This is a genomic window from Sphingobacterium bovistauri, from assembly GCF_020295405.1.
Taxonomy (GTDB): domain Bacteria; phylum Bacteroidota; class Bacteroidia; order Sphingobacteriales; family Sphingobacteriaceae; genus Sphingobacterium; species Sphingobacterium bovistauri.
Genome location: NZ_JADEYP010000010.1, coordinates 1 through 57,671, shown reverse-complemented (window position 1 = coordinate 57,671; position 57,671 = coordinate 1). Strand labels below are relative to the sequence as shown.

The following is a 57,671-nucleotide window of genomic DNA, read 5'->3' as shown; positions in this document are numbered from 1 at the left end:
TATTGCTGTTCTGGTAAAAGAAACCAATTATCCTTGTAAATATGTGGTCTTGGTAGGTGGAATTTTCATCAATGGCGATAGAGATATGGGATCGTTTTGTCAGTACAAACGTTTTGATTGCATAAATCTAGAAACGGGTAAAAGCAAAAACATGTTAGATAAATATTATGAAGATTAACATCAGAAAAATAGTAGTACTCCCTTTGTTATTGGTTACACTTATAGCCTGTGGACAAAAACAAAATTCAGCTAAAAAAGAACAAAATCTAGATTTAAACAAAAGTATTATGCAAAGTGAAACGATATTAAAACCTGTAAAAACATTGATCGAAGCAATGCAAGCAGAAAATGCCGATCTTATAAAAGCGCAATTTTCACAATTAGCAACACAAGCTTATGGTGCAGAAGGAAAGATGAAAACACCAGAAGAAACACGAAAATGGATTCAATCGGATATCTTAGATAGAAATGGTAAAGTTGCAAATCCAGAATACACCATAATTAGTGAGAAGGAAGTGGTAGTGAAAGGGCAATATTCTAGTGAGGGATACACCAATAAAGCTAATTTTTTATTCACAGTAGAAAATGGACTTATTACGAGTTGGAGAATGAGGTATTAAGACATTATCATAATTAAATATAAATTAGAGGAAATAGATTTTAAAGAGACCTAAACACCTTTAAAATCTATTTCCTCTAAGCTTTTATACAACTCCAAATATTTAGAAATAGCCTCTCGCTTTTTTTCATCCAAATTGAAATCCAAATACTCGGTTAAATATTCTTTATAATCAAAATTAGGATAATCCTTCAATCCAGTAATAACATCTGTTGGATGTGAAACTCCATCTTTTAGTGCTGCATTAAAATCAGCTACAAATGCATCAGGCAAATTTTTATTGGAAACCCAAACCGCATAAGCAAACGGTAAACCTGTGAATTTTTTCCAGATTTCACCTAAATCATATACATAAGGAATCCTTTCCTTTTGCCCAAATGTCCTATCACCAATCAACACATAAGCATCTGCTTCTCCATCCATTTTCACATCAACTTCATGCTTCCAGTGATATTTCAACAAAATACGGGCTAACCCATTGGATGTTCTAGATTGATGATCCAAACGAAGACTATCAATCTCTTCAATAGGTTTTGAAGAAAAGATAAAAACAGAATCAACAGGCCCATCTGAGCCAATACAATAATCTGTAATTATATAGTATTCGGGGATTCTTGTCAATGCTGCCACAGGAATTATCCCCATATCAGCTTCTTTTTGGATAACTTTGCGGGCACATTCAGCAGGAACATCCACGCTTAATTCTATTTGATCAAGAAGCTTTTCAGAAGCTTTAATACCTTGTAAAAACGGTAAAGTGTTTGTATAACTTACCGCTGAAACTTTTATTTTACTCATTCCAACCCCTCTAAATGCGTTGTATTATAATGATCTATTATTTCAAATTTATCGTTTTCGTAAGATAAGACATACAAAGAAGTATTCGTATGTGGAAATTCATCCATATTTGAAACTGGCGTACCAGTCAAATGACATAACATAATACGCAAAGCTCTGCCATGCATGCACACCAAAATAGTTTTTTCGTCTTCTTTACTTAAAATATATGAGATTGCATCCTTTTGTCTTTTAACAAGTTGATTAGGAGACTCACCGTTTTCAATGTGTACATCTAAATCATTGTTTCGCCATGCTGACACCAAATCATGAAATCCTTGCATGATGGTTTCATCTTGAACTTTACCTTCGTAGATTCCCCAACTAATCTCATCTAATCCTACTAAATCCTCACGTGATACACCTAATTCCTGCTCAAATTGTTCTACAGTTTGATGTGTACGCACAAGTGTAGAGGTATATATTTTATCAAATGAAATATGTTTATAAGCATTGAAAAAAGCATCTGCTTGCTTTCTCCCATTTTCATTCAATGAAGTATTAACGCCTCTGCCCTGTACAATCCCTTTAAGATTTAGATCCGTTTGCCCGTGTCGGATAAAGTAAAAAGTTTTTCTCACTTTTAAATATAATATTTAGTTTACGACAGGTAAAGCGTAGTATTTCTTTGATTTATCTTCTTCAAAAACAACATCTTTATAATCCGTAACCACGTTGTATAACGTATCACGCTCAATAGGATGTCTACCTACATGTTTGATTAATTGAACTAGCTCCTGTGTACTCATCGCTGGTGTTTGTTCTTCTGCCCCTGCCATAGAGTAAATTTTTGTGGTATCATCCAATGTGCCATCAATATCATCTACACCATATGCTAATGACAATTGTGCTGTATCACGTGATATCATTGCCCAATACGCTTTAATATGCGGGAAGTTATCCATATAAATACGAGCAATTGCATAATTTCGTAAATCTTCGATAACTGAAACTTCAGGTACGTGTGACATTTGGTTTTCCTTATTCCTAAATTTCAAAGGAATAAAAGTTTGAAACCCTCCTGTTTTGTCTTGCAGCTGACGCAAACGTTCCATATGATCTACTCTATGCCAGAATTGTTCAATATGACCGTACAACATCGTAGCATTGGTATTCATCCCTAATTTATGCGCTTGTTCGTGAATATCCAACCACTGTTCTGCTGTACATTTATCATGTGCAATTTGTTCACGAATTTCAGGATGAAATATCTCCGCACCACCGCCAGGCATAGAATCCAATCCACATTCTTTCAAAAATTTCAACCCATCATAATGGGACAATTTGGCTTTTTTGAAAATATAATAATATTCAACTGGTGTCAATCCTTTGATATGTAGTTCCGGTCGATGCGCCTTACAACGTTTAAAGAATTCTGCATAGAAATCTAAATTTTGCTTTGGAACAACACCGCCTGTGATATGCACCTCAGTAACAGGCTCATTATCGTATTTTTTTACGATTTCCAGCATGCCGTCAACATCCATTTCCCAACCTTCTGTACGCTCTTTAATCAAACGAGAATACGAACAAAATTTACAATCGTATACACATACGTTTGTGGGTTCAATATGGAAATTACGGTTAAAATAAGTAATGTCTCCGTGTTTCTTTTCACGGATATAATTAGCGAGAACTCCTAAATAATTTAGATCTCCCTTTTCGTATAGTATTACGCCCTCGTCAAATGTGATACGTTCTTCGGCTAGTACTTTTTCGGCTATACTTTTTAAATCTGTATCCAAATTTGGATTATTTATTAAAAAAGTAAGCCTTTTCTCAGCATTCATATATTACTCCCTTCTTACTCAAATATATTAAAAACAATGAAAATTATAATATAGACCAAATAATTATGCTTCCGCAAATTGTTGCATATCAATTAGTCTTTTATATAGTCCATTGTGATTTACTAGTTCAGTGTGTGATCCTACTTCTACAATTTTACCAGCTTCCAAAACTACTATTTTATCTGCATTCTGAATGGTACTAAGCCTATGGGCAATTACTAGCGTAGTTCTATTCTCCATTAACTTATACAATGCGTCCTGTACTAGTCTTTCGGACTCTGTATCCAATGCCGACGTGGCTTCATCCAACAACATTATCGGTGGATTCTTTAATACAGCTCGAGCAATACAAATACGTTGACGTTGCCCGCCAGAAAGCTTAGCGCCTCTATCTCCAATATTCGTTTGGTAACCTTCTGAAGCCTTTAAAATAAATTCATGTGCATTCGCGATTTTTGCTGCAGCTTCTACTTCATCTTGGGTTGCATTTTCATTTGCAAAAGCAATATTATTGAAAATAGTATCGTTAAATAAAATAGATTCCTGATTTACCGTACCAATCAAAGCACGTAAAGAATCTTGATTTAACATCTTAATATTCTTCCCATCAAAAAGAATTTCGCCTTCGGTTACATCAATAAAACGTGGAATAAGATCTATTAATGTAGATTTACCACCACCAGAAGGACCAACTAAAGCAATATTCTGCCCTTTCTCTATATTTAGGTTAATATTATTTAATATTTGTTTATCACCGTAAGCAAAATTTACGTTTTCAAAAGTGATAGCTGATTTAAAAGTACTTACTTTTTCAGCATTAGGGATGTCTTCAATTTGATTCTTTTCATCAATCAAATCCAATACACGTTCACCTGCAGCAATACCATTATGGACATTAGAGAAGGAATCCGTCAATGCCTTAGCTGGTCGCATAACTTGAGAAAAAATACCAATATATGTTATAAATTCTGCTGCTTGCAATTCTCCCTTGCCGTCTAGTACCATATAACCACCGTACATCAAAATGATAGCGACCATTACGACCCCTAATAATTCAGATACAGGTGATCCCAATTGCTGACGACGGGCCATTCTTCGTAAAACTTTAGAATAATGCGCACTCTCGTTATTGAATCGATTTTTAACAAATTCGGTTGCGTTGAAAGCTTTAATAATTTTTACTCCAGATAAAGCTTCATCCAAATATGAAATCATTCTTCCGTACGTTTCTTGACCTTCTTTAGCTTGCGATTTCAGTTTTTTGACAATCTTAGAAATAATAAAAGCGGATACTGGAATCACTAACATAGAAAACAATGTTAGTTTTGGAGATAACGAAAATAACACTAAAATATAGGCTATCAATTGAAGTGGCTCTTTAAATATAACCTGTAAAGTGGCTGTTACAGAAAACTGTACAACTTGTACATCTGATGCTATTTTTGAAATAATATCACCCTTTCGTTGATTCGAAAAGTAACCCATATGCAAATTCATCACATTATTAAAAACTGCTTTTCTTAGATTTAATAAAGTATGAATTCTAAGATTTTCCATTATTCTTTGTGAAAAATAACGAAATAGATTACTGATGAAAACAGATATGATAATGACTATACAAACGTACTTAAGCGCTTCATATGGTCCTAATTCATAATACATTTTATCTGTGTAATACGTGAACCATCCACCCAAATCACCAAAACTATCTGGTTTTTCTATTACTTTCGCTACCTCAGTCCCCACATCAGCAGTACCTTTGAATAATACATGTAATAATGGTACGAGTAAAGCAAGATTTAAAGTCCCAAAAATAACGGTAATAAGGGTACATATAATATAAGGAATAGCATATTTCTCAATAGGCTTGGCAAAGGATAATAATCTAAAGTATGTTTTCATTCATATAAACTCTCAGTAAACAAAAGTAGTAAAAATGACTGTCAATTAGCTGCTATTAGAAATTTACCTACAAAATGTTGCATACAATTGATAAAATGAAAAGTATATAAAAAATATAGACTTTTGTAGCTAAATTATTCAACAAAGAGCATAAGTTTTTATAAATTTAGCACCAAATATTTATTTTAATGGAAATTCAGGTAGCGAAAAGATTACAACATACAGAAGAATACTACTTTTCGAAGAAATTAAGAGAGATCGATGAGATGAACAAAGCGGGTGCTCAAGTCATAAATCTTGGCATTGGAAGCCCTGACTTGCCACCTCATCCCGATGTAATCAAGGAATTGACTGCGCAAGCTTCTCTATCCAATACACACGGTTATCAAAATTACAAAGGAGCTCCTGCCCTGCGCCAAGCAATGGCAGATTGGTATTCCCGATATTATCGTGTTAATCTCGATGCAAATACAGAAATTTTACCATTAATAGGATCTAAAGAAGGAATCGTACATATCTGCATGACTTACTTACAAGAAGGTGATGAAGTATTAATTCCGAATCCAGGCTATCCGGCATACACTAGTGCTGTTCGTGTAACTGGAGCCACACCTGTGCCCTATACTTTATCGCAATCGAATAATTGGTTGGTTGATTTTGAAGAATTAGAAAAATCAGACCTTTCTAAAGTGAAAATGATGTGGATCAACTATCCGCATATGCCTACTGGAGCATTAGCTAATACTGAATTTTTTGAAAAAGTTATTGCCTTTGGTAAAAAATATAATATTTTGATTTGTCACGATAATCCATACAGTTTTATACTGAATGATTCTCCAGAAAGTATCATGACTGTTAAAGGAGCTAAAGAGGTGGCTATCGAATTGAATTCATTAAGCAAATCATCCAATATGGCTGGATGGCGAATTGGTATGTTGGTGGCTAATGAAACACGAATTGGAGAAATATTACGCTTCAAAAGTAATATGGATTCAGGGATGTTTTTGCCCCTGCAATTAGCTGCTGCGAAGGCTTTAAACCTAGATAAATCTTGGTATACCCAACTAAATGAAGAATATGCAGAACGCCGTAAGAAAGTATTCGAAATCATGGATTTGCTGAATTGTAAATATAATTTGAATCAAGTTGGTTTATTTGTTTGGGCTAAAGTTTCTGATAAATACAGGAACTCTTATGAATTAAGTAACAAAGTTTTATATGACACTAATGTATTCATTACACCAGGTGGAATATTTGGTACAGCAGGAGATCAATTCATACGTATCAGTCTGTGTGCCAATCCTACAAATTTGGATAAAGCTATCACTCGGATTAAAGAAAATTTTTAGTTGAAAAATAGTAATACACAATATATGAATATAGCTATTGTCGGAATTGGTTTAATAGGTGGATCTATTGCCATCCGACTTAAAGAAACTGGATTTGCTGAAAAAGTAATTGGGGTAGACAAAAGTGAATCTAATCAAAAAAAAGCTCTTCAATTGGGCTTGGTAGATGAAATTCAAGACTTAGATGAAGCGATAGCATCCTGTAAAATAATAATATTGACTACACCAGTTGATGCTATCATGCAATTAACTCCATATATATTAGATAAAGTTACCGATCAAGTAGTGATTGATATGGGGTCTACCAAGATTAACATACTACAAAAAATTGCAGAACATACAAATCGTGGCAGATACGTTGCAGCCCACCCTATGGCAGGTACAGAATATTCTGGACCTGAAGCTGCTCTACCTAATTTGTTCAAAGACAAAAATATGGTGTATGTTGAAGCTTTTAAATCGGATGAAGATGCATTTGATTTGGCTGATGCATTGACGGATTTATTGGAGATGAAGTCTTTGTTTATGAATGCAGAAGAGCACGATATGCATACGGCTTATGTGTCACATATTTCTCATTTGACATCGTTTGCTCTAGCGTTGACGGTTTTGGAGAAAGAAAAATCACAGGGAAGAATTTTTGAATTAGCAGGCTCTGGTTTTGAATCTACAGTGCGATTAGCTAAGTCATCTCCAGACATGTGGACACCAATCTTTAAACAAAATCGCGAAAATGTGTTAGAAGTTTTAGAGGAACATATTAAACAACTTCAAAAACTACACAATAAATTAGAGAAAGAGGATTACGAAGGATTGCACAAGCTTATTAAAAAATCTAATAAGATTAAAAGAATTATAAAATAATGGAGTTTAAGCCCCTTGAAAACGATTTACTTTCTTTAGTAAAATTGAAAGAAGATGATTTTGATAAATTATTTGAAGTAGCTGCGGATTCCGAAATCTGGAAAGATCATCCAGACTTTACGCGATATACGTTTTCAGGATTTAAAGTTTTTTTTGAACATCTTTTAAATACAAACCAACCTTTTTTGGTTGTAGAGAATAGAACAAAACACATTATTGGAGCAACATCATATTATAATTTAGATTTAGATAAAAAAAGTGTAGCTATTGGCTACACTTTTTTAGTTATGTCTCATCACGGAGGCATATACAATCAATCTATGAAAAATCTAATGATTAACTATGCTTTTCAATATCTAGATCATGTTGTATTTCATGTGCGTGAATTTAATTACAGATCTCAAAAAGCTTTGCTGCGCATAGGCGCAAGAAAAACAAAAGAGTATCCAGCACCAAATGATCCCAATAGTATACAATACGAATTCATGATCTCTAAAAACAGCTATTAGCCCCGACTGCGTTCTATCAAAACCATCACCACCAAACTTAATATAAGGCGTTCTTCATCTACATCATTCGAAGTTAATTTATCAACTGTAAATTTTCTACCGAAAAACGATGGCTCCTTCTTCAATTCAAACAAAGGCTCACCAGCTGTAGATGACAAAATATAAGAAGGATTGAATACATATCCAGATAACATACCTATTATTGGAATTTCACCAAATACACCGTCCCACATTTTAACAAAAGCATTCTTCTCCTTAATGGTATAATCGTGGCTATCGCTAGCATCCATCACTTTGAATGTAGACTTCCAAAGTGAGCTAATTGTTTTTCGACGAACTTTTCCGACCATATCACCTTGTGAATTTGTAATCGCAAAGGTCTGTTGAAAATCAATTAATTTGTTTGATTTAATTTCATACAACAACTCATCTTTAGTACCATTACTATATACTTTCATTTGATCTCTCCAAGTAAGTATTTTCTCTCTCACATAAAATAAAGTATTTCCCAAGGAATCTGTTGCCTCAAAATCATTAGAGAATGTGGAGATTCTAAATTTGAAATGTAATGGATAATTATATTGGCTCATCTTTAAATTTATTTCTACAAAACAAATTATAAAAAAATCCCGAACATTTTACTATTCGGGATCTCAATTCTTACGATATAATTAATATTTTATTTTTAACTTATTAAATACTTTTGACCAAAGCCATATAGGACCGATAGTTAGTAAATTCCAAAATAATTTGCCAGAATATGCCTTTTCCTTTTTAGCAATTAACCATATACCAACTAATCCAATCAAAGCTAAAGTGCCACAAACCAAAATTACAGTAGGTCCTCCATCTCGTTCAACATATTCTAATTGTACAATAAAAAAACTCATGATAGCTATACTAAATAAAGCGGCATAAGACAAAGTTGGTGCTAACTTAAGGTACAAATAGATAATGATTGCAATATAAAAGGAACCCCAATTCAGAAAAGTCTGTGCGTTCATCCTTTTTAGAAAGTCAAATTGAGGAAATGGAATCATCCAAACTAATCCCATTACTCCAAAAAATGCTAAAGTTAACAATATAGCATAAAGAGGCTTACTTCCAACGAAAGTTGAATCCAAATGATTGAAATAAATATCAACTGGTCTAGGAGGCTGCACCTCTTCCTGCTTTTTTTTTCCGTTCTTCATTTTACAAAGTTATAGATATTTAATAAAAAATAGAATTTAACAAAAATGCAAAGATTAATAATCATAATCCTTATTTATATGTCGTTTCGCGATAAATAAACTATATTTGCTAAACCAAACTATTACCAAAAATGTCTATTGAAATTAAAAACGAAAGATGGAATGAACTATTCCAAAAGCAAAGTTCAGTTACGAATATTGAAGAAGATAACAAAGCTCTAATTGACAGTTACTATTTCATTTTTGACTGTAGTCTAAATGTAATATCTTTTATGAATACAGCATTCAACACGTTAATGGGGTACAATTCGGCAACATTCACAGTAGAAGATTTAATTGAATGCATGCACCCAGACGATAGAAACTATTTTTTTGAATGTGAAGAGAAAGATTTACTATTTAAAAATGATCTACGTTTTAATGAGCATTTCAACTATTTATATACATATACCTATCGTGTAAAAAATTCAGAAGGAAAATTTATCACAATAAAACAAACCTGTCAAGCTTTAGAAGTTAGTAATACTGGCGATTTAACTAAAACTTTAGTAATCCACCAGCGTATTCCTGATTATGCGATAAGACCCGTCAATGATCATCGAATTTATGACAAAACTCGTAATATTTATTTGGACACAGAAAATTGTTATAAACTTACCAAACGAGAATTAGAAATTTTAAAACTAGTACAAGAAGGTCTTAATAGTACAGAAATATCAAATAAATTGTGTACAAGTAAATACACTGTAGATACGCATCGTAAAAATATTCTAAACAAAACGAATTCAACTAATTTCATTGATTTAATTCGAAAACTATCTCAAGCTTAACAAAAAAAAGAGTTCTTGAAATTTCTTTCAAGAACTCTACTAACCCCAAATTACATAAAAATTTACGCCAAGACATCGCGTATATCAATATCCTTATCGAATATTGATTTTGCGAATGGGCATAACGGAACAATCTTAATATTATTATCTCTTGCAAAATCTACTACTTTAAATAAGAGAATCCTTCCTACCCCTTTTCCCTTTTGATTCTCATCTACTTCAGTATGATCTATAATTATCTTATCTGTTCCTGCTTTTGAATAAGTCATTTCACCTATTCTCTTATCATCTTCTATCGCAAAGAATACACCTTTGTTGCTATTTTCCTCGTGTCTGATTATCATAATATAAACATAATTTATATATCTTAACACTTATCTTTATATTATTGTTTTATTACGATAGTTATTACTGAATGAATGTCTTACTTTTGTACTTCATTTTCTTTTAGAAAGCTTTATAACTATAAAACATTGAAAGCTCACATCCAATTTTTATTCTGTATTATCGTATGTATACTATTAGGTCTAAATAATGTAAAGGCTCAATTGGTAGATCAAAATATCCCATTAGATACTGTACAACAACCTAAAACGCTAAAGCAAAACCAGATACAACAAATTGATTCTCTTTATGATGTTGTTGACGCATTTAAAGCGATTAATCCTATAAAAAATAAAAATAAAGAAAATTTTTCAAAAAAGCGTTCTCCAATTTCATATTTACCTAATATAAACTATAATCCAAGTATTGGATTTCAAATAGGCGTGAAAGCTGTAGGAGGAGTTTATTTTGGGGACAAAAAGAATACGAGCATGTCAGTTTTTGCTACTGCCCTAAATTATACAACTAAAGGTATAGCAGTTGGTTATTTATTTCACGACACCTATACAAAAGAAAATAATTGGAATCTAAAAGGAAGTCTTCACATCGCTAAAATGGTAGGACTTGATTATGGAATTGGACTAGGCATGCCATTAGAAAATCTTACTGATGAAGAACAAATCTTAAATAATCCAGAAAGGATTCGATATGTAAATAATTATACGGTTTACGGATTTAGCGAACGTATATATAAACAATTAACTGATAATCTATTTTTAGGAGCAGGAATTTATATTGATTTAAAAAGAAACATCAAGACATTAGGCGACTTTGAGAATACCCCATTAGATGTATATAGCGATCGCAAAGGCTATAATCCACATATGAACAATAATAACGGCTTAATGCTTAATGTTCAATACATGACACGAGATAATCCAAACAATGCATATAAAGGTATTTATTCAGATATAGTTTTGAGAGCAAATCAAACATGGCTTGGTAGTTCACAAGAAGGTTTTCAGTTGCTGACTGACTTCCGTAAATATTGGCAACTGTCTAACTATCGACCTAACCATGTGTTAGCATTTTGGCATTATGGATCTTTCAATGTCGGTGGTGATCAAGGTTATTTAGACTTACCTGGTACTGGTAAAGATCCATACGCGCGATCAGGACGAGGGTATACAAATGGTTATTTCAGAGGTAAATCATTCGCATATACAGAAATAGAATACCGTTTCCCTATTCTACGAAATCAATTTTTGAGTGGTGTTGTTTTCGCAAATATGCAAACTATTGATGATGAAATAGGTAGTAAATTATTCAGACAATGGCAGCCTGCGGGAGGTGCTGGTTTACGCATATTATTTAATAAATTAACTCGAACCAATCTATGTATAGATTATGCGTTTGGTAAATTTGGTCAAAAAGGCTTATTTTTAGGACTTAATGAAGCTTTTTAGGACACCTCAATTTTATGAAATTCAGTTTGCTTTTTTTTCTAATTCTGCCTTATACTTTAGCTTTTGGACAAGAGTCTATTGTAGATTCAACCAAGATTGAATTACAGCCTGTTGAGGTCATTCAATATTTTAACAAGCAATCTATTCTACAGCTTACAAATAGTGGACATACGATTTCTAAAAACATCTTATCAGCCCAAAGTCCAATTTCATTCACGTCCGCCATCAATAATGTAGCTGGAGTTCGTATGGAGGAAAGATCACCTGGTTCATATAGATTAGCAATGCGTGGAAGCTTAATACGGTCTCCTTTTGGTATACGAAACACCAAATTATATATTGATGAGTTCCCTTTTACAGATGCAGGAGGAAATACATATTTGAATCTATTAGATCCCTCTTCAATAAACAATATGCATATAATTAAAGGTCCTGACGGATCTCTTTTTGGAGCTAATTCTGGTGGTGTAATTCGTGTTAATCCTTTGGGGTTGGGAAGTAATAACAACGATGAGGAAATAAGTTTGCAATTAACATCAGGTTCTTATGGTTTATTCCAAGAGAATTTAGGGATAACCAAAAAATTGAATGATAGATATCAGTTTGCCATTAACCAATCCTACCTACATTCAGACGGCTATCGAGACCATTCAGCTTTCACTAGAAGCACCATACAAACCGCACACCAGTTTACATATAGTAAAAAGGGAAATATTAAATTATTTGCCTTATATACTGATTTGAATTACCAAACACCGGGAGGTCTAACATTAAGTCAATACGAAGATAATCCTAAGGCTGCACGTCCAGCTGCAGGACCAAATCCAAGTGCGCAAGAACAAAATGCAACGATTTACAATAAAACATTTTATGGCGGGATATCTCATGAGTATAAGATAAGCTCAAAACTAAGCCATTATATAGGATTTTTTGGATCTTATACCGATTTTGAAAATCCGTTTATCACTAATTATGAGCTCAGAATAGAAAAAAATATTGGTACTAGAACTTTTTTATCGTACATCAACAATGACACTAAATTGCCTATACAATTCCAATTTGGTTTAGAAACAGTAAAAGGCTATAATAAAATCTACAATTTTGATAATAATAAAGGTATTGTTGGAAATCCACAAGCCCAAGATTTATTAGACAATACACAAACAAATTACTTTACTAGGGCCCAAGTTGATTTAACAAATAATTGGCTAATGGAAGGTTCTTTAGGATTGAATAAAAATAAAATCCTATTTGAAAACCTTTTTCCAGCAGACAATTTGTCTACCGGTAAAATAAATTTTAAGGATGTTTGGATGCCCCGAATCGCATCATCGTATCATCTTAGTTCGCTAATGAGTGTCCGAGGCTCGATATCAAAAGGATATTCTACCCCTACACTAGCTGAAGTACGGTCCTCAGACAATACAATAAATAGAAATTTGCTAGCCGAAAGTGGAATAAACTATGAAATAGGTTATAAAATCAAAGATAAAAGTCAACGTTGGCTATTTGATTTGAGTCTATATCAATATGATATGAAAGACGGTATAGTACGAAGACTTAATGATTCTGGGGTAGAATTTTATTCAAATGCTGGTGAAATAAATCAAAAAGGAATAGAATTATCATTCTGGACATACTGGGCTTTCAATAATAGCTTTATTAAAAGCCTTCAATTCAATTCTGCCACCTCATACAATCATTATCGTTTTGGAGATTACACTAATTTGGATAAGAATTATTCGGGAAATAAAGTTACATCGGTACCAGATTGGACATGGAATAATTCAATTCTTATATCTTTTGATAAACATTTTCAATTAAATATCAACCATAATCAAACATCTACAATTCCATTAGATGATGCGAATACTGTCTTTGCTGAAAAATATGACTTGTTACAAGCCAAACTAACCTGGTCATCTTATTTAAAAATTTTCAAATCTAGCACGACGTTCTTTTTGGGAAGTGATAATATATTAAATCAACGTTATAGCTTAGGTAATGACATTAACGCATTCGGAGGTCGATATTTTAATGCTGCAGCCCCAAGAAACTTTTATTTGGGAATAAAAATTATTTATGGAAAAGCTCAATTTTAAATAATTAAAATAGTCCCAAACTATTCTTCATGATTGCTTGTTAATTATTTAGTTAAAAAGCTTTCATAATGTCTCTACAAATTGAATACAAAATAAAGAATGCAGATAGTCCATTTTGGTCTTTTGCTATTCATGATGGACACCTTATTAGTGAGGATTTAAAGCCATACATAGCATTAACTGATAAACAGCGCTTGCGTGAAGAAGATCCGTACACTGCCCTTATTGGTGATCTACCAGTAAATCAATTCATAGTTGAGACATCCCGTTTCCAAGTTGATTTAAATAGAGAGGTAGAAAACTCAGTTTATTTAAACCCAGAGCAAGCTTGGGGATTAAAAGTTTTTCTTCCAAACTTTCCATCAAATTATTTGTTAGAATTATATAGACATCATCAATCACTCTATTATACTATTGAAAGACATATTGCTACGACAATAAAGAAATTTGGTTTTTTCGTGATATTGGATATTCATAGCTATAACGCAAAACGTGAAAGTGCTGATGAAATAATAAATACGGACCTAAATCCACAAATTAATTTAGGGACACTGTATAACAATGAAAAATGGAGAGATTTTATTGATGATTTTTCTACTACTTTGAAATCACTAAAACTAAATAACAAAGATATTGATGTAAGAGAAAACATAAAATTTAAAGGCGGAAATCTCGCGAAGCACATTTTAAAACAACTGGGAGAATTAGGATGTGTGATTTCTATTGAATTTCGAAAAGATTTTATGAACGAGTGGACAGGTGAAGTCTATCACGATAAATTGTCTGAATATAATCAAATATTAAAAGAGACTGTAGAATCATTACGTCCTTATTTACTAAAAATACAAGTATAGAATTTTGTGCAAGAAAAGTTATTAAAACATATCAAATCATCCATTCGCAACAAAAGTTCAATTCATGAACAAATTCCGAATGTCGGTAAGATTGTATTTAATAAGATTGTCCCCTATTTCTTCTTATATCGTATTAAAACTGAAACAAATCGCCAAAATACGATTGCAGATTTGGCGAAATCTCAACTTTCGAGCATTATTCTCAAATATGATGATATCGAATTAGATCACTTTATCCATCAGATTGCGCTAATCATTAAAGAAGAATTTGGAAGTTGTCTGATTATTGAAATTTGGGATGATAATCAATCTGATTCTGATGTATCTATACATATAGCGCAAAAAGTAGCGCTTCCCCTAGCAGAATACATTAATAAGAATTTAGCTATCGAGGCTAAAGAACTCAATGTGAGTATCACCAAAGGAAGAAAAACTCCTCATAATCCAAATTTCAATGCATTATTTACATTAAATGAATTACAAGATCATAACATATACTTGATAGGTTTAGAGGTCAAAAATATCTATCTAATAAATGATAGCGAGATACTCCCTCTTATTGAAAGACATTTTAGAGAGTCTCTGAGCAAGACATTATCACGTACATTCTTTGAATATATTCGTTTATATACAAATATAAACCCCGCTAAGTTCAAACTAAACATACATAAAGAAATAACACAGAATATTTTTGAAATTGACAAGGCTCTAGTAACAGAGAGCAATCGATTTGATTTTCTGATGTTAGTTACCCCCACCAACGTCCAAGAGGCTTGGGAAAGTTTCAAAAATAGCCGATTTACAAAAAATCCATCCTTTCAATATCGCCCCATGCCTATTGACCCTGATCTAGTCAAACGGAATTTATACAACCTGCCCATAGAAGATATCCTCGATCCTAATATTGCTTATCTTTTTAGAGATAAAAGACGTGAATTAGATGAAATGATGTCAATGCTTGACGATCGTAATACGCCTGATTTTGTACACGGAAGCCTTCACATATTTGGCAATGTGAGTGATAAATTACTTCATGTTGCGGAGGCAATAATCACTGTTATTGACAACAATACTTCTATTATACATCGAAGTGAAGAAAAATTAAATGCACATCAATTTGCAAAGCTAGCTAGTGATGAAATAGAATATTTACGTGCACAATACCCTGAGTTAAGCACGAGTGTGCGTGTACGTAATGATGTATCTGGTGTCATGGTAAATCGAGGTGTTTTGAATATAAGTACAAACTATAGAATAAATAAGGACAGAGCTGAAGCATTGATTCAACATGAGGTAGGAACACATATAGCAACGTATTTTAATGGAAAATCTCAATCACTCCAGTTATTCAGCTTAGGCGTTCCTGGTTATGAAAAATTGCAAGAAGGTTTAGCTGTATTCTCGGAATACATGGTTGATGGGCTAAACAATGAAAGACTTAAAACATTAGCTGCAAGAGTTATTGCTGTGCGAAAAATGTTAATGGGAAATACCTTCCAAGATACGTTTTTGATGTTAGTAGAACAATATCATTTTAATGAGTATAATGCATTTATGATTACTATGCGCGTATACAGAGGTGGTGGACTTACGAAGGATGCGGTGTATCTACAAGGTCTAATTGAATTAATCGACTATATACGTGAAGGTAGTGATATCCATATTTTAACAATTGGAAAAATACGCAAAGATTACATCCCACTTATTCAAGACTTAATTCAAAGAGGATACTTGAAGCATCCAGCGGTCATACCTCGGTATTTGTCCAAACCTTATGCTAGCAGATTACAAAAAATTAAACAAGAAGGATCCATTTTTAAACTTATTAAATAAATCTATGAGAATTGCATTTTTAATTAATCAGACCCACAAAGAGGAAGCTAATTTTACGACAACAAAAATGGCTTTACACGCATTAGGCCGTGGTCATATAATTATGTACATAGGTTTGGCAGACTTTATTTATGTAGATGACACACAAATAGATGCACATGTCCGAGAAATTCAACCTCATGAACAATTTAAAAATAACGAAGAATTCTTAGATCGATTAAAAAAGATCGATAAACAACGAGTTTCTATGTTGGATGTTGATGTTTTATGGTTACGCTTTGATCCTGTTATGGATATGCACAATAGACCATGGGCACCTGCTATGGGGCTACAATTTGCACAATTATTAAAGAAACTTGGACGATTTGTGGTAAATGACCCTGATGAATTAATTCAAGCCAGCAACAAGCTTTATCTCGAAAATTTTCCTAGACAAATAAGGCCGAAAACAGTTGTAACACGCAATTATAATGATATTCTCGATTTCCAAAATAAACAAAATGATAAAATCATTCTAAAACCACTTAAAGGATCAGGTGGTAAAAATGTCTTTATGATTAGTCCTAATGAACTTCATAACCTAAAACAAACAGTCGACGTAATTGCGCGTGATGGTTATGTCATAGGACAAGAATATCTTACTGAAGCCACCAAAGGTGACATGAGATTTTTTTTATTAGATGGTGAACCAATTGTTATTGATGGTAAATATGCTGCTGTTCAACGTGTGCAGCAGAAAGGTGAAATAAGGAGCAATATTCATCAAGGTGCAAAAGCAGAGGTAGCAAACGTAACAGAGGCAACTTTGAATTTAGTGAAAAAAGTATCAGATAAACTCAAAAAAGACGGTATGTACTTAGTTGGATTAGATATTGTAGGCGACAAAATAATGGAAATAAATGTATTTAGTCCAGGAGCATTGAATGCTGCTAGCCAATTAAATAAAGTAGATTATATAGAGCATTTAATTCAACATTTAGAACAAAAAACAAAATCCTTCTATCAAAACAAATAAGTTACTTTATAATTTTGATACCTTTGGGACAGTACTAATCGGGTTCTTAACATGAAATTATTTACTATAGATACAGGTTTTTTCAAATTGGATGGTGGTGCAATGTTTGGTGTTGTTCCTAAATCATTATGGCAACGTACCAATCCTGCCGATGAGAATAATCTTTGTACTTGGGCAAATCGACTCTTGCTAATTGAAGATGGTAATAGATTGACCTTAGTTGATACAGCATTAGGAGATAAGCAAGATGCAAAGTTTTTCGGACATTATTATTTACATGGAGATGATACATTAGATAAGTCACTGGCTAAATATGGTTTTCACAGAGATGATATTTCGGATGTATTTCTAACACATTTACATTTCGATCATTGTGGTGGAGCAATCAAACGAAACGGTGATAAACTATTACCAGCTTTCAAAAATGCAAAATTCTGGAGTAATGAGAAGCATTGGGACTGGGCCACAACCCCGAATCCTCGAGAGAAAGCTTCATTTTTGAAAGAAAATATAGCCCCAATTCAGGAGTCAGGTCAATTAAATTTCATAACCGAGGGAGAATCATATTCAAATGAAATAGATGTGCGATTTGCATTTGGGCATACGGAAGCCATGATGTTACCACAAATAAAATATAAAGGTAAAACGATCTTATATATGGCAGACTTGCTTCCTTCTGTTGGTCATATACCGCTTCCTTATGTAATGGGCTATGATGTAAGACCATTGGTGACTATGGACGAAAGGCAAAACTATTGGCAAGAAGCTGTAGATAATGAATATATTTTATTCTTAGAACATGACCCTGTTAATGAATGCTGTACATTACAACAAACAGAAAAAGGAATTCGACTTAAAGAAATATTTAAATTGAGTGATATTTAGAAAACAGAGGGATGCTTAAGCTTCCCTCTGTTAATTTCCGGCACTGTATACTTTATTCAACCATAGAAATAGTGATTCATTAATTGGAGGTAAAGATAAATTTTCACTTTTCATCACATCAGATATCATATTTGCAATTTTTAGATCATCACGATTTGTAAATAATGAAATGCCTAAATCATCATGTGGCTGGTATAAAAAAATATTATGAAAACCAGTACTTTCACCAGAATGAAATAACGTTAACCTCCCTTCGCCAGATTTTGTAAAAAAGAGGCCTAGCCCATAGTAAACTTTATCCTTTACTACAATGGAATGCTTTTCTAAATCTTTAAAAAATATTGAGGTAAACAATGGATTTGCTTTATCCATCCATTTTTGAAAATCATTAGCAGAAATATAAACTCCTCCGTCACCTCTAGTAGCAGAGGTAACACTCTGATCACCAAACCTAAAGTTCTTTGCATTAATCTTGTAACCAAATGCTCTGTTTATAAATGTATCTGGAGCTGATATTTGAGCTGATTGCATACCTAACTTATCAAAAATTCTTTCCTTACAAAAGGACTCATAACTCTGCTTCGAAATACGCTCCACTAATAAAGAGAGTAAAAAATATGCTGTATTGCTGTATCTAAACTTAGTACCTGCTTCAAAATAAACTGTATCTATATTTTTCACTAAATCAAATACATTTGCATCCGTTAATTGAGAGACTTGACTTTTTGGAATAACATTTTCATAATCAACCAATCCTGAACTATGATTAATAAGATGATTAATTTCTATAGAATCACAAATCACCGGTAATTCAGGAAAGATTGTTCGAACTGGTGTATCAAATGAAATTTTACCATCCTGAATTAAGAGATAAACTGCCATAGCCGTAAATTGCTTACTCAATGAAGCCATACGAAATCGAGTCAATTCACTTATTTTAAGATTCTTTTCGACATGAGCAGCACCAGCATAGAATGTGTTTATGTCAGATTTATTTTTTATAACCAATATTCCTCCTGGTTCCTTTTTATTCAAATAATATGACCGAAGAATATTATCTGACTGTTGTGCAAATGTCATTGTAGCGATAATAAAAACCAAAATAGTACAGTAGTATTTTCTCATTACACTATTGAAATTAATTCCATTTCAAAAATAAGTGTACAATTTCCACCACTTGTAGGCGTCAATGATTCAAATCCATATCCTAAATGAGGTGGAACAAAAATTCTCCATTTGCTACCCATTGGCATTAAGGTTAATGCCTCTTGCCAACCTTTTATTAATTCATGTACAAAAAAAGTTTCCGGCCGCTTTCGTTTATATGAACTATCAAATACCTCATTATTTAGAAGCATCCCTTTATAATGACATAGTACCTTGTCATTTTTAGTCGGAATTTTGCCTTCACCTTGTTGTATAATTTCATATTGTAAACCAGAAAGAAGCGCTACAACACCTTCCCTTAAACTATTCTGCTGAAGAAATACTTCTCCTTCAGAGAGATTCTTAGCGGCTAGATCTTTTATTTTTTTGAGGTATTTGTTTGATTTTGACATAAAGTAAAAATAAACAAAAAAGCCGTATAGAGATATACGGCTTAGAATTTTGTACTAATTATCTTTTATCAAAATAGAGATTTTGACTCTTTATACCTTTTTAATTCCTCGGACAATTTACTTAATGCATAGCCAACGATAGTAACATCATCCAACCATCCCAATACAGGAATCAAATCTGGAATAGCGTCAATTGGCGAAACGACATAGAGGATTGTACCAATAATAACCGAAGCATTCCAAGTGTTTACCTTGTATTTACCAGCCATAATGTCTTTCGCCATATTTACCAGTACCTTAAATTCACTCATCTTATCATCCAAGTGAATTGCTTTAGCATCCGCCTTACTCAAGTCGTCTGTGGTTAATTGCTGTGCTTTATAAGCACTAAATAACTTAAACCCCTTTTTTAAATAAGTTTGTTTCATTTACAAATGTTGTTTTCTATTTTGACGAAATGATTAACCAATAGTTTAATCCTCTTCTTCTAACTCTTCATATTTTGAAAAATCGTCCTTTGCACCGACTGAATCACCACTTCGTTCACGCAAAAGACCACGATATTGATACAAATCTGAATAGTATGGATTTAAACGTATAGCTTCAGAATAATCTGAAATTGCTGAAGGCCAATCTACTTTCTTTTCATATGCATCAGCACGCAAAACGTAAGGGTAAAAATCCGTTGAATTGAGTTCTATTATTTTGGAATAATTTACAATTGCCATATCGTACTGCTCGACTTGCTCAAACAATTGAGCTTTTTCTTCATAAAGGGCAATATTTAAACTATCTAAGGAAATAGCTAAGTCTAAATCATCAAGTGCTTTATCATACTCCTTTATTGATATAAACAATTTAGCACGATACAAATACGCATCAACACTTTCGGCTGCATCAATTACTAAATTCAAATCAGCTAAAGCCTTATCATATTGCAATACTTGCAGATATATTGCTGCACGAGAAACTAAAATGTTAATGTTATTATCAATCACGAAAGCTTTAGAATAATCGCTAAGCGCTTCTGCATAATTAAAATGTTGAACTTGCACCATTGCTCTATTAAGATATAACTGTGCATTATCTGCCTTCGTACTGATGTTTTTATCAAGTTCCAGTAAATCTTCAGACTCTATCATTTCTCCTTGATTTTCTAACCACTCTAGGTAATGATGATAATTAAAATCAAATCGCTTTGCTATTTGATAATCGTAAAAGGAACTTTCATCATCCCCATTAAACTTATGTAAAATAGAACGGCATGCATAGAAAAATGGTTGGTCTGGATACAATGCAATTGCTTTCGTATACTCAACTATAGCATCATCATATTTTTTTTCATTAACTTTAACTAATGCATATATTTTTTTTGCAAGCATTAATGACTCATTGTTTCCACTTTTAGGTTCTAGTGCTATGGTAAAAGGGAATAATTGTGAACTAGCTAAAATATAATAGTTATTTGCTTGTAAATTCATGTTAATTGACATTAAAAATAACGCTTAACAATACGTAGATTGTGCGTATAACGATTTTGTTCAGTATTAAAAATTCCTTGACTATCCATTTTATCTATTCTTACTCTACCTGAAGCATGTATAATAGTTTCGGAGTCTATCATCACACCAACATGCACAATTCGACCAGCTTCGTTATCAAAAAAAGCTAAATCCCCTGGTTGAATTTCGGTCAAAAAATCTACTGTTTTTCCACCTTCAGCTTGTTGATAAGCATCTCGCATTAATGAGATTCCAAAATGTTTATAGAACACTTGGCTTAAGCCCGAACAATCAATTCCAAATACAGATCGTCCTCCCCACATATAAGGAGAATTCTTATAAAATTGGATGAGCTTAGGTAATTCAGTTTTAAAATCAGCTATCGTTGTATCTCTTAACGTACCTTCAATACTGTAGTGCTCTTCCCCTATAGTAATTGTACTTCCTGATACAACAGTACCATGTAAAAGATGTACTATTTTAGATCCAGAAATTGCTTTGGCTCCAGATATATCAACTATATTGTTTCTTTTTACGCCTGAAAGAACTACTGTTGCGTACTGGTGATTTTGAATCCATCCCTCATATTTTGTTTCCGACAATCTAATTCTTGCAAAGTCCACTCCTTCTTCTAATAATTCGAAATTCTCACCAAATAAAACTTGAGATACCATCTCACTACGATGAGAAGCCTCAGCGCGTAGAGGAACTATACTAAGATTGCAGGCTGAAATACTCATAAGTCATTTATTGTTTAAAACATTAAGACCTTTTAATTGTTTTTATTCTGCGAAGATACTTTTAAATCAATTAAATATTATAGATATGAAAAAATTTCATCGTATCCTATTAGCAATAGACGATTCTCCTTGTACTCAAAAAGTAGTCAACTATGCGCAAGAGTTTATTGCGGATAAAGAGACCTCTATTGCGCTTATTACAGTAGTACCTCCCACAAGTCCTGCAACTTACGGTGCTGACCCCTTATTAGGACAACAACCAATTATAGTCCCTGAAATAACTGAAATTCAACAAAATACCGCAGAACAATATATAGCAAAAGTGGCATCAGAGTTTTCATCTACCAATCAAGTATTCACTTTTACAAGAATAGGTAACATTAAAGAAGAAATACTAATTTTAGCCAACGAATGGTCTGCAGATTTAATACTAATGGGATCAAATGGAAGATCAGGTTTTGATCATTTCATATCAGGTAGTGTTTCTGAATCTGTGATTCGTAAAGCAACTTGTCCTGTATTAGTAATTCCAATTAACTGTAGTTAACTTATTCGCACTAAACGAGCAGCAAACATACTATCAGCTTTGTTTTCATAGCCTTTAATGACTTCCATTTTTTCAATTTGAAAATCAAAATTATTGATTATATAATCAATAATTTTTTCATTCTCTTCAATATATACTGAACATGTGATATATACCAATGGTTTTCCGACCTTCACATGTTTGAGAATATTAGAGACTATCCTTCTTTGCAAATCAGTAAATTCATTAAGCTTTTGTCGAGAAAATTGTTGAATCATCTCTGGTGTACGCCCCCATGTCCCAGAACCTGAGCAAGGAACATCCAGAATTACACCATCAAATTGCTCATTTCCAAGAATTATAGTTGTATCAGTAGTGAGATCAAGTATTTTTTGACGTTGCGGAATTTTAACTTTAGCGTTATCAAATCTGTCATTAAGATTTCGCAGAATTGATAAACGAATATCACTCACCAGTATATTCATAGTTGGATATTGATCCAACAACATCAATGATTTCCCTCCCGACGCTGCACAGGCATCCCACCAAGTCTCTCCATTCTTCGCACTCATAAAATTAATTGTTTTCTGAGAGGATAGATCTTGAACTTCATATTTTCCAGTTATTTTTGGAAAGTCCTGAAGTCGAATACCATTTGGCAGAGCTACAGTATTCGAATTTATACATGTGTATCCAACTTCCTTCTCCTGCAAGGCAGATAAAACAATATTTTCATCACCACGTTTGATCCGGATAAACATATCAGGTTGAACAAAATGACTCCTAATAAACTTATTCGATTCAATTGATGGAGAAATCAATTCATAAAAAGGAAATACATCTTCTAGTTTAAAATTGATTTTCGATTGTAACAATACAATTTTATCTTCTAAACTAAAGTCCAATTTATCCACTAATTCTGGATAATGAATAGTTAGAATATCTGAACTATTTTGACATAGAAACTCAGCATAGCAAAGTCTATCCAAAATTGTATATTCCTTTATTGCAGTACCAAGTCTGAAGTAATTGTAGATAAAACGAGAGGTCATCCTTCTATCAGATGACCCCATTTGTTTATTTTCTTTAAAAAATCGTGTCAGATACCGAGATAATGGTTCATTGTAAGCATATCCGTCTAATGCTCTTTCAAAATTTCTAAAATGTTGAGCTACACGTTTTGCATTTATTGCCATAAAATTTATTGTAATTGAAATCCGCCGTGCATGTATTCTTTGTAAGATACTGATTCATTCGTGAATCCCCAGCTATCATTATAGACAAAATTGTATGTATTATATATTCCTATAAAAGATTCTGATTCTAATTTTGATTTTAAATTATCAATCCCATACTTATTTATCAATGTCCCAAAATAAACAGCAACATCATAACCTTTGTAAGATTGTTCAGAAGGCGATATACCAAATTTTTGACGATAAGAATCTTTAAAAATTTTAGCTTTAGATGACCAAGACTTAAAACTGCTTTCAGTAGTAATAACCGGTTGTAGGCTGTAAAAGTTTGGATGATTACTAAAATCAAACCTATCCCAAAGTGGATGACCATAAAGTTTTATAGAAACGCCTGACTCGATATTCTTCTTCGAAAGGTTATTAATCATACTATTCAATTGAGTCTTATCAGTAGTGCCACTTACGATCAAATTTGATCCAGTAGATGATAATTTTTCATTCAATTGAGATAATGAAGAAACAGAAATAATATTTACATTGGATTTATTCTCTTTAATCGCTCCTAACATACCGTTTAAAAATTGACGACTATCATTATCAGATGTATTATAAATAATGATAACATCACCTGTAATGTACTCCATTGCGATGCGCTTAGCCAAACCGTTTGTATGAGATTTAATTGACGGAGTAATTGTAACCAAGTTGTTCAAACCAAATTCTGAAGCAGGAGAAGCAGCTAATGGATTAATAACCAACTTATCTTTGTTAGTTAAGTTAGTGCCAAAAGACTTTATTTCTAAAGGATAGATTGGGCCAATGATTAGTCCAGAATTCTCAATTTGTTCAGATGAAGCTAAAGTTGAATTAAAATAAGCATTATCCTTAGAATCAATAACTTTAAGATTAAAAGGTGTTGAGTTTTTTGAAACTTCTTCAAGTCCCAATTCAAAACCCTGATAAAAATCCAAAGCTAATGCTGAACGTTTTACATCCGCCTCATTTACTACTTTATCACTAATCAAATCCAGTTTAAAAGGTAATAAGAGTGATAAAGATCTTCCCACCTCAAGTTCTTTTTGCTTAGCCAAAGCCTCTTTTTCAGCGGCTACTTTTTCAGCAGCAATTTTTGATTCTTTGGACTCTTTAGAAGATACTTGCCCTGTATGACTAGGTGCCCTTAAAACACTACTTTTAGGAGCACAAGCTGATACTCCTAAAAGTAATGATACTGCATATATTAAATAAAATTTCTTCAAACTATTATTCCCACTCAATTGTTGCAGGTGGTTTTGAACTGATGTCATATACAACTCTGTTGATTCCTTTAACATGATTTATTATTTCATTCGAAATCTTAGCCAATAATTCATATGGTAAGTGAATCCAATCTGCTGTCATACCATCCAATGAACCTACCGCTCTTAAAGCGACAACATGTTCATAAGTACGTTCATCCCCCATTACTCCTACAGATTGCACAGGCAAGAAGATTGTTCCAGCTTGCCATACTTTATCATACCATCCTGACTCCTTAAGATTACGAATGTAAATGTCATCAGCATCCTGCAAAATTCGTACCTTTTCTTCTGAAATATCACCTAAAATACGAATTCCTAATCCAGGACCTGGAAATGGGTGTCTATTAAGTATGTTAGGATCAACATTTAATGTCTTACCTACACGACGAACTTCATCCTTAAATAAAGTTTTCAATGGCTCAACTACTTTCAGCTTCATGTAATCAGGTAAGCCTCCTACATTATGATGAGATTTAATAGTCGCCGATGGTCCTTTGACAGAAATTGATTCGATAATATCTGGATAGATAGTACCCTGCCCTAACCATTTCGCTTCTGCCCCTTCGGGTAATTCTTTTTGAATATCTTTTGACGCTTGGTCGAATACATTTATGAAAGCTGCTCCAATGATTTTACGTTTAGCTTCAGGCTCAGAAACTCCCTGTAGTTTACTAAAGAATAAATCTTTAGCATTCACTCCTTTTACATTAAGCCCCATGTGCGCGTAAGAATCCAATACTTGCTCAAATTCATTTTTGCGTAATAAGCCATGGTCCACGAAGAAACAATGCAAACGATCACCTATCGCATGATGCAATAATACTGCAGCAACAGTAGAGTCAACACCACCTGATAAAGCCATGATTACATGATCATTACCCAAGTCAGCTTTAAGTTGTTCTACAGTGGTTTCAACAAAAGATTCTGATGTCCAATCTTGTTGACAACCACAGATATCAACAACAAAATTTTTAATCAAAATCTGACCATCAGTACTATGTGTTACTTCTGGATGAAATTGGATACCGTATGTTTTTGTTCCTTCAATATGGTAAGCTGCTACACGAACTTTATCTGTACTCGCTATTACCTTGTAAGAACTTGGTACTTCTTTAATTGTATCTCCATGAGACATCCAAACCTGTGACTGAACAGGAATTCCTTTTAACAATTCATTTGACTCATCAACAAACTGTAAATTTGCTCTACCGTATTCACGAATTTCTGATGGCAAAACTTCACCACCACCCTGCTGGGCTAAATATTGAGCGCCATAACAAACTCCTAATAATGGAAAACGAGATTGGATTGATTTATAATCAATTTGCGGAGCATCTTCTTGACGAACAGAATATGGACTTCCCGAGAAAATAACGCCTTTTACGTTATCATCAAATTCAGGAACTTTATTAAAAGGATGAATTTCACAGTATACGTTTAATTCTCTCACACGACGAGCAATTAGCTGAGTATATTGCGAACCAAAATCAAGGATAATAATTTTTTCAGACATAGTGCAAAGGTACAATTTAGATATTAATATTAGGAAGTCTTATTTTACTAATTCATGAACGAATTAACCTATTTTATCCATAAATTTCATTCAATTCATTTGCTAGACGAATCCCTGCTTTTAGTAATACTTCTTCCATGGGATATTTGAAATCATATATATATTTATAGCTCAAATTAGCATTCTGCTCCACATCCGCATAAATTTTATTCGCTAGCTGATGTGTTTCGTACAGCGCTTGAGCAAAAGAAACATTGTATTTTTTGTAATAGTTTTTGTCATAAATATCCAATACAGAGGCATATTCTGTATAGCTGTACTGTTCATTTTCGACTAAGTCAGAATCCCATACACGATGAATATTAGTTTTTCTACCAAAAAACATAACTTCAATTTTATTTCCACCTAAATCTTCAGCTCTACCTACGTGCATCGGTTGGTGTGCATCTGCAAACAAATGCAAAATAAAATATAGGTTTTGTTGCTGCTGGCTAAGAGTCAAATCTTTATTTTGGATAGTCTCTTTTTTCACATTTAAATAAGCTTTGTACAAGTTATTATCTGAAGATTGTTCCAATTCTACATTGAATTGATCGAATGTCAAATTAGCTGAGGTATTCACAAAGTGCCATGAACCTGTCTTTTTGAAGGCTGCACTGGTGTCCGACTTAATAAAATCAGCCCAATTGGACCAATAAGCGATATGTTGATTACCAATAATCTTTTGAAGATTCCTTTTGGCTTTTTTGGTTAAATGTCTCTCAGCGATTTCAGCAATCACACGATGACCTGTCATACCCCAAGCTTGCGCTTTCTGTAATTGACTTAGAATAATACATGCTGTAAGTAAAACAACTGCATTTAACTTATTTTTCATATGTATATTATTATTTAAAAATGTCGAATGAATATTTTGCCAATGACCAAAATTCGTCTAAAGCTATAATACGTGGCTTGAAAAAACTAATTAATTCGGGCCAATACTGTTTATTAAAAACGGATATCTTAGATATGGAACATGAGATCCTCGACGTAACCTTCCCGCTTTCATCATAATAATCCTTGTCCCAAACCCACTCTTCCTGCATCATATCATCAAATATTGTTTTCATTTCAATGAATTGAGAAAGCATCAACTGACGAATACTTTCATCTGGGTGAGAAATTTCGATAAATATATTTGCTGACTTATTCGTCGCATCCATTCTAAAATAGAGATGCTTAATTCCAGTTTTGTAATTAACCCAATTTACCTTTTCATTATCAGCGGAAGGCATCACAGACATATATTGCCCAAATGCTGTCCAAAAGTTTTCCTTTAATTTCTTAGCTTCCTCTCTAGAGTACAAAACATATAATTTTTACAAAATTATAAAATTGGATAAACTTTTGCAGTCACTATTTTGTTAAACTTAAAACTATAATCAATGGATAAGAAAAAATCACTTTTTTTGCTAACTGCAGCCGCTGCTGGCACAGTTATATACAATATATGGAAACCTGTAAAATCTGATCTACCTGTTATAACAGATTTTGAATTGAACAAATACCTTGGAGAATGGTTTGAAATAGCTAGATTAGACTTCTTTTGGGAAAAAGGACTTAAAAATGTACGTGCTGTATATACATTAAATGATGATGGCAGCATCAAAGTTGATAATTCAGGTGTTCGAATAAAAGATAACAAACTGAAACAAAATATAGGAAAGGCGAAATTTCAAAGTGATCCTAATCTTGGTGCTTTACAAGTTTCTTTCTTTGGACCATTTTACTCGGGATACAACATCATGCATATTGAGGGTGATTATGAATATGCGCTAGTATTTGGAGAAAATCTAGATTATTTATGGATTTTATCACGTTCCAAAACCATCCCTGAGGATGTCAAAGCAAAATATTTAGATTATTCAGCAAAAGCAGGTTATGATATCAATGCGATAATTTGGACACTACAAGAATAAGACCTAGCCATACAGCTCTTTAATGACATTGAAATTCACAGATGAATCTGCAGCAATAGCTTGTGAAATTATTTGAAGATGTTCTTCTGTAATACGATTACCTATTCCTTTGTTATAAAGGCTTGTTAATAAATAGGCGTATTGGTGCCTTAGTTGACTATCAATAGTATGATTTTGAACATTATAATTGATAATTGTGCTTGCAAAAGCACCAAAATCTTCAATTGAAAAACGTTGATGTTTAGTATAAAACATATACATATATCTTTCAAAATCACGTTCTAACTGTTTACTTACTTCAAAATCAATCATAAAAAAGAGGCATATTATTTTGTAATATGCCTCAAAAGTACTAAAATTTAAATTATCTTATTTACGAACGCTTACTGCGACTCTTCTATCTTTAGCTCTTTCCGCATCCGTAGCATCAGCGGGAACAGTAGCAAATTCCGAACCATAGCCCTCTGCATCTTCGACTTGATTACCTAATCCTTTACTTTCTAAAAATGACTTAACAGCTTCAGCTCTATTTTCAGATATCCTTTTGTTCACTTCTTCGTTTCCTGTTTTATCTGTATAGCCTCCGATTTTAATTTTTGCATCAGGAAAAAGTTTCAAAATAGAAGCTATATTTTCTAACTGTTGCTGACTTTCTGGTAATACATTAGCGGTACCAGTCTCAAAGTTAAGATTATCAAAATCAAACCACTTCTCTTTCAATTGATCATCAGATAATGATTTATAATCCGACTGTAGAAAAGCTATCAAATTCTCCTCAATACCAGAAGAATAAGCTTTTAAGGAAGCTCCATCAGGAAGTTTGACATCAATGTACTGTTTTTCACTTTGTGTTACGGGATTGGTAACGACAATCGTTGTATCAGCATCGGCAATAGAATCACGAAGTACTACTTCCTTAGTATCTCCATCACAGCCTTTTCCAAAAATTAACCATAAAGCTATAAGCAATATTGGAATTAGAAGCCACCATAACCCTGCTCCTTTTTTTCCTTCCTCAATGCGCTCCTGGGTATGTACTACTTCAGGCTGTCTAGGCTTTAAAGGTTCAACAGGAGTGTGTGGAATATCATTCTTTACCTGTGTCTGTGTCTCTCTAGGTAATTCTGTAGGACTATCAGCTTGCGCAAATAAAGTACCAAATGCTCCCAAACCTAAACCACTTGGCAAGGCTGCAGCGATAGCTGACTTATTAGAATTAAGCAAACTTCCAATTGAATTCGAATCCCAATCCGAACCTTTTTGAGTAATACCAGATATAACAGCAGGCAAACTAGCACCTAGTAAACTACTAATAGATTCACTACGTATCCCTAAATACGAGGATAATGAATCAACTATAGTACCCAATTTATCGCCAAAAATTGACCCCAATATATTTTGGGTTTCAAATTTTGAATTATCTGTCCCTGCTGGAGAACCAAAATAATTACCAAATAGATTATTGATATCAAAAGAGCTAAATAGATGCTTAGCAGAATTTAAAATAGATCCTAGACCATCGCCACTTTTGCCTTGTAATCCTAACAACAGCGACGGAATAGATAAATCAATTCCCTTATGAACATTTTCGGATGTTTCACCCAAATTAGCACTTAGTTTGTTAATCACTTCATCTGTGAAGTAAGCTTTAACATTATGTAATAAATTACTTTCCATTTTAAATTTAAATAGTTAACAAAATATACAACAAGTTAAATGCAGATTTGTTTGTTGTAATTTTCCGTTTACTTAACTTCATATTAATATTCATCTGTTATATTTGACAAAACTATACATAAACACTATGAACATTAAATCATTCATAAGTTCCATCTTAACACTACTTTTTTCTTTATCAGCTAGTTACGCTCAACCAAAGTATATTTTTTACTTAATTGGAGATGGCATGGGACTTAACCATGTTAATTTAGCTGAAGTATATTTAGCGGAAAATAAAGGTCGTATTGGTTACGAGCCACTTGTTCTTTCAAATTTTTCGCATGTGGGCTTTGCTTCATCTAATTCAAAATCCAGTAGTATTACAGATTCTGGTGCGGGAGGTACTGCATTAGCCGTTGGTTACAAAACTAAAAATGGCGTTATTGGTATGGATAGTGCTGCTACTATTCCCTACAAAAGTATTGCGTATGCTGCCAAAGAAAAAGGACTGAAAGTGGGGATCACCTCAAGTGTAAGTATTGATCACGCTACACCAGCTTCATTCTATGCGCATCAAAAAAGTCGTAGCTATTATTATGAAATAGCTGCTGAAATTCCTAGTTCTGGATTTGATTTATTTGCTGGTTCTGGATTTGTAAGTCCGACAAAATCGTTTGATAAGAAAGACGTATCGGATATATATAATGAACTTACAAAAAAAGGATACACCATAGTATATGGCAAAAATGCTCTAGCAAATGATGTATATAATGACAAAAAGTTAATTTGGGTCAACAATAAAACAGAAAAAAGTGATGCCTTAAAATTTGCTATTGACCAAAAACCAGATGATATGTCCTTAGAAGACATCACACGTGGCGCCATCAAAAAATTAAGTCATAAAAATAACAAAGGTTTTTTCTTAATGGTTGAGGGAGGAAAAATTGATTGGTCTGCGCATGCAAATGATGGTGCTACTACGTTGAAAGAAGTTTTAGATTTCAACAAAACAATTCAGGCTGCATATGAATTTTATCAAAAACACCCTAACGAGACATTGATTGTAGTAACAGCAGATCACGAGACTGGCGGTTTAGCTTTGGGAAATGGTCCCTCATCTCTGAACACGAAAGCGTTAGCTCATCAAAAAGTATCACAGGGTGCTCTTTCAACATTAATTGGTCAATTGCGTAAGGATAAGCCTAATGCCTCTTGGGAAGACGTGAAAAATCTACTTGCAGCTAATACAGGGCTTTGGACAAGCTTGAAAGTGTCGGATGACGACGAAGAGGATCTTTTGGATGCATATGAAAAAAGTTTTGTCAACCATGAAAATGAAACCACAAAATCTTTATATGCAAATGATGACAAAATAGCTTCGTTAAGTATTAAAATACTGAATAAGATTGCTAATATAGGTTGGTCTTCATCAAATCACACTGCAGCATATGTTCCAATTTATGCGATTGGTGTAGGTGCTGAATTATTCAACAAGAAGATGGATAATACAGATATTCCAAAAAAGATTGCACAAGCTGCACAACTGAACTTCTAAATTAATAATTAAATACAAAAAGAGAGGAGTAGCAAATGCTACTCCTCTCTTTTTGTATTTATACTCTTTTAATTCTTTGTTATATCATCACTTTTTACAATATGAGCATCTTTATTTTTAAGTGCTTTTTTGGTTGCTCTAATATTTAGGAACTCAACTAACACAGAGAATGCCATTGCAAAATAAATGTATCCTTTAGGAATATGCTGATCAAATGCCTCAGCTGTAAGAGACATACCTATTAACAATAAGAATGCTAATGCTAACATTTTAACTGTTGGATGATCATTCACAAATCGACTTATTGCCTCAGCAGACAACAACATAATCACAACTGCTACAATAACAGAAGCAATCATCACCCCTATTTGATCCACCATACCCACTGCTGTGATTACTGAGTCTAATGAGAATACTAAGTCTAAAATTAAAATTTGTATTATTACGGATGAAAATGTAACAACTTTAGTCTTTGCGGAACTCATTTCTACATGTCCCTCTACCTTATGGTGTATTTCAGTTGTACTTTTATAAATTAAGAAAAGACCTCCGATAAATAGAATTAAATCTCTACCAGATAATACCAAATATGGTGCTATTGCTTCGTTAGTAATACTAAACCATTCTCCAAAATTTACCAATGGAGCTGTCAATCCCATAACCCACTTTATGGAGAATAATAAGCCTACGCGCATTATTAAAGCCAAAATAAGACCAATCTGTCGAGCCTTCTTCTGTTGCTCAACAGGAAGTTTAGAACTTTGAATAGATATAAATACAATGTTGTCAATTCCAAGTACAATTTCTAAAATTGTAAGTGTAAAAAAGGAGATCCATATCTGCGGATCTGATAACCATTCCATAAGATAATTTTTATATAATTAATTATTTATAATTTACAAGAGAAACAACATTCTCACTAAAGCGATGTAATCTACCTTCGCCGTTTAAGAACTTAAGATTAATAACAAATGAAAATCCAGCAACATGCCCACCTAATTTTTCAATCAACTTAGCTGCGGCAACCACTGTACCACCCGTTGCTAATAAATCATCATGTATAAAAACATTTGTCCCTGATTCAAAAGCATCATCATGTATTTCAATTGTCGCTTGACCATATTCTAATTTATAGGATTCAGAAATTGTTTTGGCAGGTAGTTTACCTTGTTTGCGAATAGGAACAAATGGAATGTCCAATTTGTTTGCCAACATCAATCCAAATAAAAAACCACGACTTTCAATTCCTGCAATGACATCAATATTTAAATGCTTAACCTCATCAGCAAAAGCATCTACAATTTCACGACATAAAGCCGCATCTTTCAAAATAGGTGTAATATCTTTAAAAACAATCCCGGGTTGAGGAAAATCAGGAATATCACGAATTACTTGCTTGATTTTGTCTTCCAACATATACTTAAAACGCTAAATAAGGTTCAATTTTACGCAAAAAATCTTGATCTAAAGCTTTGTTTTTTGTCATCATTTCTACATTTGCATATTTCCCATGTTGATTTCGATAATTTACAATTGCATTAGCCTGTTTTTTACTCACATACGGATGCTTTGCAAGTTCGTTAGCATCCAATAAGTTAACTTGAAGTTTATTAACATATTCAGGTTGAATGTTGATGTTTTCTTTTATCTGGTCAAAAGTCTCCTCAGACATACCATACACTTCTTTCAATTGATTTATAGAATGAAAGCCACCTAGAGCATCTCTGAATTTGACTATTCTACCCGCAAAAACAGTTCCGATGCCTCTTAATTTTTTTAAATCAGTAGTATCTGCTGTATTTATAGAAATTATTATAGGTTTTGATTTAATCATTTTAGGCTCCATTTCAAAATGTGCCTTTTTAATTTGTGAAGATGGCTTTTCAGAAGGTATAACAATGTATCTTTCTAATTTATTATAATCACTTTCAGAAATAGAATAAATCTTCTTGAGGTCCTCTTTTTTATAAAATCTTCCCCCCTTAGCAATATAGTTGGTAATAACTTTTATTTGCTTTATCGAAAAACCAAGCTTAGACCAATCTTCTACTGTTGCTTGATTAGGATTAAAGTTAAAATAACTAATGTTATCTTTACGATTGTAAAAATTTTTCGCTTCAACCTCATCTTTAATTTCATTATCTACCGTATGAGCAATAGAAGATGAATTTAAGTTATATACACGATGTGTAATAACATCTTTCGGACTAATTTTCTTATATACTAACACAGCAATATTAACGATTGCAATAAGAGCTAAGAGTACAACAAAACCATTACGCTCAACTATGTTAAATTGAAAATATTTGAAAAATCTATTCATCCAGAATCTTGAGTATGTAATTTAAATTACAATTGATTGCCCTTTTGTATTAGTATTAAACTAAATTTGCAAAATATAAATTAATATATAAAATGTATTTTATCAATGCTCCCTTTTTCTTACGTTGGTATTACCCAGGTGTTATTTGGAATAAATCAAGAGCAGATAAAAATTTATACCTCACCTTCGATGATGGTCCTATACCGGAAATTACCCCATGGATATTAGATGTGCTCGCTAAATATAATGTTAAAGCGACTTTTTTTTGTGTGGGTGAAAATATTGAGAAATATCCTCTAATATTTGAACGAATAATAGCAGAAGGACATCAAATTGGTAATCATACCTATAATCATTTGAAAGGATGGGATTATGAAGATGACGAATATGTAAGTAATGTTTATAAATGTCACAAGCTGATTCAAGCTAGATTATTTCGACCACCATATGCACGTGCAAAAAAATCTCAATTAAATCTATTAAAAAATGATTTTGATTTTATTTATTGGGATGTCCTTTCTGGTGATTTTGACACAAAAATAAGTCCTGAAAAATGCCTTAAAAATGTATTGAAACACACTAAAAATGGCTCTATTATTGTTTTTCACGACAATATTAAAGCCATTCCTAGAGTTCAATATGCATTACCTGAGGTAATTAAGTATTATTTAGAAAAAGGCTATACCTTTCAGAAGCTTTAATTCCCCGTTGCAGTAAATCTAACTCTATAACCGTATCTTTTTGAACTGCTGACACTAAAGTAACCCAAAGCACCATTTGAAATATTAGAAGTTGGATTTGCGGGAGCTGCACTTCCCGGATTTATAGATTGTAATTCGTTCCAATAATCAAAAACTTGTTTATCTATTATTTGACGATTAACGACAACACTATCACCTAAAAAAATATCATTATTAGGATCTGAAATTTGATGTGTTACAAACATACCGTCATTAAATTTATCACTAAAAACACGACTAAATGCAAAATCACTACCATTTACAGATATTTTATACTTATAATAATTAGGTTGATCTTTAGGATCCATAAATTTTTGAGTCACAGAATAAACGGTGTCTGTAAATATAACATCCTCTATTACCCCTAACGAATCAACATCAATATAGGAATTCATATATGATGAAGCTGCAAAAACTTCGCCTTCGATTACAACTTTTAGATTATAAGTCCTTAAAGCTTTGGGCTTAAAATTTGCCCTATAAATGCCGTCTCCTGATTTAGTAAAAGCATATATTGTTCCTTTATCATCTGTTACCGTCACAATGGCATTTTCAACTGGTTTATTACGAACCGGAGCATCGAATGCTACGGTCTGCGAAACAGTTATTACCTGGTCTGCACTCAAATCCGTCAAGTCCCCTTCTATTACATAACGAGGATCGACATCATTAAGATTTACATCAATTAACTCCTCACAAGAAGCTAATCCTAAACAAATTATAAGCAAAAAACTATGTAAATATCTCATTCTTAAAACTTAAAATTCCATGTTACTGAAGGAATAATACCAAATAAAGCTATTTTATAAGCTTCAGTAATATTCGCATTATTTTCATTCTCTCTAAAGTCGATTATATATGCATTCTTACGGTTGTACACATTATACAAGCCAAATGACCAACTAGAAGAAAATCTCTTATTCTTTGGCGCAGGATCGTAATTAGCGGATATATCAAGACGATGATAATCAGGCATTCGGTAACCATTACGCTCAGTATAATAGAAAATTGTACGGCCATCCACAGTGTACTTTCCACTTGGAAAAGTAATAGCACTTCCTGTGTAATAAACAAAATTAGCCCCTAAGTTCCATTTATCACTTAGTTGATACATACCTACCACTGATATGTCATGCGTGCGATCTTGTCTTGAATTAAACCATTGGCCATTGTTAATTTGATCAAATTGACGTTCACTCTTTCCTAATGTATAACTTACCCAACCGTTAAATTTACCTTTAGTTTTACGTAAATAAAACTCTAAGCCATATGCTCTTCCCTTACCAAATAATAACTCTCCATCCAAAAATTCATTTGCCTGTAAATCCGCTCCATTACGGAAATCAATTTGATTCCCCATAAATTTATAGTAGCTTTCTACAGAAAACTCATATGTATTATTATCAAAATTTCTAAAATACCCGAATGCTACTTGATCAGCATACTGTGGCTTTATATTTATGTTGCTCAACACATATTGATCAGTTGGTAGAGACGATGTCGTATTAGTCAATTGATGCAAGTTTTGTACTATTCTGTTGTATGATGTTTTTACACTCTGCTTATCGTCCAAAATAAAGGATGCCGACAATCTAGGTTCTAAATTCAAATGATGTTTCACAACTTTAGAATTTGTAAACTTTTGATTAGATATAGGTGCGCCATCTTCATCGAATTTGTAAAATGTACCAGGTCCTTGTACCATGAAGTCTGTCAATCTTAATCCATAAATTGCAGAAAACCAATAAGTAGGATTCCACTCGTGTGAAAGGTATCCAGCCAATTCCAAACCATAACGATTTTCAATATTAATAGAGTTGACAGCAGAATTAGAACTAGCATTAAGACTAGCGGGGGATATCTTTTGTTTCAATACATTCAAGCCAAACTTTAATGTGTTTTTATTATTCGAATAATATGAAAAATCTTGCTTTAGGTTGAAATTTTCAATTTTTGATGCGATAACAAAGTCACTTTCATCATTATTCACATTTACATTATAGGTGAAATCACTGTAAATTAGAGAAGTGTTGCTAAATAATTTTTCATTAAATATATGATTCCAACGGACAGTGGCTGTAGCATTTCCCCAATCGAAACTGAAAAGATCACCGTAGCCTAAATCATCTTTTCCAAAATACCCTGAAACGTACAATGTATTCTTATCATTGAATCTATAGTTTATTTTAGCATTCAAATCATAAAAATACAACTTACTGTCGTTTACAGTTTTATCATTAGAAGCTTTAAGGAATAGATCAGCATACGTACGTCTTCCACTAATCATAAAAGAACTTTTATCCTTTTGTAATGGGCCTTCTATTTTCAGTCTAGAAGCAATTAATCCAATGCCTCCCTCAGCCGAGAATCTCTTATTATTGCCATCCATCATATGGATATCCATTACTGAAGAGATACGACCTCCATATTGAGAAGGAATACCTCCCTTGAACAACTCAACATCTTTAATTGCATCCGAATTAAAAGTAGAGAAAAAGCCCAACAAATGTGAGGCGTTGTACACAGTTGCCTCATCTAATAAAATTAGATTTTGGTCACCACCACCACCTCGTACAAAAAAACTTGAAGAACCTTCTCCTCCTTTGGCAACACCGGGTAACATTTGGATAGTTTTCAAGATATCACGTTCACCGAAAATAACAGGCACATTTTTAATTTCTTCAATAGTAAAATTAAAAGCTCCCATTTGTGCGCTAGTAACATTTTTATTTTGTTTTTTTCCAGAAATTACCACCTCTTCGATTTCTCTACCTATTGGTACCAATTCAAAATTCAATCTCTTTTGCTTTTCTGCATCAATAACCTCTTCGATAGATTGGTACCCCACATAAGAAACTAATAATGTAGCTGTTGTAGATTCTAACTCCAAAGAAAAGAATCCGTAGCTATTTGTTTTGACTGATAGGTTAGATTCTTTAGCTTGAACAGTAGCGCCAATTAGCACCTCACCTGAGGAAGAATCCTTTACATAGCCACTGATGTTGACTTTAGTCTGTGCGAATAAGCTAGCATGAAACAATAAAGTAATTACAAATACGGAGTATTTTCTAAACATATAATTTATATTATTCTAATTTCTAAAAAATTGATCGAAAAACGCCATTTGAAAACAAATTGATTGGGCCCAATAATTCCAATCATGTTTCCCTGGCATATTTAGGTAGGTATGTTGGATGTTATGATATGACAATTTTTTATGTAATTCTTCGTTCACACCAAAGAAAAAATCATCGTAACCACAATCGACAAATATTTTCAAATTATTGGGTTTAATCAGATGTAGCATTTCCATTACTGTATGATCATCCCATTTGGCCTTATTATCCGCGTATTCACCTAAGCGTTTGCTCATTTCCCAATTATTTGGAAATGGACGAATATCAACTCCGCCTGCTGTAGATCCTAGCGCTCCAAAGATATCTTGATGACGTATAGCTAAATATAAAGCACCATGTCCCCCCATACTTAAACCAGTAATTGCTCTTCCAGAACGATGTTTGCAGACATTATAGTTAGATTCAATATAGTTAATCAATTCTTTACTCATAAAGGTTTCGTACTGAAATTCGGGTGTACTATCCCAATACCAGCTACCAAAGCCTCCGTCAGGACAAACTACCATATAATTATATTGATCAACTAGAGTTTTTATATATGGAACTTTTTCTATCCAATTTGAATAATTACCGCTATAACCGTGCAACAAATATAAAGTTGGAATAGTCTTATTTTTAGTATCATCGGGACGTATGACCACCGCTTTAATCTTTTTATTCATACTAGTGGAATAAATCTCAACAGTGTCTACAACAGATGAAAAAACTGATGTACTGAAATAAAAAGTAAATAATAATAACAAGTATAGGTTTTTCATAATTTCAAAATACGTATTTGTAAAGATAAGAATCAAGACCGAATGGGCGCTCAGAAATAGTATATAAATAACGATTATATATATCAAAACATATAGCCTCTCCTTGCGGTTCAATTACATAAGGAATTTGTTTTGGTTTTTGCCCAAATGTTTCTACTAAAGTCTTATTTAACTCTCTTTCCCATAAGAAAATAGCAGATAAATTCTTTACTACAATATGCTTACCATCTGATGAAATATCTGCTGCAGTGGTAAATGTAAAAGGTAGTTCAATTTTCGGTTCTAATGTATGAATCTTATCATTACCTAAATCTAGTTTTAAGTTAAAAACTGTAGATTGAAAATCACGTTTTGAAATGATATACAATTGTTGATCAACTGGATCTACTAAAATGGCTTCTGCATCTCTCTTTCTATCTGCATACTGAATCTTGATTTCTTTATAAAGAGGAACTTTTAAATTTTCGCTTTTATTATAGTCCGTAATTTTTGGTTCTTCGATGACGTAAAGACTGAGTATTTCTCTATTTCTTAAATTGTTACCGATATCCGCAAGCAACAAATAATTCTTACCTCCAATAGAAAACCTAGCTATATCCTCCATATCTATAGCGTTCACCCCCTCTATATCAACGGTTACTTTAAGTGAAGCCAAAGAATCTATTAAATAAATATTTGCACCATCTCCACTATCGTTATGTACCCAGAAATAACCATTTCGATATGAATAAGGAGTAATTCCTGAAATTTCTGTTATGCTAGAACTCGTAACTTTACCTAATATCAAAGGCTCTTGCGCATTTCCAATAGTTATAAAACTCAGTCCAAGAAATAAATAAAAAAACCTATACATAATAAAATTCGACATATATCTCAATATGTGTTAGTTTTCAAACAATAATGCTCCGCTGACATTCCAAAAACTTTGACTATCTCTTTCTGGAGGACCCTGTGGAATATGCACTTTAATCTTATACGTCCCTGCTTTCAAATTACCTAAACTGATATAGTTAGGGTAAGTAATAGTCCCTGGGCACCAATTAGAACGACTTAAATCTGAAGAGGACAAACCACTATCAAAATTACCAGAAACGGGGTTATACAACCTATAACTGCCACAATCAACGCGCCATGGTGTAAACTGAAATTTTAATTCATTGTTTAAATAAATCGAATTCACTTTTGGAACAAATTCGTCTCCATTCCACCAGCCACCATGACCAGTGGTGATATAGCGCAATCTAGCATTTTTAACATCTTCTTTTAGCTCAAATTCAAAGTCTAAACCCTGAGCAGAGCCAAATAGTGTTGGATATGTTTGTCCTCCCATTTCCATAACATTTGTTGTATTGAAAAGAGACAATGCATTCGTCTGTTCAGCATAGTTAGAATTACCTGGATGTATCGTCATTTCCAAACTTACGATATGTCCACCTTTATCATAATTACCTATATATGTACCGACATAAATTTCCTTTCCAGCCATCACACCAAGAAATTCAGAAATATCCTGTCTATAAGTTACAGAATCCTGCCATGTTTTCCCCTTCAAAGCTAATCTATCATTAAAGTGAGATACTCCAAATGGCGTAAAGAATCTCATAAGTTCAAATATAGGTGAATAACCACCCGTACGAATCATACCAAGATAATCTTTACCATCGCCAACATCGTACCTTGGTAATGTATTCATCCCATTTTTCATGCCATCTAAGAATGTCATTGGTTGATCATCAGCTATAAAAAAGACTGATCCCGTTCTATCATAGGCATCTCCATTAGATTTCTCTACCAACTCAATAAATGCTTGGCTCTCATTTAATAACGCAGGCACTTTTATTTTTTTTAAGATAACTGTTCCTGCCGCAAAACGTAATATTGAATCAGACTTTAGATTATCTGGATCAAAACATATTTTTTCATTTTTAAAAATTGGAATCTGTATAAACTTACTTTTCCAAACTTCGTCTCTATATGTCAAAATATCCAAAACTTCAGCTTTGGATGGAAGTAAATAATCAGAAGGAAAATCTTTAATTTCCTCAATTTTCGTCGCTACGTATCCAGAATTTCCATTTCTTCTATATTCCATTACCCAGCCCTTATTTAGACCAACATCATTAGGTGCGGCATGAATAGGTAATTCAGTAGTATAATAAATTTCAATACTGTTGGAATTTATAGAGGTTGTTGATTTTTGAGCTTTCTTACCTAAGATAGTTTTGAAATCTTTTGTATCAGAAAAATTTGTACGATTAAACGCTGATGAATCTACAGAATAAATGCTTTTACGATTTTGAAATGTAGATTTTCTGTAAATCAATTTAGAGGGAATATCTATAATACTTTGCTCTGCCGTCTGCTTGAATTTGTTGTTCATGATACTCTCCCGAGTAATCACAGTTTTGTATTTGTTTGCAAATACTATAACAGGATCTGTTAAAATGACTTGATCATTATGAATAGCATGATATGTAATTTTATAAACCTGTCCAAAAGATGCGCCAACTGAACATATAAATAAAAACAAAAAAAGATAACCTCTCATAATTATTAAATTATTATTTACATATTTACAAAACTTCAATTATAGTATTGTCTTCTACAGGGTGCGATACACAAATCAAACATTTACCTATTTCCACTTCATTATCCGTCAACACTTCATTATAATCCATTTTAACAGCGCCTTTAGTTACTTGTGCTATACAAGTACTACACATGCCTGATTTACACGAATAAGGTAATTTAATTTTTTGTGACAAGCCTACGTTCAATATGGTTTCATTAGCAGGTACTGACAAACGATAGTCTTGTCCATTAAATTTGACTAAAACATTGTATATAGAATTGTCGACCTCTGCTTCCTCTTGTTCGTCATCATACCCTTCTTCTTCAGGAAAGTGAAATGTCTCTCTACGTATATTTTCGTCGGCAAACCCCATCCCCAAAAGTGTAAATCTAACCAAATCCATATAAAACAATGGACCACATGTATAAAATGAAGCTTGTGTAGAACTTGACTTCAAATATTGATTTACTAGTACAATTAGGTATTCTCTATTCAATCTCGCCTTGGCCAAATTTTTCGAATCAGACCAAATAAATTCAAGAGTCAATCTATTTGGGTACCGTTGCTGCCAATTCAATAGCTCTTCATAAAAAGCAGTTTTTTCTTTTGAGCTATTGCTATAAATCAAAACGACTTTAGTATCTATCTCCTCAGTCAAAGCTGTTTTCAAAATAGAAAATAAAGGTGTGATGCCTACCCCAGCAGCAAATAAGAAAATAGTACGTTCAGAATGATAGTCTGGTTCATAAAAAAATAATCCTTGTGGTTCCAAAACTTGGATTACATCATTCACGGCTAGCTTATGATGCAGTAATCGAGAAATCTCACCATTCTCGACTCTCTTTACGGTAATTTCTAATGGCTCATTAATAGAAGGAGAACTACTAAATGAATAGGAACGCCTTACCTCTCTTTCTCCAAACTGAAAATTCAAAGTCAAAAATTGACCTGCTTTATAAGTAGGAAATTTACCAGATAAATCCTCAAACCTAATCGATATAATATCGTTTGGTTGTCTTATTAATTCAGATACTCGAAAATCATACATAAACTAAAGATAAAATAAAAAGTAAGACAAATAAAAAATCCTGACCGTTATGATCAGGATTTTACAATAATATTATCTGTAAGATTATAACTTACGTTTTACTTCTACTTGCTCATAAGCTTCAACAATATCACCTACTTGGATATCATTAAATTTATCAATATTCAAACCACATTCGTATCCATGTGTTACTTCTTTGACGTCATCTTTGAAACGTTTCAATGATGCCAATTTACCCGTATGAATTACGACACCATCTCTAATGATACGTATATCATTTTGACGTGTGATCTTACCACTGATTACCATACATCCTGCAATCGTACCAACTTTAGAGATTTTGAATGTTTCACGAATTTCAACTTCTGCAACAATTTTCTCTTCAAATTTAGGCGCTAACATACCCTCCATTGCTGATTTCAATTCGTCAATCGCATCGTAGATGATTGAGTAAAGACGAACATCAATTTGTTCTGCTTCAGCTAATTTACGCGCATTCTGTGTTGGACGAACTTGGAAACCAATAATGATTGCATCAGATGCAGATGCTAAAAGTACATCTGACTCTGAAATCGCACCTACAGATTTGTGAATAATGTTCACTTGAATTTCATCTGTTGAAAGTTTCAATAATGAATCTGATAATGCTTCAATAGAACCATCAACATCACCCTTGACAATTACATTCAACTCTTTGAAGTTACCGATAGCTAAACGACGACCGATTTCATCCAATGTAATATGTTTTGTAGCACGCATTCCTTGTTCACGCTGTAATTGTAAACGTTTGTTCGCTACTTGTCGAGCCTCAGATTCTGACTCCATAACATACAATTTATCACCTGCTGTTGGAGCACCAGACATACCTAAGATCTGAACTGGAATCGAAGGACCCGCTTCTTTTACGCGTTCACCACGCTCATTAGTTAAAGCCTTAACTTTACCTGAATGAGAACCAGCTAATATAGCATCTCCCACACGAAGTGTACCCCCCTGTACTAATACAGTTGTTACAATACCACGACCTTTATCTAATGCAGATTCAATTACTGAACCTACAGCGCGTTTCTTAGGATCTGCTTTAAGATCTAATAACTCTGCTTCTAATAATATTTTCTCTAACAACAAATCAACATTCTCACCTGTTTTAGCAGAGATTTCTTGTGCTTGGTATTTACCACCCCACTCTTCTACTAAGATGTTCATTGCTGATAGTTGCTCTCTAATTCTGTCAGCATTGGCACCTGGCTTATCGACCTTAGTGAATGCAAAAACAATTGGAGAACCTGCTGCTTGAGCATGATTTATTGCTTCTTTTGTTTGAGGCATCACTGCATCATCCGCTGCGATTACGATAATGACAATATCAGTTACCTTGGCTCCACGTGCACGCATCGCTGTAAAAGCTTCGTGACCTGGAGTATCTAAGAATGTAATCTTACGTCCGTCATCCAATTTTACGGCATAAGCACCGATGTGCTGTGTAATACCACCAGCTTCACCTTTGGTTACGTTTGCCTTACGAATATAATCTAATAAAGATGTTTTACCGTGATCAACGTGTCCCATCACAGTAACGATAGGTGCACGAGGAATTAGATTTTCTTCAGTATCTCCTTCTTCAAGCTCAGCAGTCTCTTCATCCTCTGGCTTAATGAATTCAATTTGGTAACCAAATTCATCTGCTACGATAGTTAATGTTTCTGCATCTAAGCGTTGGTTAATGGACACAAACATCCCCAAGCTCATACATGTAGCAATAATTTGAGTAACTTGAACATCCATTAAGTTAGCTAATTCATTTGCAGTAACAAATTCAGTTACACGCAATATATTAGCCATCATTTGTTTTTCCATTGCTGCTTCTTCAGCAGACAATGCTATATCATCACGTTTTTGACGACGTAATTTGGCACGTTGAGCAAATTTACCAGATTTACCAGCTCCACTCAAACGAGCAAGTGTTGCTTTGATTTGATCTTGGATTTGTTTTTCTGACAACTCTTCTTTAGGAGCATCATTTCTTCCACCTTTTCCTCTATTATCAAATCTTCCTCTATTAGCTGGATTGTTGTTGCCTCCTGGACGATTAACATTCGTGTTATTCCCTCTTGGACCACCTTGTTGTGGACCTCCAGGTCTATTTTGTCCCTGTTGACCTCCTTGACCCTGCGGTCTATTTTGACCATACGGACCTCCACCTTGTGGTCTATTTTGACCACCTTGTTGTTGATTGTTTTGATCGTTTGGAGAAACCGGAGTACCTGGTTTATTTGTACGCTTACGTTTACGCTTATTATCTTGATTCGAATTAGAAGATGACGCTACAGGTTTATCCTTAGGTCTAAAAGTTGGTAACTCAATTTTACCAATTACTTTTGGGCCTTCTAATTTCTCTGAACGAGCGCGAATAACGTCGTCAACTGGTGCTGGTGCTGCTTTAGGAGCCTCTGGCTTTTGTTCTTGTTTCTCCACTGGCTTACTAATCTCCTTAGTCTCCATTTTAGGAGCAACAACTTCCTGTACCGGCTTTACCTCTTCCTTCACAGGAGGAGTAGGAACAGCTACTTCAACTTTTTCAATGTGTACAGGCTTAGCCTCTACTTTAGGTTCTTCTTTCACCTCTTGCTTAATAGGTTCTGGCTTTGGTTCTTCCTTCTTCTCCACTACTGGAGTCTCCACTGGTTTGACTGGGGGAACAACTTTCTCAACCGGCTTTGGTTTAGGCTTGTTCAAACTATCCAAATCAATTTTACCAATGACTTTCAGAGAACCAGTATTTGATTCTTCTTTTTGTTCTTTAGGCTCTTCTTTAACAATTGTTGGAGGAGTAACTAAAGGACTTTTTATTAAAATTTCGTTTTCGGTATCATCATGATTAGAAGTAGATAACTCTTGAGAAGGAGCAGAACTTCCTGATGAAGGAGTTTCGTCACGACGAATCTTGCCAATTACTATTTGTTTAGCTTCATCTTTTGCGATTTTGTCTCCCTGAAATTTGCGCGAAAGAACATCGTACATGTCCGCAGATAATTTTGTTGTCGGTTTTGCGTCAACATCAAAACCTTTATCCTTCAAATAATCAACTGCAGTACCAATACCAATATTTAGCTCCTTTGCCGCTTTAAGTAAGTTTATGCTTTTACCTTCTGTCATCTAATATTAACCTCTAAAAATTTTGTTCTTTACAAAAATATGATTTTTTCGCACGCATTTAACAAATATTTACATTTTATATGTAAGATATTTAGACACCTGAGTTTTATTCAAACTCAGATGCTAAGATGCGAACAATCTCTTGAATTGTATCTTCTTCTAAATCTGTACGACGCACTAACTCTTCTTGTGTCAATGAAAGTACTGATTTGGCACTATCTAAACCTACGCGCTTTAACTCATCGATAATCCAGCTATCGATTTCATCTGAGAATTCTTCGATATCTACATCTTCATCAACCTCGTCATTTTCACGATACACATCGATTTCATACCCTGTTAATTTACCTGCAAGTTTGATATTGTGTCCTCCACGACCAATTGCTAATGATACTTGATCTGGTTTCAAATATACTGCAGCAGTTTTATTGTCTTCATCAATTTTGATAGACGTAATACGAGCTGGACTCAATGCACGAGTAATATATAATGAAGGGTTAGTCGTGAAATTGATAACATCGATATTCTCATTACGCAACTCACGTACGATACCATGTATACGAGAACCTTTCATACCCACACAAGCACCTACAGGGTCAATACGGTCATCGTATGATTCTACAGCTACTTTAGCACGCTCTCCTGGTTCACGAACAATTTTCTTGATGGTAATTAAACCATCGAAAATTTCAGGAACTTCTAATTCAAACAAACGTTGCAAAAATTCTGGAGCAGTACGAGAAATGATAATCTTTGGATTACTATTCATCATATCCACTTTATGAACTACCGCACGGATACTATCACCTTTTTTGAAATAGTCTGCAGGAATCTGTTCTGTTTTAGGAAGCATTAATTCATTACCATCCTCGTCCAATACTAAGATTTCTTTTTTCCAAATTTGATAAACCTCACCGATTACTAATTCTCCCTCACGATCCTTGTATTTTTTGAAAACCTCATCTTTCTCTAATTCTAATACTTTAGAAACTAAAGTTTGACGAGCAGCTAAAATAGCACGACGGCCAAAGCTCTCCAATGTAATCTGCTCAATATAATCGTCTCCTACTTCCAAATCTGGATCAAATTGATGCGCTTCTGCCAATTCGATTTCTAAATCATCGTCTTCAGAGAAACCATCTTCCATCACCACACGTGTTCTCCAAATTTCCAAGTCACCATTATCTGGATTCACGATGACGTCAACATTTTCGTCCGTACCGAAACGTTTACGAATCATACTACGAAATACTTCTTCAAGTACTGTAATTACCGTAGGACGGTCAATATTTTTGAACTCTTTAAACTCCTGAAAAGAGTCAATCAAATTAATATTGGTGCTGCTCATTTTATTTAAATGAAATTAAAACTCTTGTTTCCTTTATTTGATCAATTGGCAATATCGCTTCTTTTAATTCTGCTTTTTTGCCCTTTTCTTTTACTTTTTCTTCAATAACAACCTCAGTGGTTGTAGCAGAAAGAAGCTTACCTTCCCTCTTATCGCCATTCGCTAATTTAACACGAATATCTCTACCTATATTTTTAGCGTACTGACGAAGTAAAACTAATGGAGAATCTATCCCTGGTGAAGAAACCTCTAAACGGTAAGCATTTTCTATAACGTTTTCTTCCTCTAAATGAAACCCAACATGTCTACTAACACCTACACAATCATCTATAGATATACCATTATCTCCATCTAATAAAATAGATAAAACACCACTTTTTAGCATAGATATACTTACAATAAAAAGGTCGGCGCGATCGGCTATTTTTTCCTCTACTAATTCTTTAACGCGTTTTTCAATCTGCATATTTTTCAAAATTGAATTAAAAAAGGGGGCATTCCATGCCCCCTTTCCTTTCAGATAACGCAAATATACACATTAATTATATAAGCAAGAAATTTTACCCTATTATTTTTTCGTTTCTACAACCGAATTAATAGTTTTTTGCATCTGTGCCATCATTGTTGTCAAAGACTCAATACTAGGTTCGGTATTAGGCTCAGGAAACTCTGTTGAAATATACGCTTTTGCCTTCCATACTTCTAGTATATCTGAAGGTTCTACCCAATATGGTTCATATACTTTATTGTCCGAAACTAACTTTAATCCTTTATCATCCTTATACTTAAATGCAACCCTCTTATATACCACACCATCATCTTTAGAAATGATTACATAAGTTTGTCCTGCCTTTATATCATGCCAATTTTCAATATACTCACCGATAACAATAGAACCGCTAGGCAATGGTAACATCGAATCACCTTTAATTTCGAAAGCTCGATAAGTACCTTGCGTAAACATCGGTAGAGAAAATTTAGGCAATTCCTTTACATATTCAGGATCAGCATAGCCATTCAAATATCCCGCACTTGCTTTTACTGGCACTAACTCAATATTTTCTCTGTCTTCAGCATCCACAGTAACGGAGAGTACGCGAAGATTTGATGAATTACTTTTTGCGACAGGCTTCCACTTTTCATCAATAACCTCATTAGCCAGCTCATCCATACTAAGACTATAATATTCAGCTATTTTTTTTAGTAATTCATATTTTGGCTCAGCCCTATCTTCTTCATAAGCTCCCACGGAAGCACGTTTAATATCCATAATATCAGCGAACTGCTGCTGCGTGAGGCCGTTTTTCTTACGTAGAAATTTTAAATTGGAAGCAATATTTGACATCTTATTTTTTTAAAATTATTTGTTAATACTAAAATTATTAGTAATATTGTGCCAATAAAATTAGTAATTATATTTTCTGAACCCAAATATTTTAGTAAAAAAACATGAAAAAGCACATTGTATATATCACCACTGACGCAAATAGAGTTTATGTAGAAGCTGGATATTGCCAAGATATCACACTAAAAATATTGGAATTACAGAATACTTCTAGCTCTTTCATGACACGCAGCACCAAATTTTCAAGAATAGTACATACAGAAGAATTTGAGACATTTGAAGCTGCAGAAAGAAGAAAGATCGAACTCAATATGTACACCAGAATGCAAAAGGAAAAATTAATTCGAAAATACAACCCGAATTGGTTAAGCATCCATACACTAGAAACCTCTATCATAAAAAAAGCTGCTGTTTATGCTTAAACATAAACAACAGCTTCTAACAACCTTAATATATCGCAATCTATATAGATAGACTACCAGCCTGGCGTAAAGTTTAATCCAAAAGTTCCAAATTTAGATTTTGTCTTTTGGAAAGGAATTGCATAATAAGGTTCCAGTATCATTGCACCAAACAAATTAACACGCAATGAAACCCCCGCACTAAACACAGGTACGCGTACATTTTGATTATATATCATCACTGGATTATTTGCATCATCAAATAAAAGCTGTCCATCGCTACTCTTAGCTTGCACCAAGTCAGCATCTGTACGACTCATTTTAATTGTATTACCTCCATACCAAGCTAAACCACCATCAATAAAGAAATTTAAATCTGAAAACAACAAACCTGACTTAACTACAGCTAATTTCTCTGGACCTGTAAATGGAATACGAACTTCAAAATTACCCACTGCCATTCTTGACCCTGATAATTCAGAAAAACCGATATTACCTGTCACATCAACATTCCCACTTTCATAACCACGAATCAAATATGGATAACCAATATATAATGGATACAACGCACTTTCATCTTTACCTACACGCATATATGAATACAGACGAGCAGCAATAGTCACAGGTTTATACCTATTGTATTTCCGCAAATCCACATTCAATGCTGTAAAATTATAATCACCAAAATATTGTTCAGCTCCTAAGCGATACCTAAAACCTTGTAGTGGAGACGTGATCCCAAACACCGTTTTATCTCCAACAAAGCCAGAATTAATTTGCTGAATAACAAATGGCTTAAAAGTACCCCCCAATAGCTGCGAAGCCTCATCATTTGTAATGCGCTGCCTATCACCATAACCATAGTAATAACTTTGTCTCCATTTATCTACACGATAGCCATATCTAGAAATAGCAGCCCCCATTTCAAATCGATGATTCCGATTAAATGGATAAGCTACAAATGCTTCAGCTTGTGTTTGAAATGTACGAATCATATAGGTGCTGACCGCAAGCTCGCTGCCATAGCCAAAATCTTCATAGCCATATTGAGAAAACCCTGTCATATAAGGAATATGAGAGAGCGCTCCTCCCCAATTCCAACGACTTTTTTGATTAATATATGCTACTTGACCACCAAAATCATAAATTTCACCATTAATATTTAACGCTGCAAATATTTGATTATAACCTAAAATATCTGAAAACTGCCCCTGCACCCCAGAGTTAATACCCGCTCCATAACGAGAACCGACAGACATCCCAACACCAGAATTTGCTAAATAATCTAACTTAAACTTTGGCGTATATGCGATGTTACTAATCTGATCATCAGCAATACGTTGAAAGACGTTAAAATTACTAAGATTACGGTTAACGACATTTACTCCACGATCTACATTAGGAGGCAATATTGCCGCTGACATATCTACATCTTGAGCAGCAACCTGTATTGGTGTAAAATCTGAAATAGAAGCTTTATAGATATTATATTTTTTCTTTTTAAAGAAGGAATAAACTATTTCATCATTTGCTGATACTGATATTGCCGGAGAATATTCTGTTATTCCAGATATCCCTGTAAAGTAATCAGTCATACGTTCCACTGTAGAAGAATTCAAATGGTATCTATATAAATTACGATACCCATCACTATTTGACAAAAACAAAATAGATGTACCATCACCCGAAAATTGAGGATTTAGATTATTTGCACCTGGAAAAATATCTATATTTTGAATTTTACCCGTTGACACTTCATACAACGCTAAATTCATCGGAATATCTACAGATCTATTGTCACTCTCCAAAGCTAAACGATCTGTACTAAACACAATGTACTTACCATCACGAGAATAATTAGGTTGATAATCTGAATATACATCATTGGTCAACTGTACTAGCTTTTTAGTACTTATATTATAGGTATACAAATCAGAATGACCATCTACCAACCCAGAAAAAGCAACATGCTCACCATCCGGTGACCATGCAATATTCGCAAACTCAACAATACCTCCCATTGCTTCTACCAGCTCAGGATTTCCTGATTCTACATTCACAATCATCAACTTATTCTTTCCTTGAGAAAAGACAGAGAATGCAAACTTCTTTGAGTCAGGAGAGAATGAGCCTGCTGATTCTATAAAACTAAATTCATCAATATCCTTATTGGTGAGTTTACTCCCCAACTTTCGTATTCGTTTTCCCGTTTTTGCATCAGCAAGATAAAGGTCTATACTAAATAAATCTTGCTCGGATAAATAAACCACATACTTGCCATCTGGAGAAATCGTTGGAGATAAATTCATCTCACCTGCATTAATTTGATTAATTAAGCTCATACCAATTGGTCGAGTCGTCGTATCTTTACCCGAATTTAGATAAGCTTTCTCCATGCTATTTTTCCACAACGTAGACATTGTCTGCGCATCATACCCGAAGACTCTTCGCATAGCAAACTCATACCCATATTTAGCCGTCTCAATAAATAATGGCATAATAACTGTATCGCCATAAGTAGAGCCAATGAAAGACCAAAATGCTTGACCATATCGGTAAGGGAAATAATTATACGATTGTTCAGTCATTTGCTTTAATGATGGAATATCTTTATGCAAATAGGCATCACGCATCCACATGGAAGTGAAGGCATCCTTTTTACCGATAGAGAAATACTCCGCCATCCCCTCAATCATCCACAATGGAATGTTACCAATATTTTCAAGACGTGTCGAATCCCCACCTTCCATGATGACACGATATTGAAAAGCATGCACCATTTCATGGCCCAAAACATGTCTTGTTTGTTGATTTATCTGCATTATTGGCATCACGACACGTTGCTTAAACGCTTCGGTTACCCCTCCAGTACCTACCGATATCTCTCCATTAATAGCTGTAGTTTGTTGAAATTCTGGATGATTATTATAGAATATTATAGGATTTTTGCGTGCAAAAGTATCCTGAAACACTTGTTGATGCATATCATACCAAACTTCTGATTCTTTTGCTAACCAGCGCATCATAGAATCATTTTGCAGATAATAGTAGATATTGAAATGGGGCGTGTCATACACCTTGAAATTCAACTTCTTGTACCGCATTTTGTTTTGCCCAAAATACTGCGCTTGTACTGCTCCCCCAAAGATTATCATTAAGCTCAAGCAATAAATAATCTTCTGAAAATATTTCCTATTCAAAAAACTCATAATTATCTAGTTAGTATTACAAATTTAAATGTTAATATCTATTGTTGTTCTGTTGTCGTTTCTTCAGTTGAATTTAAACCACCTGACTCTATTAGTTCTGATGACTCACTTTGATCTATATCTGAGTCTGTACTATCCGCAGGTGCTTCGATTACAATTCTTGGTGAAGGACACTTATACGTTTTTGTAATCTCAACTGTAGGCTCTGGAAACTTCCCAAATGTGACACCAAATTCTGGATGCTTATACACCTCCTCCATAAACATTGCATAGATTGGGAGTGCGGTTTTCGACCCCTCACCTGTTGCTGAGTTTTTGAAATGAATACTTTGTTCATCACAACCTACCCAAACACCTGCTACTAAATCCTTTGTCACACCCATATACCATGCATCTACATAATCAGAAGATGTACCAGTCTTGCCTCCTATTTCATTGTTTTCTTTAAACAAATCCCATTCCCACAAAGCTTGCGAAGTACCTCTAGGTTCTTCTAATGTACCACGTAGCATATATGTCATCAACCAAGCATTTTCTGGACTGATCACTTGCTTGTGTTCAGTTTTAAAAGATGCTATTACACGTCCATCTTGATCAACAATTTTAGATACTAAAATAGGATCGGTTGTTTTACCTGCATTCATGAAGGTACTATACGCTTTCACCATTTCGTAAACCGATACATCATTAGGTCCTAAGCCAACGGATGGTACAGATTGCAATTTACTATCAATACCGCATTTATATGCTGTCTCGACAACTTTATTAGCACCTACCGCCTCAGTTACTTGAGCAGTAATAGTATTTAACGAACGTGCCATCGCATAGCGCAAACTCATTTCACTATACGACAAGGACCAATCTGCATTTTTTGGTTCCCATACTTCGGGACCATCCTTGCCTTCAAACTCGATACGAACAGGCTTATCAGTAAATTTATCACAAGGAGTCATACCAGACTCTAATGCCGCTAAATATACAAAAGGCTTAAATGTAGAACCAGCTTGTCGTTTTGATTGATTGACATGGTCAAATTTATAGTGCTGATGATTGATACCTCCTACCCAAACTTTTATTTCTCCATTATAAGGATCCATAGCCATCATACCTGTATTCAACATCATCACATAATGCTTTAGTGAGTCCATTGTAGAAAAATCCACTTTTTCCATTCCGTCCCAAGTAAACACTTCCATTTCTTTCTTTCGATTCAACACTTGAAAGACACTATCTTCATTGTTATTAAATCGCTTCATTAAAGAATTATAAACAGGAAGCTTTCGAGCATGATTTTCTAAAAATTCAGGAATCACATTTCCATCCTTATCTCTCCAAGGCTCTGAATCCCCCCAAGCATTTTTCAATCTACGCTGCAATTCTTTCATTTTTGAGGCGACCACTTTCTCCGCGATAGCTTGCATTTTAGAATCAATTGTTGTATAAATTTTCAAACCTGCTTTATTAATATCAATTTCATTGTCCTGACTCCATTTATCCAACCACCGATATACAGCTGAACGTAAATACGAATCATTTGCATCTACATTATCAGAAAAACTTAAGTCTAGCTTTAACGAATCTTGTGCTAATTGCGCTACTTCTTCCTCAGATATATAACCCGCCTTTTGCATTTGTCCCAATACAGTATTCCTTCTTTGTAAAGCATTTTTTGGATTACGTGTCGGGTTATAAATAGTCGTTCCTTTAAGCATACCAACTAATAATGCACTTTCATTGGTATTCAGGGATGATGGTTGTTTATTAAAATATCGCTGTGAAGCAGATTTGATTCCATAGGCATTATTACTAAATGATACCGTATTCAAATACATTGTGATAATATCCTTTTTAGAATACTTACTTTCTAACTTATACGCTGTCATCCACTCCTTATATTTTGTAATCAGAATGCGTACACCTGGTATTTTACTTAAATATCCTTGAGAATGCGAATAACGAGTTTTGAATAGATTTTTTGCCAATTGCTGCGTAATAGTACTTGCCCCCCGCTGATCTCCTTTTATGGTCGAAATAATACCAGAAGCTAACCCTAAAAAATCAATTCCATTATGTTTATAAAAACGTATATCCTCTGTGGCGATTAATGCGTTAATCACATTTGGAGAAATACTATCGAAAGAAACAGGATCTCGATCTTCATCAAAATAACGACCGATCAATACAGAATCCGCTGTGTAAACTTCGGATGCAACATTAAGTGTAGGCAACATAATGTCCTTCTGTGTAGGCGAATATCCAAAAAGTCCTAAAAAATTGAGCTGAACGGCACATGTGAGCAATACCACGGCATAAATACCAATAAGAATGTATCGCACGAATCTATTTTTAACACGTCTAAACATAGGGTAAATATGACAAAAATGTTTGGTAAAATCACATAGTAAACTAGATTTAAAAATCCACAGAATATAAAATTAACGAATTTTAACAATTATTTGTTTTCCGTTAAATTGTACATGCACAATAACTTTGGTAGTGGAGTTATTACAATAAGAAAACAAGTATATATTGACAGCCCTAAAATTCCAATTATTTGTCTAAATTTACCTAGCATTTAACTAATAATATGTTAAGACAAACATTACAACAAAAGTTATTACAAAAACTTTCACCACAGCAGATACAGTTCATCAAACTTCTACAAGTACCTACGGCATCATTAGATACACGTATTAAGGAAGAGTTGGAAGAAAACCCTGCGCTGGAAGATGGTAGTCTAGCAAACATGAATGATCCAATGGAAGAATACCCAGATAAGGATCCCGATGATTATGAAAATAATGGTGAAGATAGCTACGAAGAGGAATTCACATTAGAAGATTATATTCAAGAAGACGATTATAAAGATTACGGAGGTAATTATAATAGCGATGATGATGATGATCAAAAAGAGATCCCTATCGCTATTCAAGATTCTTTTTTCGAAAAGTTACAAAATCAATTAGACCTCTTAGCGCTTACTGATAAACAATATTTGATAGGTAATCAGATTATAGGAAGCTTAGATGATGACGGATACCTACGTAGACCTCTATTGTCACTGATTGACGATTTAGCATTTTCACAAAACATCATTGCGGAAGAAGATGAAGTCATGGAGATGCTTTCTATTATCCAAGAATTTGAGCCTGCAGGAATTGGGGCACGCGACCTGCAAGAATGTCTTCTAATTCAGCTACGCAAAAAAGACATAGAAAATCCTATCGTACAAAAAGCTACTGAAGTCGTAAAAAACCACTTAGATGAATTTACGAAAAAACACTACGATAAAATTGAAAAAAATCTTGGCGTTAATTCAGATGAACTAAAAGATATTATAAGTGAAATCTTAAAGCTCAATCCAAAACCTGGAGATTCAGCAGCTGCAGCTGGCAAACAATTGCAGATTATCCCGGATTTTCACATCAGTAATAATGATGGCGAACTACACCTCACACTCAACGGCCGTAATGCGCCCGAGCTACGTGTATCCCGAACATACCAAGACATGTTCGAACATTATGAGAAAGCTGAAAAATCGGATAAAAAAATGAAGGAGGCCGTTCAATTTGTGAAATCCAAATTGGATTCGGCAAAATGGTTTATCGACGCCATAAAACAAAGACAACAAACATTGCTTAAAACAATGAACGCTATTATGAAATATCAATACGAATATTTCTTAACTGGTGATGATCGCATGTTGAAGCCAATGATATTGAAAGATATCGCCGAAGAAATTGATATGGACATTTCCACCGTATCTCGTGTAGCTAACTCAAAATATGTACAAACAGAGTTTGGAACATTCCTACTTAAATCGTTTTTCTCTGAAGCGATACAAACTGATTCGGGCGAAGAGGTATCTAATAAAGAGGTAAAAAAAATATTGGAAGAATGCATTGCAAATGAAGATAAACGCAAACCATTGGCTGACGAAAAGCTAACGGATATACTAAAAGAAAAAGGCTACACGATAGCAAGACGTACTGTAGCAAAGTACAGAGAGTCTATGAATATCCCTGTAGCTCGTTTAAGAAAGGAATTATAGCAATAATTCCTTTCTTGTTAAAAGATGAATTATTCATGCATAAAAAAAGTCAATCCAAACGGATTGACTTTTATATTTTGCTCTAAAACAAAAATTAAACAGTAGTTTCCTGATTTAATCCTTGTTTATAGATCGCTTTCTTAACTTGAATACGACGAGTTACAGACTTCTTCTCGTAAGCTTGACGAGAACGTAATTCACGTAAAACCCCTGTCTTCTCAAATTTCTTTTTAAAGCGTTTCAATGCTCTATCTAGAGATTCTCCTTCTTTAACATTTACGATAATCATAGTTCCTGTATACCTCCTTTCGTTTGAAAAATTCTTTGTGGTGCAAAGGTAGAAAAAATACTTAAAATTGCAAACTATTATTAGAATATTACTTACCTATTTCACTTTGAATAAAATTGAGAACAACTAAAAATATCTTATTGTTTAAAAATGATTAAATCAAATTCCATTTTTCCACTAAAAACTCTAACGGCTCTTCTTTTGTACACAAAGCAGTATGAATACCTAATGTTTCCGCAGTGCGTAAATGTTGTGGACTATCGTCAATAAATAAAGTTTTCTTCGGATCAAGTATATGCTTATTCAATACATATTCAAAAATATCAGCATTCGGTTTACGCATCCCCATTAGATGCGAATAGTAAGTCTGTTCAAAAAACATACTATTATCCTTAATCCCATACTTGTCCTGTATATGCTGCATACAATAATCATAATGAATCGCATTGTTATTACTTAGCAAAAATGTCCTATACTTATCTTTCAGTTGCAATAAGATTTCATGCCTGCCTATAGGCACTCCTATCAGCAATGAGTTCCATGCTTTGTCTATTTCATCATCCGTAAGCGTATTGTTTTTCGTTAAATCACGTATCCCATCTCGAAATTCTACCGAAGAGATTAAACCTTTATCAAAATTATCAAAAAGTTGGATTTGACCCGAATGAGCAAATATTTCATCAACATTCGCTATACCTAATTGAGTAAAAGCTCGTTGCGATTTCGCAAAGTCAATCATGAAAATTACATTACCATAATCAAGAATAATATTTTCAATTTTTTGCATTTTAAATTTGTTTTTTTCCTTACAAATATCAATATTTGCATCGTCAAAAGGGAATTAATCTTCTCGAAAGACAACCGCTCCTATAGCTCAGTTGGTTAGAGTAGAAGACTCATAATCTTTTGGTCACTGGTTCGAGCCCAGTTGGGAGCACTGAAACAACACAAAAACCGCCTTTAATCACATTTAAAGGCGGTTTTTACTTCTTAGATTACTTCGCAAGTGCATTTTTTTTACTTCGCAAGCGATCCAAGAAAACCGCATTTAAACTACGAATACGTACTTTCAGCCCGACATTCTACGACGTATTACCCAGCAAAGAATTTATTTTTTTATCAAAAACTTCGCACTTCGCAGTGTGTTTTAAATGAATTATTATGAGCAATGCGCAAGAAATAAGATTCTACGTAGTAATGGATAGTAAAGTCGACAAATATGGATTATCCAAAGTATACCTACGATTTTTTCACAAAAGCATAAAAAAGGATTTCTTTACAGGTGGATAAACCACTCCAAAATGATCCCCCTAAACCATCAGAAACTGTCCCCCTCTACCAAAGGAAAGTGATCCCTTTCTGCCAAAGCAAAGTGTCCCCCTTTCGCCAGGCCAAAGTGATCCCCTGAAA

At 33.8% G+C, this 57,671-nt stretch carries 55 protein-coding genes and 1 tRNA gene (1 of these 56 running past the window's edge); 20 read left to right on the top strand and 36 right to left on the bottom strand.

The genetic code is table 11. The annotated features are described in order from the left end of the window. Positions 1 to 178, top strand: partial view of a hypothetical protein gene (locus tag IPZ78_RS07050; protein WP_225552297.1) — the 3' end only. Its footprint begins 560 nt before the window's first position; the window shows 178 of its 738 coding nt (coding positions 561-738); its start codon lies off the left edge, out of view; the stop codon is at positions 176 to 178. Beyond that, on the top strand, positions 168 to 620 hold the full coding sequence (locus IPZ78_RS07045) for a hypothetical protein (RefSeq protein ID WP_225552296.1): 453 nt from the start codon (positions 168 to 170) through the stop codon (positions 618 to 620). The genes IPZ78_RS07050 and IPZ78_RS07045 overlap by 11 nt, the downstream gene beginning before the upstream one ends. A gap of 50 nt (positions 621 to 670) precedes the next feature. Here the strand turns inward: IPZ78_RS07045 and IPZ78_RS07040 are convergent, their stop codons facing one another. From IPZ78_RS07040 to IPZ78_RS07025, 4 genes are all read right to left on the bottom strand, one after another. After that, positions 671 to 1,417, bottom strand: coding sequence for a menaquinone biosynthetic enzyme MqnA/MqnD family protein (locus tag IPZ78_RS07040; RefSeq protein WP_225552295.1), 747 nt, complete (start codon positions 1,415 to 1,417; stop codon positions 671 to 673). Then, a complete protein-coding gene (locus IPZ78_RS07035) occupies positions 1,414 to 2,037 on the bottom strand; it encodes a histidine phosphatase family protein (RefSeq protein WP_225552294.1) in 624 nt (207 codons plus the stop codon). The genes IPZ78_RS07040 and IPZ78_RS07035 overlap by 4 nt, the downstream gene beginning before the upstream one ends. A gap of 15 nt (positions 2,038 to 2,052) precedes the next feature. Beyond that, positions 2,053 to 3,246: an aminofutalosine synthase MqnE gene (gene mqnE / locus IPZ78_RS07030; RefSeq protein ID WP_225552293.1), complete on the bottom strand. Its 1,194-nt coding sequence runs from the start codon at positions 3,244 to 3,246 to the stop codon at positions 2,053 to 2,055. Positions 3,247 to 3,309: 63 nt separating this feature from the next. Then, positions 3,310 to 5,148 (bottom strand): ABC transporter ATP-binding protein, encoded by a 1,839-nt coding sequence (locus tag IPZ78_RS07025; protein ID WP_225552292.1) that lies wholly within the window; start codon positions 5,146 to 5,148, stop codon positions 3,310 to 3,312. A 188-nt stretch (positions 5,149 to 5,336) separates the two neighbouring features. Between IPZ78_RS07025 and IPZ78_RS07020 the strand changes: the two genes are divergently transcribed. From IPZ78_RS07020 to IPZ78_RS07010, 3 genes are read left to right on the top strand one after another with little or no spacing between them, the layout of a single operon-like run. Next, on the top strand, positions 5,337 to 6,497 hold the full coding sequence (locus IPZ78_RS07020) for a pyridoxal phosphate-dependent aminotransferase (protein ID WP_225552291.1): 1,161 nt from the start codon (positions 5,337 to 5,339) through the stop codon (positions 6,495 to 6,497). A 24-nt stretch (positions 6,498 to 6,521) separates the two neighbouring features. Next, complete coding sequence (locus tag IPZ78_RS07015; protein WP_225552290.1) at positions 6,522 to 7,361, top strand: prephenate dehydrogenase; 840 nt, start codon at positions 6,522 to 6,524, stop codon at positions 7,359 to 7,361. After that, positions 7,361 to 7,870 carry a GNAT family N-acetyltransferase gene (locus IPZ78_RS07010; protein ID WP_225552289.1) on the top strand — a complete coding sequence of 170 codons (510 nt, stop codon included), beginning with the start codon at positions 7,361 to 7,363 and terminating at the stop codon, positions 7,868 to 7,870. Before IPZ78_RS07015 ends, IPZ78_RS07010 begins: the two co-directional genes overlap by 1 nt. On the opposite strand, the gene IPZ78_RS07005 is transcribed toward IPZ78_RS07010, so the two are convergent. Next, the gene (locus IPZ78_RS07005; RefSeq protein WP_225552288.1) at positions 7,867 to 8,460 is read right to left on the bottom strand and encodes an LURP-one-related family protein; all 594 of its coding nucleotides are present in this window, start codon (positions 8,458 to 8,460) and stop codon (positions 7,867 to 7,869) included. The two genes, IPZ78_RS07010 and IPZ78_RS07005, sit on opposite strands and share 4 nt — an antisense overlap. A gap of 81 nt (positions 8,461 to 8,541) precedes the next feature. Further along, on the bottom strand, positions 8,542 to 9,063 hold the full coding sequence (locus tag IPZ78_RS07000) for a hypothetical protein (protein ID WP_225552287.1): 522 nt from the start codon (positions 9,061 to 9,063) through the stop codon (positions 8,542 to 8,544). A gap of 131 nt (positions 9,064 to 9,194) precedes the next feature. On the opposite strand from IPZ78_RS07000, the gene IPZ78_RS06995 reads away from it, so the two are divergent. Continuing rightward, complete coding sequence (locus IPZ78_RS06995; RefSeq protein ID WP_225552286.1) at positions 9,195 to 9,893, top strand: LuxR C-terminal-related transcriptional regulator; 699 nt, start codon at positions 9,195 to 9,197, stop codon at positions 9,891 to 9,893. 62 nt (positions 9,894 to 9,955) lie between these two features. On the opposite strand, the gene IPZ78_RS06990 is transcribed toward IPZ78_RS06995, so the two are convergent. Then, on the bottom strand, positions 9,956 to 10,237 hold the full coding sequence (locus IPZ78_RS06990; protein WP_225552285.1) for a GNAT family N-acetyltransferase: 282 nt from the start codon (positions 10,235 to 10,237) through the stop codon (positions 9,956 to 9,958). Positions 10,238 to 10,366: 129 nt separating this feature from the next. On the opposite strand from IPZ78_RS06990, the gene IPZ78_RS06985 reads away from it, so the two are divergent. The 6 genes from IPZ78_RS06985 to IPZ78_RS06960 all read left to right on the top strand — a co-directional run bounded on the left by IPZ78_RS06985 (position 10,367) and on the right by IPZ78_RS06960 (position 18,372). Next, positions 10,367 to 11,683, top strand: coding sequence for a BamA/TamA family outer membrane protein (locus IPZ78_RS06985; RefSeq protein WP_225552284.1), 1,317 nt, complete (start codon positions 10,367 to 10,369; stop codon positions 11,681 to 11,683). Positions 11,684 to 11,697: 14 nt separating this feature from the next. Then, complete coding sequence (locus tag IPZ78_RS06980) at positions 11,698 to 13,785, top strand: TonB-dependent receptor (RefSeq protein WP_225552283.1); 2,088 nt, start codon at positions 11,698 to 11,700, stop codon at positions 13,783 to 13,785. Positions 13,786 to 13,853: 68 nt separating this feature from the next. After that, positions 13,854 to 14,639, top strand: coding sequence for an N-formylglutamate amidohydrolase (locus tag IPZ78_RS06975; RefSeq protein WP_225552282.1), 786 nt, complete (start codon positions 13,854 to 13,856; stop codon positions 14,637 to 14,639). Between the two features lie 6 nt (positions 14,640 to 14,645). Further along, on the top strand, positions 14,646 to 16,472 hold the full coding sequence (locus IPZ78_RS06970; protein WP_225552281.1) for a flavohemoglobin expression-modulating QEGLA motif protein: 1,827 nt from the start codon (positions 14,646 to 14,648) through the stop codon (positions 16,470 to 16,472). Further along, on the top strand, positions 16,414 to 17,487 hold the full coding sequence (locus tag IPZ78_RS06965) for an ATP-grasp domain-containing protein (protein WP_225552280.1): 1,074 nt from the start codon (positions 16,414 to 16,416) through the stop codon (positions 17,485 to 17,487). The genes IPZ78_RS06970 and IPZ78_RS06965 overlap by 59 nt, the downstream gene beginning before the upstream one ends. A 51-nt stretch (positions 17,488 to 17,538) precedes the next feature. After that, on the top strand, positions 17,539 to 18,372 hold the full coding sequence (locus tag IPZ78_RS06960; RefSeq protein ID WP_225552279.1) for an MBL fold metallo-hydrolase: 834 nt from the start codon (positions 17,539 to 17,541) through the stop codon (positions 18,370 to 18,372). Between the two features lie 30 nt (positions 18,373 to 18,402). Here IPZ78_RS06960 and IPZ78_RS06955 read toward each other — a convergent pair whose 3' ends face one another. The 5 genes from IPZ78_RS06955 to IPZ78_RS06935 form a co-directional block, all read right to left on the bottom strand. Further along, positions 18,403 to 19,497: a serine hydrolase domain-containing protein gene (locus tag IPZ78_RS06955; RefSeq protein ID WP_225552278.1), complete on the bottom strand. Its 1,095-nt coding sequence runs from the start codon at positions 19,495 to 19,497 to the stop codon at positions 18,403 to 18,405. Beyond that, positions 19,497 to 19,931: an FKBP-type peptidyl-prolyl cis-trans isomerase gene (locus IPZ78_RS06950; RefSeq protein ID WP_225552277.1), complete on the bottom strand. Its 435-nt coding sequence runs from the start codon at positions 19,929 to 19,931 to the stop codon at positions 19,497 to 19,499. Before IPZ78_RS06950 ends, IPZ78_RS06955 begins: the two co-directional genes overlap by 1 nt. Positions 19,932 to 19,999: 68 nt before the next feature. Continuing rightward, complete coding sequence (locus IPZ78_RS06945; RefSeq protein ID WP_225552276.1) at positions 20,000 to 20,359, bottom strand: YkvA family protein; 360 nt, start codon at positions 20,357 to 20,359, stop codon at positions 20,000 to 20,002. A 45-nt stretch (positions 20,360 to 20,404) separates the two neighbouring features. Beyond that, the gene (locus IPZ78_RS06940; RefSeq protein WP_225552275.1) at positions 20,405 to 21,412 is read right to left on the bottom strand and encodes a tetratricopeptide repeat protein; all 1,008 of its coding nucleotides are present in this window, start codon (positions 21,410 to 21,412) and stop codon (positions 20,405 to 20,407) included. Positions 21,413 to 21,423: 11 nt separating this feature from the next. Further along, positions 21,424 to 22,173, bottom strand: coding sequence for a C40 family peptidase (locus IPZ78_RS06935; protein WP_225552274.1), 750 nt, complete (start codon positions 22,171 to 22,173; stop codon positions 21,424 to 21,426). Between the two features lie 85 nt (positions 22,174 to 22,258). Between IPZ78_RS06935 and IPZ78_RS06930 the strand changes: the two genes are divergently transcribed. Beyond that, on the top strand, positions 22,259 to 22,720 hold the full coding sequence (locus IPZ78_RS06930; RefSeq protein ID WP_225552273.1) for a universal stress protein: 462 nt from the start codon (positions 22,259 to 22,261) through the stop codon (positions 22,718 to 22,720). On the opposite strand, the gene IPZ78_RS06925 is transcribed toward IPZ78_RS06930, so the two are convergent. The 5 genes from IPZ78_RS06925 to IPZ78_RS06905 all read right to left on the bottom strand — a co-directional run bounded on the left by IPZ78_RS06925 (position 22,717) and on the right by IPZ78_RS06905 (position 28,058). After that, positions 22,717 to 23,895: an RsmB/NOP family class I SAM-dependent RNA methyltransferase gene (locus IPZ78_RS06925; RefSeq protein WP_225552272.1), complete on the bottom strand. Its 1,179-nt coding sequence runs from the start codon at positions 23,893 to 23,895 to the stop codon at positions 22,717 to 22,719. The genes IPZ78_RS06930 and IPZ78_RS06925 overlap by 4 nt on opposite strands. A gap of 5 nt (positions 23,896 to 23,900) precedes the next feature. Beyond that, complete coding sequence (locus tag IPZ78_RS06920) at positions 23,901 to 25,229, bottom strand: type 1 periplasmic-binding domain-containing protein (RefSeq protein WP_225552271.1); 1,329 nt, start codon at positions 25,227 to 25,229, stop codon at positions 23,901 to 23,903. Next, positions 25,159 to 26,709 (bottom strand): glutamine-hydrolyzing GMP synthase, encoded by a 1,551-nt coding sequence (gene guaA, locus IPZ78_RS06915; protein ID WP_225552270.1) that lies wholly within the window; start codon positions 26,707 to 26,709, stop codon positions 25,159 to 25,161. The genes IPZ78_RS06920 and guaA overlap by 71 nt, the downstream gene beginning before the upstream one ends. Before the next feature lie 73 nt (positions 26,710 to 26,782). Continuing rightward, positions 26,783 to 27,586: a S1/P1 nuclease gene (locus IPZ78_RS06910; protein WP_225552269.1), complete on the bottom strand. Its 804-nt coding sequence runs from the start codon at positions 27,584 to 27,586 to the stop codon at positions 26,783 to 26,785. A 10-nt stretch (positions 27,587 to 27,596) separates the two neighbouring features. Next, positions 27,597 to 28,058: a DUF4268 domain-containing protein gene (locus tag IPZ78_RS06905; protein WP_225552268.1), complete on the bottom strand. Its 462-nt coding sequence runs from the start codon at positions 28,056 to 28,058 to the stop codon at positions 27,597 to 27,599. A gap of 78 nt (positions 28,059 to 28,136) precedes the next feature. Here IPZ78_RS06905 and IPZ78_RS06900 point away from each other — a divergent pair, with 78 nt between their 5' ends. Continuing rightward, complete coding sequence (locus IPZ78_RS06900; RefSeq protein WP_225552267.1) at positions 28,137 to 28,670, top strand: lipocalin family protein; 534 nt, start codon at positions 28,137 to 28,139, stop codon at positions 28,668 to 28,670. Between the two features lie 3 nt (positions 28,671 to 28,673). Here IPZ78_RS06900 and IPZ78_RS06895 read toward each other — a convergent pair whose 3' ends face one another. Both IPZ78_RS06895 and IPZ78_RS06890 read right to left on the bottom strand, forming a co-directional pair. After that, positions 28,674 to 28,982, bottom strand: coding sequence for a hypothetical protein (locus IPZ78_RS06895; protein WP_225552266.1), 309 nt, complete (start codon positions 28,980 to 28,982; stop codon positions 28,674 to 28,676). 57 nt (positions 28,983 to 29,039) lie between these two features. Beyond that, entirely contained in the window at positions 29,040 to 30,347 is a 1,308-nt protein-coding gene (locus tag IPZ78_RS06890; protein ID WP_225552265.1) for an OmpA family protein, read from the bottom strand. 127 nt (positions 30,348 to 30,474) lie between these two features. Here IPZ78_RS06890 and IPZ78_RS06885 point away from each other — a divergent pair, with 127 nt between their 5' ends. Further along, on the top strand, positions 30,475 to 31,884 hold the full coding sequence (locus IPZ78_RS06885) for an alkaline phosphatase (protein WP_225552264.1): 1,410 nt from the start codon (positions 30,475 to 30,477) through the stop codon (positions 31,882 to 31,884). Between the two features lie 68 nt (positions 31,885 to 31,952). On the opposite strand, the gene IPZ78_RS06880 is transcribed toward IPZ78_RS06885, so the two are convergent. Genes IPZ78_RS06880 through IPZ78_RS06870 form a run of 3 tightly spaced genes read right to left on the bottom strand, consistent with a single transcriptional unit; the run spans position 31,953 to position 34,207 of the window. Next, positions 31,953 to 32,747, bottom strand: coding sequence for a TerC family protein (locus IPZ78_RS06880; RefSeq protein ID WP_225552263.1), 795 nt, complete (start codon positions 32,745 to 32,747; stop codon positions 31,953 to 31,955). 22 nt (positions 32,748 to 32,769) lie between these two features. After that, positions 32,770 to 33,300 (bottom strand): adenine phosphoribosyltransferase, encoded by a 531-nt coding sequence (locus IPZ78_RS06875; protein WP_225552262.1) that lies wholly within the window; start codon positions 33,298 to 33,300, stop codon positions 32,770 to 32,772. Between the two features lie 4 nt (positions 33,301 to 33,304). After that, complete coding sequence (locus IPZ78_RS06870) at positions 33,305 to 34,207, bottom strand: ComEA family DNA-binding protein (RefSeq protein WP_225552261.1); 903 nt, start codon at positions 34,205 to 34,207, stop codon at positions 33,305 to 33,307. A gap of 92 nt (positions 34,208 to 34,299) precedes the next feature. Between IPZ78_RS06870 and IPZ78_RS06865 the strand changes: the two genes are divergently transcribed. Further along, positions 34,300 to 34,908: a polysaccharide deacetylase family protein gene (locus tag IPZ78_RS06865; protein ID WP_225552260.1), complete on the top strand. Its 609-nt coding sequence runs from the start codon at positions 34,300 to 34,302 to the stop codon at positions 34,906 to 34,908. On the opposite strand, the gene IPZ78_RS06860 is transcribed toward IPZ78_RS06865, so the two are convergent. The 10 genes from IPZ78_RS06860 to IPZ78_RS06815 form a co-directional block, all read right to left on the bottom strand. Next, positions 34,905 to 35,696, bottom strand: coding sequence for a DUF4249 domain-containing protein (locus IPZ78_RS06860; protein ID WP_225552259.1), 792 nt, complete (start codon positions 35,694 to 35,696; stop codon positions 34,905 to 34,907). The two genes, IPZ78_RS06865 and IPZ78_RS06860, sit on opposite strands and share 4 nt — an antisense overlap. A gap of 2 nt (positions 35,697 to 35,698) precedes the next feature. Beyond that, positions 35,699 to 38,023 carry a TonB-dependent receptor gene (locus tag IPZ78_RS06855; RefSeq protein ID WP_225552258.1) on the bottom strand — a complete coding sequence of 775 codons (2,325 nt, stop codon included), beginning with the start codon at positions 38,021 to 38,023 and terminating at the stop codon, positions 35,699 to 35,701. A 15-nt stretch (positions 38,024 to 38,038) separates the two neighbouring features. Beyond that, the gene (locus IPZ78_RS06850; RefSeq protein WP_225552257.1) at positions 38,039 to 38,842 is read right to left on the bottom strand and encodes an alpha/beta hydrolase; all 804 of its coding nucleotides are present in this window, start codon (positions 38,840 to 38,842) and stop codon (positions 38,039 to 38,041) included. A gap of 4 nt (positions 38,843 to 38,846) precedes the next feature. Continuing rightward, entirely contained in the window at positions 38,847 to 39,695 is an 849-nt protein-coding gene (locus tag IPZ78_RS06845) for a hypothetical protein (RefSeq protein ID WP_225552256.1), read from the bottom strand. A gap of 30 nt (positions 39,696 to 39,725) precedes the next feature. Continuing rightward, on the bottom strand, positions 39,726 to 41,390 hold the full coding sequence (locus tag IPZ78_RS06840) for a PNGase F N-terminal domain-containing protein (protein ID WP_225552255.1): 1,665 nt from the start codon (positions 41,388 to 41,390) through the stop codon (positions 39,726 to 39,728). A gap of 25 nt (positions 41,391 to 41,415) precedes the next feature. Then, positions 41,416 to 42,462 carry a flavin reductase family protein gene (locus IPZ78_RS06835; protein ID WP_225552254.1) on the bottom strand — a complete coding sequence of 349 codons (1,047 nt, stop codon included), beginning with the start codon at positions 42,460 to 42,462 and terminating at the stop codon, positions 41,416 to 41,418. A gap of 84 nt (positions 42,463 to 42,546) precedes the next feature. After that, positions 42,547 to 45,618: a translation initiation factor IF-2 gene (gene infB, locus IPZ78_RS06830; protein WP_225552253.1), complete on the bottom strand. Its 3,072-nt coding sequence runs from the start codon at positions 45,616 to 45,618 to the stop codon at positions 42,547 to 42,549. Positions 45,619 to 45,724: 106 nt separating this feature from the next. Further along, positions 45,725 to 46,966 (bottom strand): transcription termination factor NusA, encoded by a 1,242-nt coding sequence (gene nusA, locus IPZ78_RS06825; RefSeq protein WP_225552252.1) that lies wholly within the window; start codon positions 46,964 to 46,966, stop codon positions 45,725 to 45,727. 1 nt (position 46,967) lies between these two features. Continuing rightward, positions 46,968 to 47,432 carry a ribosome assembly cofactor RimP gene (rimP, locus tag IPZ78_RS06820; RefSeq protein WP_225552251.1) on the bottom strand — a complete coding sequence of 155 codons (465 nt, stop codon included), beginning with the start codon at positions 47,430 to 47,432 and terminating at the stop codon, positions 46,968 to 46,970. Positions 47,433 to 47,534: 102 nt separating this feature from the next. Then, positions 47,535 to 48,311: an XRE family transcriptional regulator gene (locus IPZ78_RS06815; RefSeq protein ID WP_225552250.1), complete on the bottom strand. Its 777-nt coding sequence runs from the start codon at positions 48,309 to 48,311 to the stop codon at positions 47,535 to 47,537. Positions 48,312 to 48,415: 104 nt separating this feature from the next. Between IPZ78_RS06815 and IPZ78_RS06810 the strand changes: the two genes are divergently transcribed. Then, a complete protein-coding gene (locus IPZ78_RS06810) occupies positions 48,416 to 48,733 on the top strand; it encodes a GIY-YIG nuclease family protein (RefSeq protein ID WP_225552249.1) in 318 nt (105 codons plus the stop codon). A 53-nt stretch (positions 48,734 to 48,786) separates the two neighbouring features. Here the strand turns inward: IPZ78_RS06810 and IPZ78_RS06805 are convergent, their stop codons facing one another. Next, positions 48,787 to 51,867, bottom strand: a complete 3,081-nt coding sequence (locus IPZ78_RS06805) for a tolB protein precursor (RefSeq protein ID WP_225552248.1) — start codon at positions 51,865 to 51,867, stop codon at positions 48,787 to 48,789. A gap of 92 nt (positions 51,868 to 51,959) precedes the next feature. Further along, on the bottom strand, positions 51,960 to 54,284 hold the full coding sequence (locus IPZ78_RS06800) for a penicillin-binding protein 1A (protein WP_225552247.1): 2,325 nt from the start codon (positions 54,282 to 54,284) through the stop codon (positions 51,960 to 51,962). Positions 54,285 to 54,508: 224 nt separating this feature from the next. Between IPZ78_RS06800 and rpoN the strand changes: the two genes are divergently transcribed. After that, on the top strand, positions 54,509 to 55,972 hold the full coding sequence (gene rpoN, locus IPZ78_RS06795) for an RNA polymerase factor sigma-54 (RefSeq protein ID WP_225552246.1): 1,464 nt from the start codon (positions 54,509 to 54,511) through the stop codon (positions 55,970 to 55,972). A 94-nt stretch (positions 55,973 to 56,066) separates the two neighbouring features. Here the strand turns inward: rpoN and rpsU are convergent, their stop codons facing one another. After that, on the bottom strand, positions 56,067 to 56,261 hold the full coding sequence (gene rpsU / locus IPZ78_RS06790) for a 30S ribosomal protein S21 (RefSeq protein ID WP_225552245.1): 195 nt from the start codon (positions 56,259 to 56,261) through the stop codon (positions 56,067 to 56,069). 154 nt (positions 56,262 to 56,415) lie between these two features. Next, positions 56,416 to 57,048, bottom strand: a complete 633-nt coding sequence (locus IPZ78_RS06785; RefSeq protein ID WP_225552244.1) for an HAD family hydrolase — start codon at positions 57,046 to 57,048, stop codon at positions 56,416 to 56,418. A 76-nt stretch (positions 57,049 to 57,124) separates the two neighbouring features. Here IPZ78_RS06785 and IPZ78_RS06780 point away from each other — a divergent pair. Both IPZ78_RS06780 and IPZ78_RS17250 read left to right on the top strand, forming a co-directional pair. Beyond that, a tRNA-Ile gene (locus tag IPZ78_RS06780) sits at positions 57,125 to 57,198 on the top strand. Between the two features lie 224 nt (positions 57,199 to 57,422). Then, positions 57,423 to 57,551: a hypothetical protein gene (locus tag IPZ78_RS17250; RefSeq protein WP_262903847.1), complete on the top strand. Its 129-nt coding sequence runs from the start codon at positions 57,423 to 57,425 to the stop codon at positions 57,549 to 57,551. Positions 57,552 to 57,671: the final 120 nt, after the last annotated feature.

Coding starts and splice junctions, on each gene's coding strand:
- IPZ78_RS07045 (WP_225552296.1), top strand. CDS start 168: ATGAAGATTAACATCAGAAAAATAGTAGTACTCCCTTTGTTATTGGTT.
- IPZ78_RS07040 (WP_225552295.1), bottom strand. CDS start 1,417: ATGAGTAAAATAAAAGTTTCAGCGGTAAGTTATACAAACACTTTACCG.
- mqnE (WP_225552293.1), bottom strand. CDS start 3,246: ATGAATGCTGAGAAAAGGCTTACTTTTTTAATAAATAATCCAAATTTG.
- IPZ78_RS07025 (WP_225552292.1), bottom strand. CDS start 5,148: ATGAAAACATACTTTAGATTATTATCCTTTGCCAAGCCTATTGAGAAA.
- IPZ78_RS07020 (WP_225552291.1), top strand. CDS start 5,337: ATGGAAATTCAGGTAGCGAAAAGATTACAACATACAGAAGAATACTAC.
- IPZ78_RS07015 (WP_225552290.1), top strand. CDS start 6,522: ATGAATATAGCTATTGTCGGAATTGGTTTAATAGGTGGATCTATTGCC.
- IPZ78_RS07010 (WP_225552289.1), top strand. CDS start 7,361: ATGGAGTTTAAGCCCCTTGAAAACGATTTACTTTCTTTAGTAAAATTG.
- IPZ78_RS07005 (WP_225552288.1), bottom strand. CDS start 8,460: ATGAGCCAATATAATTATCCATTACATTTCAAATTTAGAATCTCCACA.
- IPZ78_RS07000 (WP_225552287.1), bottom strand. CDS start 9,063: ATGAAGAACGGAAAAAAAAAGCAGGAAGAGGTGCAGCCTCCTAGACCA.
- IPZ78_RS06995 (WP_225552286.1), top strand. CDS start 9,195: ATGTCTATTGAAATTAAAAACGAAAGATGGAATGAACTATTCCAAAAG.
- IPZ78_RS06990 (WP_225552285.1), bottom strand. CDS start 10,237: ATGATAATCAGACACGAGGAAAATAGCAACAAAGGTGTATTCTTTGCG.
- IPZ78_RS06980 (WP_225552283.1), top strand. CDS start 11,698: ATGAAATTCAGTTTGCTTTTTTTTCTAATTCTGCCTTATACTTTAGCT.
- IPZ78_RS06975 (WP_225552282.1), top strand. CDS start 13,854: ATGTCTCTACAAATTGAATACAAAATAAAGAATGCAGATAGTCCATTT.
- IPZ78_RS06965 (WP_225552280.1), top strand. CDS start 16,414: ATGCTAGCAGATTACAAAAAATTAAACAAGAAGGATCCATTTTTAAAC.
- IPZ78_RS06960 (WP_225552279.1), top strand. CDS start 17,539: ATGAAATTATTTACTATAGATACAGGTTTTTTCAAATTGGATGGTGGT.
- IPZ78_RS06955 (WP_225552278.1), bottom strand. CDS start 19,497: ATGAGAAAATACTACTGTACTATTTTGGTTTTTATTATCGCTACAATG.
- IPZ78_RS06950 (WP_225552277.1), bottom strand. CDS start 19,931: ATGTCAAAATCAAACAAATACCTCAAAAAAATAAAAGATCTAGCCGCT.
- IPZ78_RS06945 (WP_225552276.1), bottom strand. CDS start 20,359: ATGAAACAAACTTATTTAAAAAAGGGGTTTAAGTTATTTAGTGCTTAT.
- IPZ78_RS06940 (WP_225552275.1), bottom strand. CDS start 21,412: ATGAATTTACAAGCAAATAACTATTATATTTTAGCTAGTTCACAATTA.
- IPZ78_RS06935 (WP_225552274.1), bottom strand. CDS start 22,173: ATGAGTATTTCAGCCTGCAATCTTAGTATAGTTCCTCTACGCGCTGAG.
- IPZ78_RS06930 (WP_225552273.1), top strand. CDS start 22,259: ATGAAAAAATTTCATCGTATCCTATTAGCAATAGACGATTCTCCTTGT.
- IPZ78_RS06925 (WP_225552272.1), bottom strand. CDS start 23,895: ATGGCAATAAATGCAAAACGTGTAGCTCAACATTTTAGAAATTTTGAA.
- IPZ78_RS06920 (WP_225552271.1), bottom strand. CDS start 25,229: ATGTTAAAGGAATCAACAGAGTTGTATATGACATCAGTTCAAAACCAC.
- guaA (WP_225552270.1), bottom strand. CDS start 26,709: ATGTCTGAAAAAATTATTATCCTTGATTTTGGTTCGCAATATACTCAG.
- IPZ78_RS06910 (WP_225552269.1), bottom strand. CDS start 27,586: ATGAAAAATAAGTTAAATGCAGTTGTTTTACTTACAGCATGTATTATT.
- IPZ78_RS06900 (WP_225552267.1), top strand. CDS start 28,137: ATGGATAAGAAAAAATCACTTTTTTTGCTAACTGCAGCCGCTGCTGGC.
- IPZ78_RS06895 (WP_225552266.1), bottom strand. CDS start 28,982: ATGATTGATTTTGAAGTAAGTAAACAGTTAGAACGTGATTTTGAAAGA.
- IPZ78_RS06890 (WP_225552265.1), bottom strand. CDS start 30,347: ATGGAAAGTAATTTATTACATAATGTTAAAGCTTACTTCACAGATGAA.
- IPZ78_RS06885 (WP_225552264.1), top strand. CDS start 30,475: ATGAACATTAAATCATTCATAAGTTCCATCTTAACACTACTTTTTTCT.
- IPZ78_RS06880 (WP_225552263.1), bottom strand. CDS start 32,747: ATGGAATGGTTATCAGATCCGCAGATATGGATCTCCTTTTTTACACTT.
- IPZ78_RS06875 (WP_225552262.1), bottom strand. CDS start 33,300: ATGTTGGAAGACAAAATCAAGCAAGTAATTCGTGATATTCCTGATTTT.
- IPZ78_RS06870 (WP_225552261.1), bottom strand. CDS start 34,207: ATGAATAGATTTTTCAAATATTTTCAATTTAACATAGTTGAGCGTAAT.
- IPZ78_RS06865 (WP_225552260.1), top strand. CDS start 34,300: ATGTATTTTATCAATGCTCCCTTTTTCTTACGTTGGTATTACCCAGGT.
- IPZ78_RS06860 (WP_225552259.1), bottom strand. CDS start 35,696: ATGAGATATTTACATAGTTTTTTGCTTATAATTTGTTTAGGATTAGCT.
- IPZ78_RS06855 (WP_225552258.1), bottom strand. CDS start 38,023: ATGTTTAGAAAATACTCCGTATTTGTAATTACTTTATTGTTTCATGCT.
- IPZ78_RS06850 (WP_225552257.1), bottom strand. CDS start 38,842: ATGAAAAACCTATACTTGTTATTATTATTTACTTTTTATTTCAGTACA.
- IPZ78_RS06845 (WP_225552256.1), bottom strand. CDS start 39,695: ATGTATAGGTTTTTTTATTTATTTCTTGGACTGAGTTTTATAACTATT.
- IPZ78_RS06840 (WP_225552255.1), bottom strand. CDS start 41,390: ATGAGAGGTTATCTTTTTTTGTTTTTATTTATATGTTCAGTTGGCGCA.
- IPZ78_RS06835 (WP_225552254.1), bottom strand. CDS start 42,462: ATGTATGATTTTCGAGTATCTGAATTAATAAGACAACCAAACGATATT.
- infB (WP_225552253.1), bottom strand. CDS start 45,618: ATGACAGAAGGTAAAAGCATAAACTTACTTAAAGCGGCAAAGGAGCTA.
- nusA (WP_225552252.1), bottom strand. CDS start 46,966: ATGAGCAGCACCAATATTAATTTGATTGACTCTTTTCAGGAGTTTAAA.
- rimP (WP_225552251.1), bottom strand. CDS start 47,432: ATGCAGATTGAAAAACGCGTTAAAGAATTAGTAGAGGAAAAAATAGCC.
- IPZ78_RS06815 (WP_225552250.1), bottom strand. CDS start 48,311: ATGTCAAATATTGCTTCCAATTTAAAATTTCTACGTAAGAAAAACGGC.
- IPZ78_RS06810 (WP_225552249.1), top strand. CDS start 48,416: ATGAAAAAGCACATTGTATATATCACCACTGACGCAAATAGAGTTTAT.
- IPZ78_RS06805 (WP_225552248.1), bottom strand. CDS start 51,867: ATGATAATCTTTGGGGGAGCAGTACAAGCGCAGTATTTTGGGCAAAAC.
- IPZ78_RS06800 (WP_225552247.1), bottom strand. CDS start 54,284: ATGTTTAGACGTGTTAAAAATAGATTCGTGCGATACATTCTTATTGGT.
- rpoN (WP_225552246.1), top strand. CDS start 54,509: ATGTTAAGACAAACATTACAACAAAAGTTATTACAAAAACTTTCACCA.
- rpsU (WP_225552245.1), bottom strand. CDS start 56,261: ATGATTATCGTAAATGTTAAAGAAGGAGAATCTCTAGATAGAGCATTG.
- IPZ78_RS06785 (WP_225552244.1), bottom strand. CDS start 57,048: ATGCAAAAAATTGAAAATATTATTCTTGATTATGGTAATGTAATTTTC.
- IPZ78_RS17250 (WP_262903847.1), top strand. CDS start 57,423: ATGAGCAATGCGCAAGAAATAAGATTCTACGTAGTAATGGATAGTAAA.